The organism is Streptomyces sp. NPDC051567 (assembly GCF_044454165.1).
Lineage (GTDB): Bacteria > Actinomycetota > Actinomycetes > Streptomycetales > Streptomycetaceae > Streptomyces.
The window spans coordinates 83,977-141,647 of record NZ_JBITDK010000005.1 but is presented as its reverse complement, the minus strand read 5'-3'; the positions used below and the strand labels follow the sequence as shown (position 1 = coordinate 141,647).

At 73.3% G+C, this 57,671-nt stretch carries 47 protein-coding genes (2 of these 47 only partly in view); 22 read left to right on the top strand and 25 right to left on the bottom strand.

Going from position 1 to position 57,671, the window contains the following annotated elements; genetic code table 11:
* The 3 genes from ACIA5F_RS08280 to ACIA5F_RS08270 all read right to left on the bottom strand — a co-directional run.
* Window positions 1-336 carry the start of a DUF305 domain-containing protein gene (locus tag ACIA5F_RS08280; protein ID WP_399350468.1) on the bottom strand. 396 nt of this gene lie to the left of the window's left edge, so the window shows 336 of its 732 coding nt (coding positions 1-336); it begins with the start codon at window positions 334-336; its stop codon lies beyond the left edge, outside the window.
* Window positions 333-983: a DUF3105 domain-containing protein gene (locus tag ACIA5F_RS08275; RefSeq protein ID WP_399350466.1), complete on the bottom strand. Its 651-nt coding sequence runs from the start codon at window positions 981-983 to the stop codon at window positions 333-335. Before ACIA5F_RS08275 ends, ACIA5F_RS08280 begins: the two co-directional genes overlap by 4 nt.
* A 72-nt stretch (window positions 984-1,055) precedes the next feature.
* The gene (locus ACIA5F_RS08270; RefSeq protein ID WP_399350464.1) at window positions 1,056-1,505 is read right to left on the bottom strand and encodes a hypothetical protein; all 450 of its coding nucleotides are present in this window, start codon (window positions 1,503-1,505) and stop codon (window positions 1,056-1,058) included.
* Window positions 1,506-1,677: 172 nt separating this feature from the next.
* Here ACIA5F_RS08270 and ACIA5F_RS08265 point away from each other — a divergent pair, with 172 nt between their 5' ends.
* Entirely contained in the window at window positions 1,678-3,039 is a 1,362-nt protein-coding gene (locus tag ACIA5F_RS08265; protein ID WP_399350462.1) for a glutamine synthetase family protein, read from the top strand.
* Between the two features lie 393 nt (window positions 3,040-3,432).
* Here ACIA5F_RS08265 and ACIA5F_RS08260 read toward each other — a convergent pair whose 3' ends face one another.
* The 6 genes from ACIA5F_RS08260 to ACIA5F_RS08235 form a co-directional block, all read right to left on the bottom strand.
* A complete protein-coding gene (locus ACIA5F_RS08260) occupies window positions 3,433-3,861 on the bottom strand; it encodes a low molecular weight phosphatase family protein (protein ID WP_399350460.1) in 429 nt (142 codons plus the stop codon).
* Window positions 3,858-5,309 (bottom strand): ASCH domain-containing protein, encoded by a 1,452-nt coding sequence (locus ACIA5F_RS08255; protein ID WP_399350458.1) that lies wholly within the window; start codon window positions 5,307-5,309, stop codon window positions 3,858-3,860. The genes ACIA5F_RS08260 and ACIA5F_RS08255 overlap by 4 nt, the downstream gene beginning before the upstream one ends.
* 174 nt (window positions 5,310-5,483) lie before the next feature.
* Window positions 5,484-6,332: a helix-turn-helix domain-containing protein gene (locus tag ACIA5F_RS08250; RefSeq protein WP_399350456.1), complete on the bottom strand. Its 849-nt coding sequence runs from the start codon at window positions 6,330-6,332 to the stop codon at window positions 5,484-5,486.
* Window positions 6,333-6,362: 30 nt separating this feature from the next.
* Window positions 6,363-6,893: a DUF6879 family protein gene (locus tag ACIA5F_RS08245; RefSeq protein ID WP_399350454.1), complete on the bottom strand. Its 531-nt coding sequence runs from the start codon at window positions 6,891-6,893 to the stop codon at window positions 6,363-6,365.
* Window positions 6,817-7,128, bottom strand: a complete 312-nt coding sequence (locus ACIA5F_RS08240; RefSeq protein ID WP_399350452.1) for a hypothetical protein — start codon at window positions 7,126-7,128, stop codon at window positions 6,817-6,819. The genes ACIA5F_RS08245 and ACIA5F_RS08240 overlap by 77 nt, the downstream gene beginning before the upstream one ends.
* 422 nt (window positions 7,129-7,550) lie before the next feature.
* Window positions 7,551-8,123: a peptide deformylase gene (locus tag ACIA5F_RS08235; RefSeq protein WP_399350450.1), complete on the bottom strand. Its 573-nt coding sequence runs from the start codon at window positions 8,121-8,123 to the stop codon at window positions 7,551-7,553.
* Window positions 8,124-8,393: 270 nt separating this feature from the next.
* Between ACIA5F_RS08235 and ACIA5F_RS08230 the strand changes: the two genes are divergently transcribed.
* Window positions 8,394-11,396 (top strand): bifunctional [glutamine synthetase] adenylyltransferase/[glutamine synthetase]-adenylyl-L-tyrosine phosphorylase, encoded by a 3,003-nt coding sequence (locus ACIA5F_RS08230; RefSeq protein ID WP_399350448.1) that lies wholly within the window; start codon window positions 8,394-8,396, stop codon window positions 11,394-11,396.
* Window positions 11,397-11,497: 101 nt separating this feature from the next.
* Here the strand turns inward: ACIA5F_RS08230 and ACIA5F_RS08225 are convergent, their stop codons facing one another.
* The 3 genes from ACIA5F_RS08225 to ACIA5F_RS08215 all read right to left on the bottom strand — a co-directional run bounded on the left by ACIA5F_RS08225 (window position 11,498) and on the right by ACIA5F_RS08215 (window position 15,218).
* On the bottom strand, window positions 11,498-12,394 hold the full coding sequence (locus ACIA5F_RS08225) for a phosphatase PAP2 family protein (RefSeq protein WP_399350446.1): 897 nt from the start codon (window positions 12,392-12,394) through the stop codon (window positions 11,498-11,500).
* Window positions 12,395-12,496: 102 nt separating this feature from the next.
* Window positions 12,497-13,543: a LacI family DNA-binding transcriptional regulator gene (locus ACIA5F_RS08220; protein ID WP_399350444.1), complete on the bottom strand. Its 1,047-nt coding sequence runs from the start codon at window positions 13,541-13,543 to the stop codon at window positions 12,497-12,499.
* A 25-nt stretch (window positions 13,544-13,568) separates the two neighbouring features.
* The gene (locus ACIA5F_RS08215) at window positions 13,569-15,218 is read right to left on the bottom strand and encodes a glycoside hydrolase family 13 protein (protein WP_399350442.1); all 1,650 of its coding nucleotides are present in this window, start codon (window positions 15,216-15,218) and stop codon (window positions 13,569-13,571) included.
* A gap of 222 nt (window positions 15,219-15,440) precedes the next feature.
* On the opposite strand from ACIA5F_RS08215, the gene ACIA5F_RS08210 reads away from it, so the two are divergent.
* From ACIA5F_RS08210 to pulA, 8 genes are all read left to right on the top strand, one after another.
* Window positions 15,441-16,715, top strand: coding sequence for an extracellular solute-binding protein (locus tag ACIA5F_RS08210; RefSeq protein ID WP_399350440.1), 1,275 nt, complete (start codon window positions 15,441-15,443; stop codon window positions 16,713-16,715).
* Window positions 16,716-16,722: 7 nt separating this feature from the next.
* Window positions 16,723-17,745, top strand: coding sequence for a carbohydrate ABC transporter permease (locus ACIA5F_RS08205; protein WP_399350438.1), 1,023 nt, complete (start codon window positions 16,723-16,725; stop codon window positions 17,743-17,745).
* 152 nt (window positions 17,746-17,897) lie between these two features.
* Window positions 17,898-18,689 carry a sugar ABC transporter permease gene (locus ACIA5F_RS08200; RefSeq protein WP_399350793.1) on the top strand — a complete coding sequence of 264 codons (792 nt, stop codon included), beginning with the start codon at window positions 17,898-17,900 and terminating at the stop codon, window positions 18,687-18,689.
* Window positions 18,690-18,736: 47 nt separating this feature from the next.
* On the top strand, window positions 18,737-20,338 hold the full coding sequence (locus ACIA5F_RS08195) for a glycoside hydrolase family 13 protein (protein ID WP_399350436.1): 1,602 nt from the start codon (window positions 18,737-18,739) through the stop codon (window positions 20,336-20,338).
* Entirely contained in the window at window positions 20,323-21,345 is a 1,023-nt protein-coding gene (locus tag ACIA5F_RS08190) for a LacI family DNA-binding transcriptional regulator (protein ID WP_399350434.1), read from the top strand. The genes ACIA5F_RS08195 and ACIA5F_RS08190 overlap by 16 nt, the downstream gene beginning before the upstream one ends.
* Window positions 21,346-21,353: 8 nt before the next feature.
* Window positions 21,354-21,527, top strand: a complete 174-nt coding sequence (locus tag ACIA5F_RS08185; RefSeq protein ID WP_399350432.1) for an NUDIX hydrolase — start codon at window positions 21,354-21,356, stop codon at window positions 21,525-21,527.
* A 268-nt stretch (window positions 21,528-21,795) separates the two neighbouring features.
* Window positions 21,796-23,544, top strand: coding sequence for a carbohydrate-binding module family 20 domain-containing protein (locus ACIA5F_RS08180; protein WP_399350430.1), 1,749 nt, complete (start codon window positions 21,796-21,798; stop codon window positions 23,542-23,544).
* A 163-nt stretch (window positions 23,545-23,707) separates the two neighbouring features.
* Window positions 23,708-29,170, top strand: a complete 5,463-nt coding sequence (gene pulA / locus ACIA5F_RS08175) for a pullulanase-type alpha-1,6-glucosidase (protein ID WP_399350428.1) — start codon at window positions 23,708-23,710, stop codon at window positions 29,168-29,170.
* On the opposite strand, the gene ACIA5F_RS08170 is transcribed toward pulA, so the two are convergent.
* From ACIA5F_RS08170 to ACIA5F_RS08145, 6 genes are all read right to left on the bottom strand, one after another.
* On the bottom strand, window positions 29,152-29,688 hold the full coding sequence (locus ACIA5F_RS08170) for a GNAT family N-acetyltransferase (protein WP_399350426.1): 537 nt from the start codon (window positions 29,686-29,688) through the stop codon (window positions 29,152-29,154). The two genes, pulA and ACIA5F_RS08170, sit on opposite strands and share 19 nt — an antisense overlap.
* 25 nt (window positions 29,689-29,713) lie before the next feature.
* Complete coding sequence (locus ACIA5F_RS08165; protein ID WP_399350424.1) at window positions 29,714-30,493, bottom strand: TetR/AcrR family transcriptional regulator; 780 nt, start codon at window positions 30,491-30,493, stop codon at window positions 29,714-29,716.
* Window positions 30,494-30,549: 56 nt separating this feature from the next.
* A complete protein-coding gene (locus ACIA5F_RS08160; protein WP_399350422.1) occupies window positions 30,550-31,593 on the bottom strand; it encodes a PDR/VanB family oxidoreductase in 1,044 nt (347 codons plus the stop codon).
* Window positions 31,590-32,486, bottom strand: coding sequence for a metal-dependent hydrolase (locus ACIA5F_RS08155; protein ID WP_399350420.1), 897 nt, complete (start codon window positions 32,484-32,486; stop codon window positions 31,590-31,592). Before ACIA5F_RS08155 ends, ACIA5F_RS08160 begins: the two co-directional genes overlap by 4 nt.
* Before the next feature lie 101 nt (window positions 32,487-32,587).
* Complete coding sequence (locus ACIA5F_RS08150; protein WP_399350418.1) at window positions 32,588-34,513, bottom strand: hypothetical protein; 1,926 nt, start codon at window positions 34,511-34,513, stop codon at window positions 32,588-32,590.
* 113 nt (window positions 34,514-34,626) lie between these two features.
* Window positions 34,627-35,421: a tyrosine-protein phosphatase gene (locus tag ACIA5F_RS08145; RefSeq protein ID WP_399350416.1), complete on the bottom strand. Its 795-nt coding sequence runs from the start codon at window positions 35,419-35,421 to the stop codon at window positions 34,627-34,629.
* A 457-nt stretch (window positions 35,422-35,878) separates the two neighbouring features.
* Between ACIA5F_RS08145 and ACIA5F_RS08140 the strand changes: the two genes are divergently transcribed.
* Together ACIA5F_RS08140 and ACIA5F_RS08135 are read left to right on the top strand one after the other, a co-directional pair.
* Window positions 35,879-36,526: a hypothetical protein gene (locus tag ACIA5F_RS08140; protein WP_399350414.1), complete on the top strand. Its 648-nt coding sequence runs from the start codon at window positions 35,879-35,881 to the stop codon at window positions 36,524-36,526.
* A 61-nt stretch (window positions 36,527-36,587) separates the two neighbouring features.
* Window positions 36,588-38,081, top strand: a complete 1,494-nt coding sequence (locus ACIA5F_RS08135) for a PepSY-associated TM helix domain-containing protein (RefSeq protein ID WP_399350412.1) — start codon at window positions 36,588-36,590, stop codon at window positions 38,079-38,081.
* 112 nt (window positions 38,082-38,193) lie between these two features.
* Here the strand turns inward: ACIA5F_RS08135 and ACIA5F_RS08130 are convergent, their stop codons facing one another.
* The gene (locus ACIA5F_RS08130) at window positions 38,194-38,769 is read right to left on the bottom strand and encodes a winged helix-turn-helix domain-containing protein (RefSeq protein ID WP_399350410.1); all 576 of its coding nucleotides are present in this window, start codon (window positions 38,767-38,769) and stop codon (window positions 38,194-38,196) included.
* Window positions 38,770-39,394: 625 nt separating this feature from the next.
* On the opposite strand from ACIA5F_RS08130, the gene ACIA5F_RS08125 reads away from it, so the two are divergent.
* Entirely contained in the window at window positions 39,395-40,369 is a 975-nt protein-coding gene (locus ACIA5F_RS08125) for a Gfo/Idh/MocA family protein (protein WP_399350408.1), read from the top strand.
* A gap of 49 nt (window positions 40,370-40,418) precedes the next feature.
* Here ACIA5F_RS08125 and ACIA5F_RS08120 read toward each other — a convergent pair whose 3' ends face one another.
* Together ACIA5F_RS08120 and ACIA5F_RS08115 are read right to left on the bottom strand one after the other, a co-directional pair.
* Window positions 40,419-41,879 (bottom strand): PLP-dependent aminotransferase family protein, encoded by a 1,461-nt coding sequence (locus ACIA5F_RS08120; RefSeq protein WP_399350406.1) that lies wholly within the window; start codon window positions 41,877-41,879, stop codon window positions 40,419-40,421.
* On the bottom strand, window positions 41,876-42,268 hold the full coding sequence (locus ACIA5F_RS08115; RefSeq protein WP_399350404.1) for an ArsC/Spx/MgsR family protein: 393 nt from the start codon (window positions 42,266-42,268) through the stop codon (window positions 41,876-41,878). The genes ACIA5F_RS08120 and ACIA5F_RS08115 overlap by 4 nt, the downstream gene beginning before the upstream one ends.
* 144 nt (window positions 42,269-42,412) lie before the next feature.
* Between ACIA5F_RS08115 and ACIA5F_RS08110 the strand changes: the two genes are divergently transcribed.
* Window positions 42,413-42,667: a hypothetical protein gene (locus ACIA5F_RS08110; RefSeq protein WP_399350402.1), complete on the top strand. Its 255-nt coding sequence runs from the start codon at window positions 42,413-42,415 to the stop codon at window positions 42,665-42,667.
* A 132-nt stretch (window positions 42,668-42,799) separates the two neighbouring features.
* On the opposite strand, the gene ACIA5F_RS08105 is transcribed toward ACIA5F_RS08110, so the two are convergent.
* Window positions 42,800-43,924: a PP2C family protein-serine/threonine phosphatase gene (locus ACIA5F_RS08105; RefSeq protein ID WP_399350400.1), complete on the bottom strand. Its 1,125-nt coding sequence runs from the start codon at window positions 43,922-43,924 to the stop codon at window positions 42,800-42,802.
* Between the two features lie 89 nt (window positions 43,925-44,013).
* Here ACIA5F_RS08105 and ACIA5F_RS08100 point away from each other — a divergent pair, with 89 nt between their 5' ends.
* The 3 genes from ACIA5F_RS08100 to ACIA5F_RS08090 all read left to right on the top strand — a co-directional run bounded on the left by ACIA5F_RS08100 (window position 44,014) and on the right by ACIA5F_RS08090 (window position 47,301).
* The gene (locus ACIA5F_RS08100) at window positions 44,014-44,781 is read left to right on the top strand and encodes a VIT family protein (RefSeq protein ID WP_399350398.1); all 768 of its coding nucleotides are present in this window, start codon (window positions 44,014-44,016) and stop codon (window positions 44,779-44,781) included.
* A 113-nt stretch (window positions 44,782-44,894) separates the two neighbouring features.
* Window positions 44,895-45,800 (top strand): TIGR01777 family oxidoreductase, encoded by a 906-nt coding sequence (locus ACIA5F_RS08095; protein ID WP_399350396.1) that lies wholly within the window; start codon window positions 44,895-44,897, stop codon window positions 45,798-45,800.
* 229 nt (window positions 45,801-46,029) lie between these two features.
* Window positions 46,030-47,301 carry an NAD(P)/FAD-dependent oxidoreductase gene (locus ACIA5F_RS08090; protein ID WP_399350394.1) on the top strand — a complete coding sequence of 424 codons (1,272 nt, stop codon included), beginning with the start codon at window positions 46,030-46,032 and terminating at the stop codon, window positions 47,299-47,301.
* 51 nt (window positions 47,302-47,352) lie between these two features.
* Here ACIA5F_RS08090 and ACIA5F_RS08085 read toward each other — a convergent pair whose 3' ends face one another.
* Window positions 47,353-48,792, bottom strand: a complete 1,440-nt coding sequence (locus tag ACIA5F_RS08085; protein WP_399350392.1) for a regulator — start codon at window positions 48,790-48,792, stop codon at window positions 47,353-47,355.
* 293 nt (window positions 48,793-49,085) lie between these two features.
* Here ACIA5F_RS08085 and lipB point away from each other — a divergent pair, with 293 nt between their 5' ends.
* The 4 genes from lipB (at window position 49,086) to ACIA5F_RS08065 (ending at window position 52,280) form a co-directional block, all read left to right on the top strand.
* Window positions 49,086-49,886, top strand: a complete 801-nt coding sequence (gene lipB, locus ACIA5F_RS08080; protein ID WP_399350390.1) for a lipoyl(octanoyl) transferase LipB — start codon at window positions 49,086-49,088, stop codon at window positions 49,884-49,886.
* Between the two features lie 108 nt (window positions 49,887-49,994).
* Entirely contained in the window at window positions 49,995-50,948 is a 954-nt protein-coding gene (lipA, locus tag ACIA5F_RS08075) for a lipoyl synthase (RefSeq protein ID WP_399350388.1), read from the top strand.
* A gap of 425 nt (window positions 50,949-51,373) precedes the next feature.
* Window positions 51,374-51,571, top strand: coding sequence for a hypothetical protein (locus ACIA5F_RS08070; RefSeq protein ID WP_399350791.1), 198 nt, complete (start codon window positions 51,374-51,376; stop codon window positions 51,569-51,571).
* 10 nt (window positions 51,572-51,581) lie between these two features.
* On the top strand, window positions 51,582-52,280 hold the full coding sequence (locus tag ACIA5F_RS08065) for a DUF4191 domain-containing protein (protein WP_399350386.1): 699 nt from the start codon (window positions 51,582-51,584) through the stop codon (window positions 52,278-52,280).
* A 219-nt stretch (window positions 52,281-52,499) separates the two neighbouring features.
* Here ACIA5F_RS08065 and ACIA5F_RS08060 read toward each other — a convergent pair whose 3' ends face one another.
* The gene (locus ACIA5F_RS08060; protein WP_399350384.1) at window positions 52,500-52,967 is read right to left on the bottom strand and encodes an RDD family protein; all 468 of its coding nucleotides are present in this window, start codon (window positions 52,965-52,967) and stop codon (window positions 52,500-52,502) included.
* Between the two features lie 185 nt (window positions 52,968-53,152).
* Here ACIA5F_RS08060 and glnA point away from each other — a divergent pair, with 185 nt between their 5' ends.
* Window positions 53,153-54,562, top strand: coding sequence for a type I glutamate--ammonia ligase (glnA, locus tag ACIA5F_RS08055; protein ID WP_399350383.1), 1,410 nt, complete (start codon window positions 53,153-53,155; stop codon window positions 54,560-54,562).
* Between the two features lie 75 nt (window positions 54,563-54,637).
* Here glnA and ACIA5F_RS08050 read toward each other — a convergent pair whose 3' ends face one another.
* Window positions 54,638-57,671 carry the 3' portion of a hypothetical protein gene (locus tag ACIA5F_RS08050; protein ID WP_399350381.1) on the bottom strand. The gene runs 278 nt beyond the window's last position, so 3,034 of the gene's 3,312 nt are visible here — the last part of the coding sequence; its start codon lies off the right edge, out of view; its stop codon occupies window positions 54,638-54,640.

Here is a 57,671-nt window from a genome sequence, read left to right as displayed (position 1 = left end):
CATCGGCGGCTCACCGGTCACCACCTTCGGCAGCCCCCACAGGTCCAGCCAGCCCAGCAGCATGCCGCGCTGGTTGGCCTGGGTGTTGGCGATGTCGTAGGCGAGGGTGCGGACCGCCTCGTCCTGGGTGCGGTCCCGCACGACGAAGGACATCTCCACCGCCTGCTGGTGGTGGACGGCCATGTCCCGGGCGAAGCCCGCGTCCGCCGAGTGGAGCCCCGGCGTACGGGACGGCGTACCGGAGGAGGAACCGCCGCTCGCGGTGGCGACCGTCGCCGCCGCGAACAGCAGCGCGAGGCCGACGGCCGTGCCCGCCGCCCAGTACGTCCGGCTCACTTCTCGGCCAGCCCGTTCGTGCAGGCCGCGCCCGGCTCCGGGGTCTGCGGGCCCTGCACGTACTTGCCGAGGAACTGCGCCACCCGGGGATCGGCCGCGCTGTCCACCGTCACCTGCTTGCCCCACGCGCTGAGCATGATCGCGCCGGCCTGCTCCTTGACCGGGCTCATCAGCGTGTACGGGGTCTTGCCCACCGTCTCGGCGAGCTTGTCCACCTCGCCCTTGGCGGCCTTCTCGTTGTACGTCACCCAGACCGCGCCGTGCTCCAGCGAGTGCACCGCGTTCACCTCGGGCACCGGGTTCTTGTAGACGTCGCCGTTGCAGTTCATCCAGCGGGTGTGGTGGTCCCCGCCGACCGGCGGGGTCATCTCGTACTTCACCGGGGTCTCGACGTGGTTGCGGCCGAGCTTGGCGGCCTCCCAGCTCTGCTCGCCGGTGACGGGCGCCGCGATGGCGGCCTTCGTGGCGTCGGCCTTCTGCTTCTGGTCGGTCATCACCCAGGCGCCGAAACCGACCAGACCGGCCACGACGGCCGCCGAGGCCGTGATGGCGATGGCCTTGTTGCGCCGGTCGCGTGATCTGTCGGCGGCGCGCATCTCGGCTATGCGTGCCTGGCGGGACTGGTTGTCCGGGTTCTTGCTGGCCATGTGCCCTGATGTCCTTCTGCTGAGGGGGGTGGAGGGTGCGTACGGGTGGTGCGCGGTACGGCGCCGGACCCGTCAGGTCCGCAGCACTTGGAGGGCGTGGAGATCGGGGGCACGGACCGGGGCCCCGGCCGGCCGGCCCGGCCCGGGGTCCGCGGAGTGCGCGAGGACCGGGGGCCCGGTCACCACCACGGCCGTGGCGGGCGGCGGGACGGGCAGCACCCCCGGGGTCACGTGGGCGAGCGGCGAGCAGCCGGGAGGCCCGTACGGGGAGACGCGGACGGCCCGGGTGCCCTGGCCGTCCGGTGCCGCGGCGGCGGCCCGCGGCGGCGCCGCCGCGGGGGCCGCGACCGTCTGGACCACCGACACGACACGCGCGGGGCTCTGACCCGGCCGGGTGGCCTCGCCCGCCCGCGCGCACAGGAACAACGTGCCGGCCAGCGTCCCCAGGGTCACCAGCAGGAGGGCACGGCGCAGCACGGGCCGCCCGTGGCGCCCGCGCTGCGTGTCTTCCCCGCCCCCCATGGGCGCCGATGGTAATGCTCATGACGGTCCCGAGGTCAGTGCGGGGTGCCGTGACCTTTACCGGGTGCGTAATGTGGCGGAAACCACCGCTGGCGATACTGGGCCGGCCCCGCTGTGCCCCCGGCCCCCGGGGCGGTGGTGCACAGGCCGTCTGAACTGCGAGGATGAAGGCATGGACAAGCAGCAGGAATTCGTCCTCCGGACGCTGGAGGAGCGCGACATCCGCTTCGTGCGCCTGTGGTTCACCGACGTGCTGGGCTTCCTGAAATCCGTTGCCGTCGCCCCCGCCGAGCTTGAGCAGGCGTTCGACGAGGGCATCGGCTTCGACGGCTCCGCGATCGAGGGCTTCGCGCGGGTCTACGAGTCCGACATGATCGCCAAGCCGGACCCGAGCACGTTCCAGATACTGCCGTGGCGCGCGGAGGCACCCGGGACCGCCCGGATGTTCTGCGACATCCTGATGCCGGACGGCTCCCCGTCCTTCGCGGACCCGCGCTACGTCCTCAAGCGCATCCTGGCCAAGACCTCCGACCTGGGCTTCACCTTCTACACCCACCCGGAGATCGAGTTCTTCCTGCTGAAGGACAAGCCGCTGGACGGCTCCCGTCCCGTCCCGGCCGACAACTCCGGCTACTTCGACCACACCCCGCAGAACGTCGGCATGGACTTCCGCCGCCAGGCGATCACCATGCTCGAATCCATGGGCATCTCCGTGGAGTTCAGCCACCACGAGGGCGCCCCGGGCCAGCAGGAGATCGACCTCCGCTACGCCGACGCCCTCTCCACGGCCGACAACATCATGACCTTCCGGCTGGTGATGAAGCAGGTCGCCCTGGAACAGGGCGTGCAGGCCACCTTCATGCCCAAGCCCTTCTCCGAGTACCCCGGCTCGGGCATGCACACCCACCTCTCCCTCTTCGAGGGCGACCGCAACGCGTTCTACGAGTCGGGCGCCGAGTACCAGCTCTCCAAGGTCGGCCGCTCCTTCATCGCGGGCCTGCTGAAGCACGCCGCGGAGACCGCCGCCGTCACCAACCAGTGGGTCAACTCCTACAAGAGGATCTGGGGCGGCTCCTCCCGCACGGCGGGCTCCGGCGGCGAGGCCCCCTCGTACATCTGCTGGGGCCACAACAACCGCTCGGCCCTGATCCGCGTCCCGATGTACAAGCCGGGCAAGACGGGCTCCGCCCGCGTCGAGGTCCGCTCGATCGACTCCGGCGCCAACCCCTACCTGACCTACGCCGTCCTCCTCGCGGCCGGTCTCAAGGGCATCGAGGAGGGCTACGAACTCCCGGCGGGCGCCGACGACGACGTCTGGGCCCTCTCGGACGCCGAACGCCGCGCGATGGGCATCGAACCCCTCCCGCAGAACCTCGGCGAGGCCATCTCCCTGATGGAACGCAGCGAACTGGTCGCCGAGACCCTCGGCGAGCACGTCTTCGACTTCTTCCTGCGCAACAAGAAGCAGGAATGGGAGGAGTACCGCTCGGAGGTCACCGCCTTCGAACTCCGCAAGAACCTCCCGGTCCTGTAACGACAGCCCCCCCGCCAGCCCTCCCCACCCCCGGGCCGCCGGTCACCGACCGCCGGCCCGGAGTTGTCTCATTCTCCGTGGGCCGTCTCTGGGCCGTCGGATGCCGAGTCGGAGCCGTACCGCTGACCCGGGGACGTTGCCCCGGCCGGGCGGAGCTCGCGGTCCGGCCCTTGGAACGTACCAGCCTTGCAGCTTGCTCCTGAGCTGCGGGAATGGGCTGAGATGCAAGGAGCCACGGCCTCATCACGGCCTCTTGCCGCCTTCGAGTGGTAGCAAGAGGGCCCCCGTCCTGTGGTGACGGGGCGGGTTCGCCGCTGAGGGTTGAGGGCGGCGGGGTACGAGATGGTCACTGCTGGTCGAGCGCGCGGCAGCAGCCGGAACCTGTCGTGCCGACTAGAGGGCGTAGAACAGCTTCGTAGCGTCCTGGATCTCCGCGACCGCCCTGGCGAAGTCCTCCAGTACACCGCCCCACGGGTCGGCGATGCCGCCACCGAGGATATGCACGGGGCGCCCAGGCCCGACGAGGGTGACGGGCTGGACGGCTTCGGCGGTCTCCTCGTCCACCACGAGCAGGTCGTCTGCCCAGTCGAGCTGTTTCTTGTCCAGGAACACCCCGCGGTGCCCGGTGAGGTCGTAGCCGAAAGCGGCGGCGGCCTGAATCATGAGAGGGTGCGCGGGCTTGCCGACGTGCCAGTCGCGGGTGCCGGCCGAGCGTACGTCGAGGGTGCCCCCGGCCCGCTCGGCGATGATCAACGCGGCGATCGGGGACCGGCAGTGGTTGCCCTTGCAGATCACCAGGACCTTGCGGCGGGTCGGGCTCACGAGGGGTTCACCCGCTCGATCTCGAAGGTCAGCACGCCCAGCGTCTCCTTGTGGGGCGGGAAGATTGCGTAGATCGCTTCGAGCTGTTCGGCCTCGGTGGCCTTCGGGTTGACGGCCTCCAGGCGCTCGGTGTCGAACATCTCCTTGAAGGTGCGGTACCTCCCGATCCGCGTGACCTTGGTCAGGCAGTTGAGCTCGCGGCACGTGAAGTTGATCAGGTCTTCGACCCTGATCCGCTTCATCGACTCGTACGCGACGCGGACTTCGACGGTCTTCTCGCCGGTGGCGATCAGATCGAAGTACTGCCTGTAGATCGGCATGGTGCGCGGGCGCTTCGCCTGCGAGTTGTGCGTTGCAGGCTTGGGGGCACTCATCAGGGCTTCCAATGCGGTGGTCGTGTAGGACCGGAAGAAGTGCCTGGGGTCGCTCAGCACGAGTTCGCCGAGACCGGTCAGCGCTTCGACGTAGTCCTCTTGGGTACCAGGCCAGGCCGAGGGGTCGAGCAGCCACGCAGGGGTGCTGTCATCCTGGGCGAGTCCAGCTTCGGCGGCTTCGCGCAGCAGACTCTTGGAGAGCTTGCCACCGTCGCTGCCGAGGATCTGGGGGGTAAAGATCCGGACGGGCAGGGGACCGGCCGGCAGCCCGAGGGTCGCGTGCGCCCCGTCGACGAGCTGGCACCCGAAAGCCCAGTCGCCTCCCTTGACCATCACGTGGAGCGTGCGGTCGGGCCGGTAGGAGCGTTCCTTGACGACGTTGCGGTAGAGCGTGGCCAGGTCGAGGTATCCGCCGCCCAGCGGTGTGATGTCGGCTTCGTAGAGGCCGTGTTCGAAGCACACGGCCTCGAACAGAGCCCCGGCGTCATCCAGTTCCAACAGCCGCGTCCGGTCGGCGTACTTCTCCGCCCAGCCGCAGACGGGGCAAGGCAGCCGGATGTGGGCGCTACCGGTGTTGGGGGCAAGCCAGGAGCCGATGTCGTCCAGCAGCTCCAGGGTCCGCAGGAATTCGGCACGATACGCCGGGCTGTCCTGCTGCTGGGTGTAGGTGCTGACCGTGTACGGCACGTTCGTCCGGGTCTGGAGGGCGTCGAACAGCGGCAGGTAGTGCCGGGCGATGAGGGCTGTGATCTCGTCGGCGCTCAGACTGTGGACGTAGGCACGCTGGTAGCGCCGCCCGTCGGCCCTGGTCGTTTCCGCAGGGGAGTTGTCCAGCGCGCAGAATCCCACACTGGCCTCGATCCCGAACTCGTCGCGGGAGTGCTCCGCCAGCAGAAAGGCGAGGCTCTGGACGAGGTGGGTGCCGAGGTGTGGGCGCCCGTTGATTTGGGTGCCCACCGAGAAACTGATGCTCTCGATGTCCGAGGCCAGGATGCGGGGCCGCAGGACATCGACGGCGTCCTCAACGGCGTTGGCGAGCACCGTGTTCGGGGACCTGAACGTCGACATGGTCATGGCGCGCCTCCCTTGGGCTCGAACTTGGTCGGGCTGGTTACGACTTCGTGGTTGCGCCGGGGTTTGCGTCTGGCCATCGGTCTGTCTTCCTTCGCCGAGGTGGCGGGGGTGTGCGATAGACCGTAAGAACCCCGGTACCGCGTGCTCAACAAACTTGCGCCTTATTGCGGGTCATCACTCCAAAGAGGCAGTGGCGGCGGCGATCAGCGCTCTGGCCTTCGCTCCATAGACGGCCATATCGGACAGGCCCACGAAGGCCCGGATGTAGTCCGTGATCTCTCTGGGCTGGAGCACACTGACCTTCGCGGTCAGGGTCTCCACAGCCACCCGCTGATCATCGAACAGGTAGAAGGCTTCAAGGGGCCAGATGGCTCGCGGGCAGCCAGCCGGGATGATCCCGATGGAGACGGACGGCAGCGACATCAAGGTGAGCAGGTGGCCGAGCTGAGCGGCCATGTCCTCCGCGCTGCCGATCCTGGTTCGTAAAACCCATTCTTCGATCAGGACCGCGAACCGGCGTGCTCCCGTGTACATGAGCTGTGCCCGCGCTAGACGCGCTGGTACGGCCGCCGCAACGTCGTTCGGAGTGCCCTGGAAGTGAGTGATGGACTGCATGAGTGCCGTCGCGTACTCGGCGGTCTGGAAGAAGCCAGGGAGCACGTTCGAGACGTAGATCCGGAAGAGCCTCGTGCGCTCGTAGTCGCTGATGACCTTCTCTTGGGCGAGCATCATGCCGGAGCTGTTCCGTCGTCTCCACTCCTGGTACATCGAGTCGGCGGCGCGGGAAGCCGCGATCAGGTCAGGGACCCGGTCGCCGGCCCCGCAGGCAATGCACCAGGCCCTTATGTCGTCTTCCGACGGAGCGGCCTTGCCGGACTGGATGCGAGAGGTCTTGGCTGGGTGCCAACCACACAGGGTAGACAGCTCACCCCCTTTGAGTCCGGCGTCCTTACGGATCTCGACCAGTTGGTCAGCGATGGCCTTCCGTGTCGCGACAACGCTGGATGAAGGCGACGATGGCATGTGTTGTCCACCCAGTGGTTCGGAGCCGACTCAGATCTCGAAGACCTCGTGGGGTACCGCCCGCTCCCACACGGCCTCGAAAGCCCTCGTGCACAGTTCCGCGGTGGCCGGTTCCTCTGTCATCGCGTTCCGGGGATCAGCCCACTCACCATCACCGGTGAACAGGTTGAACCGCACGATCCGGCTGTCGAACAACCAGAAGTCGGCTCCCGGCAACGCAAGGTCCAGTGCCCGGCTTCGAGGTAGCCATCGGATCTGCTCGCCGGCTGCGATATTGGTGAACGTGTGGGAGTGCTCGTAGCGGATGTACTCGGTGACGGGTTCCGAGACGATCCGGGCACGCCGGATGGTCACTCCACGGGTGATGGTCTCCACCACGAAGTCATGGAATGGATGCCACCACTCGGCCCGGTTCTCCAGGGAGTACCGGTGCCCGGCCTTCCACGCGGCGAACTGGCCGGCCTCGTCAGCGACGCCGTACTGATCACGCATCTCCAGATGCACGGCCGACTTCTTCGTCTCCCGGAGCAGAGTCCTGAAGTCCGGCACGTTCGATTGCATCGCAAGCCTTTCTGATGAAGGGGATCATTTGCTCGGGGATGCTGATCACAGACTCGTGGGCAGGTACGCCGGACTTGTGACCGGCAACCCACTCGGTCTCACTGACCTCCGCGAGCTCGGCCCCAGTGAGGGTGTCGCTCTGGATCACGAGCCGACGCTGAGCCACGTTCGCCCAGACGGTGGGCGAGCCTTCCTCGTTGGTCTCAGGGTCGATTCCGAAGAGCTCCAGGCCCATGGCCACCTCTCCTGTCACGTAGCTTGCGCATTCTTGCGCTTGGAGTTGACGTGACCACCAGCATCTAGCGTCCCGGGCCGCCTTGTCAGGCGTTTCATTCTCTGTGCTGTTGCCCCAGCGGTGGGCGGCGAGGCTGCGGGCGGCGCTGGACCCACCCACGGGGAGTTTGTCGGCCGGGAGCCGTACACGGGCCATGAGGCGGCATCTTGCCGACCGTGTTCGAGGCGTCGACGCCAACGGGTTCCGCCCGTAGTTCTCCCCCGGAGCCCCCCCGTTCCCGCAACAGAGATGGGCCCTCGGTGTATGTCGGTGGTAGGGGCGCGGGACGGAAGCACCGCATCTGACCCGTCACGGCGGTTGCCGGGCTGCCGGGTCCCTTCGGCATGTGAGCAGGCGGAACCGGAGGAGGGCCGGTGCGGGGCCTACCGCTCGTAGGCCCACGCGCGGCCGGTCTGGCGGTACTCCTCGACCCGGATGGGCCCGACGCCGGGCCGCATCCTCGCGGTGTAGAGCAGCCCGTCCAGGTGGTCGATTTCGTGGTGGACGAGCCGGGCGAGCCCGCGTTCGTACACGGTGGTGACGGTGCTGCCGTCGAGCGCGGTGGTCTCCACGGTGATCCGCAGCGGGCGCGGGACCAGGCCCCGGACGTCGAAGAAGGACAGGCAGCCCTCGTACTGCTCGTCCGTCTCCTCGGAGGCCGCCGTGATGCGCGGGTTGAGGAGGACGATCAGCCCGGCGCCCGGTATGGCGGGGCGTACGGTGGCGGCCGCGCGGGCGATGCCGATCTGTGGAGCGGCGAGGCCCATGCCCTTGCCGCTGAAGTCATGGGCGCGGGCGATGCGGTCCATGGCGTCGGACAGCTGCCCGACGACGCGTGTAGCGGCGTCCTGGTCAGCGGGCAGCGCGAAGGCGCCCGCAGGCTCGGCGAGGATACCGACGCCGTGCTGGACGACTCCGAGATCCCGCATGCGCTGGCTGGGCTGTACCTCGGTCACCGTGACCTTCCCTGGTCCACGTCGGGTTCGGGCCGGGCCCGGAACTTCCATTCGAGACGGTAGCGGGCGTGGAGGGCGGGGCGGAAGCGCCGCCCCGCCCCCGGCAGCCCCCACCCGCCCCTGGCACAACCTTGGGCAAGGCTTGGCCAAGGCCACAGGTCACCGCGTGGTACGTCCCGGTGAAGCGGGGACCGGCTGCGGCTAGGCTCGGGCCGGGCACGCCGGACCAGGGCGGGCCGGACAGCGGCGACGTACGCGGGAGGCGGCGGGATGACAGTCCCGGGACGCAGGAGCAGCACTTTCAGCAGGCTGCTGCGCAACGGTTTCACCGACCCCTCGGCCGCGGCCCGGCTGCTCGACGCCGACGCGCTGGCCGCCGTACGCACCGACCCCGTCCTCCTCGACGCCCTCGGCGCCACCGCCGACCCCGACCTCGCGCTCCTCGGCCTGGTCCGGCTCGCCGAGGCGCAGCCGCCGCGGGAGCTGGCCGGGCTCCTCGACACCCTCGTCAGCGCCAAGCCGCTGCGCGACCGGCTGCTCGGTGTCCTCGGCGCCTCCGAGGCGCTCGGCGACCACCTGGCCCGCCACCCCCGGGACTGGCAGGCACTCGTCACCTACGAGGCCGCCGACCTGCACCCCGGCCTCCCCGAGTTCGAACGCGGCCTGGCCGACGCCCACGACCCCGTCGCCCTGCGCGTCTCCTACCGCCGCTGCCTGCTCTCCATCGCCGCCCGCGACGTCTGCGGCACCACCGACGTCGCCCAGACCGCCGCCGAGCTCGCCGACCTCGCCACCGCCACCCTGCGCGCCGCCCTGCGGATCGCGAGCGCCGCCGCCCCCGAGGACGCGGCGCGGTGCCGGCTCGCCGTCATCGCGATGGGCAAGTGCGGCGGCAACGAGCTGAACTACGTCTCCGACGTCGACGTCATCTTCGTCGGGGACACCGCCACGGGGCACGCGGTGGACGGCGCCGACGAGGGCCAGGCCCTGCGGGCCGCCACCCGCCTCGCCTCCCACCTCATGCGGATCTGCTCCGAGACCACCGTCGAGGGCACCATCTGGCCCGTCGACGCCAACCTGCGCCCCGAGGGCAGGAACGGTCCGCTGGTGCGGACCCTCGCCTCCCACCTCGCCTACTACCAGCGCTGGGCCAAGACCTGGGAGTTCCAGGCCCTCCTCAAGGCCCGCGCCGTCGCCGGGGACGCGACGCTCGGCGCCGAGTACATCACCGCCATAACCCCCCTGGTCTGGCAGGCCGCCGAACGCGAGAACTTCGTCGCCGACGTCCAGAAGATGCGCCGCCGCGTCGTCGACAACATCCCCGCCGCCCAGATCGACCGCGAGCTGAAACTCGGCCCCGGCGGCCTGCGCGACGTCGAGTTCGCCGTCCAGCTCCTCCAGCTCGTCCACGGCCGCGGCGACGCCACCTTGCACTCCGGCACCACCCTCGACGCCCTCCACGCCCTCGCCGCGGGCGGCTACGTCGGCCGCGCCGACGCCGCCCAGCTCCACGACGCCTACCGCTTCCTGCGCGCCATGGAGCACCGCATCCAGCTCTACCGGCTGCGCCGCACCCACCTCGTCCCCGAGGACGAGGGAGACCTGCGCCGCCTGGGCCGCTCCATGGGCCTGCGCACCGAACCCGTCGCCGAACTCAACAAGGCGTGGCGCCGGCACGCCTCCGTCGTCCGCCGCCTGCACGAGAAGCTCTTCTACCGGCCGCTGCTCGACGCCGTCGCCCAGCTCACCCCCGGCGAGAGCAGGCTCTCCCCGCGCGCCGCCGGCCAGCGACTGGAGGCCCTCGGCTACGCCGACCCGGCCGCCGCCCTGCGCCACCTCGAAGCCCTCGCCTCCGGGGTCTCCCGCAAGGCCGCCATCCAGCGCACCCTGCTGCCGGTGCTCCTCGGCTGGTTCGCCGACTCCGCCGACCCGGACGCCGGGCTGCTGAACTTCCGCAAGGTCTCCGACGCCCTCGGCAAGACCCCCTGGTACCTGCGGCTCCTGCGCGACGAGGGCGCCGCCGCCGAGAACCTCGCCCGCGTCCTGTCCGCCGGCCGCCTCGCCCCCGACCTGCTGATGCGCGCCCCCGAGGCCGTCGCCCTGCTCGGTGACCCCGAGGGCCTTCTGCCCCGTACGCACGAGGCCCTGGAACAGGAGGTCCTCGCCGCCGTCGGCCGCGCCTCGGACGCCGAGGCCGGGGTCGCCGCCGCCCGAGGGGTCCGCCGCCGCGAACTCTTCCGCACCACCGCGGCCGACATCATCGGCTCCTACGGCACGGAGGACAACCCGGCCGGGGAGAATCCCGGAGCCCTGGTCGACCGGGTCGGCGACGCCGTCTCCGACCTCACCGCCGCCACCGTCGCCGGGGCCCTGCGCGCCGCCGTCCAGAACCACTGGGGCGACACCCTGCCCACCCGCTTCGCCGTCATCGGCGTCGGCCGCTTCGGCGGCCACGAACTCGGCTACGGCTCCGACGCCGACGTCCTGTTCGTCCACGAACCCCGCGAGGGCGTCGACGAACAGGAGGCCGCGAAGGCCGCGCAGACCGTGATCGCCGAGATGCGCAGGCTCCTCCAGCTGCCCACCGCCGACCCGCCGCTGCTCATCGACGCCGACCTGCGCCCCGAGGGCCGCTCCGGCCCGCTCGTGCGGACCCTGTCCTCCTACGCCGCCTACTACCGGCGCTGGTCCCTGACCTGGGAGAGCCAGGCCCTGCTGCGGGCCGAGCCCGTCGCCGGGGACCAGGAGCTGGGCCGCCGCTTCATCGAGCTGATCGACCCGCTGCGCTACCCCGTGGACGGGCTGCGCGAGGACGCCGTACGGGAGATCCGCCGGCTCAAGGCCCGGATGGAGTCGGAGCGGCTGCCGCGCGGCGCCGACCCCGCCCTGCACACCAAGCTCGGCCGCGGCGGCCTCAGCGACGTGGAGTGGACCGTCCAGCTCATCCAGATGCGCCACGCCCGGTCCGAACCGTCCCTGCGCACCACCCGCACCCGCCGCGCCCTGGCCGCCGCCCGGACGGCCGGGCTGATCCCGGCCGAGGAGGCGCAGGTCCTGGACGAGGCGTGGGTGCTCGCGACCCGGGTCCGCAACGCGGTCATGCTGGTCCGGGGCCGGGCCGGGGACACCTTCCCGTCCGAGGTCCGCGACCTGGCGGCGGTGGGCCGCTACCTCGGCTACGCCCCCGGCCGGGTCGGCGAGATGCTGGACGACTACCGCCGTACGACCCGCCGCGCGCGGGCCGTCGTCGACGAGCTGTTCTACGGCTCGTAGAGCGGGCGCGGGCGGCCGGCGGCCCCGGGCGAGCGGAGAGCAGGGACGTTCACAGACCCCGGGGCGTTCACGGGGCCGGGGCGCTCACGGGCCCGGCCGGCTCACAGGGCCGGGCGGCGGCGGAAGCGGCCCAGCAGGGCCGCCGCCGGGTGCGGGCCGGGGAAGGCGGGGTGGCGCGGCAGCCGGTGGGGGAGGGCGCCGTACCAGGCCCGGGAGAGCGCGAAGCCGAAGGCCAGGCAGATCATCCCGCCGACCGCGTCCAGCCAGAAGTGGTTGGCGGTGGCGACGATGACGACGAGGGTCGTCGTCGGGTAGAGCAGGCCCAGCACCCGGGCCCACGGGACGGAGGCGACCGCGAAGATCGTCAGCCCGCACCAGAGCGACCACCCTATGTGCATGGACGGCATCGCGGCGTACTGGTTCGACATGTTCTTGAGGTTCCCCGAGGCCATGGAGCCCCAGGTCTGGTGGACCAGCACGGTGTCGATGAAGTTCTGCCCGTTCATCAGCCGGGGCGGCGCGAGCGGGTAGAGGTAGTAGCCGACCAGAGCGATCCCGGTGGTGGAGAAGAGCACGAGACGGGTGGCCGCGTAACGCCCCGGGTGGAGGCGGTAGATCCACACCAGCACACCGATGGTCACGACGAAGTGGAGCGTGGCGTAGTAGTAGTTCATGCCCACGACCAGCCACGTCACCGAGTTCACGGCGTGGTTGACGGTCTGCTCCACGGCGATGCCCAGGGAGCGCTCGACGTTCCAGATCCAGTCGGCGTTGGCGAGCGCCGCCGCCTTCTGCTCGGGCACCGCGTTGCGGATCAGCGAGTACACCCAGTAGCTGACCGCGATGAGCAGGATCTCGAACCAGATCCGCGGCCGGCGCGGGGCGCGCAGCCGGGAGAGGAGGGTGGGCTCGGGCGCCGGGCGGGCCTCGTCGCCTGTCACGGCGGGTGACGAGAGGTCCGTCCGGGTTTCCAGTGTCTTCACGCTCGTTTCACCCATGGGGGAAGAGTCTGCCAGACGCGCCCGTACCCCCGGTCATCCCTCCGGACGGTCTTGGCCGCACCGGTCAGCCCTACGGACTACGACCCCGGGGGGAGACCCTCAGGGTCTGCCGGGCCCGGCTTCGCGGTGCCGGCCGGGGCCCGAGGCGGTGGAGCCGCGGACGACCAGTTCGGGCAGGAAGACGAACTCGCTGTGCGGCGCCGGCGTCCCGCCGATCTCCTCCAGCAGGGTCCGCACGGCCGCCTGGCCCATCGCCTGCACGGGCTGGCGGATGGTGGTCAGCGGCGGGTCGGTGAACGCTATGAGCGGGGAGTCGTCGAAGCCCACGACGGAGACGTCCTGCGGCACCCGCAGCCCCAGCTGCCGGGCGGCCCGGACCGCGCCGAGCGCCATCATGTCGCTCGCGCACACCACCGCCGTGCAGCCCCGCCCGATGAGCGCGGTCGCGGCGGCCTGGCCGCCCTCCAGCGTGTACAGGGAGTGCTGGACCAGCTCCTCCGCCCCGGCCTCGGTGAGCCCGAGCCGCTCGCGCATCCCGAGCCGGAACCCCTCGATCTTGCGCAGGACCGGGACGAAGCGCTTCGGCCCGACCGCGAGCCCGATGCGGGTGTGCCCCAGCGCGGTCAGGTGGGTCACCGCGAGCTGCATCGCGGCCCGGTCGTCGGGGGAGACGAAGGGGGCCCGCACCTTGTCGGAGAACCCGTTGATCAGGACGTACGGGACGCCCTGCCCCCGGAGCCGGTCGTAGCGGCCCATGTCGGCGGTGGTGTCGGCGTGCAGGCCGGAGACGAAGATGATCCCGGAGACGCCCCGGTCGACGAGCATCTCGGTCAGCTCGTCCTCGGTGGAACCGCCGGGCGTCTGCGTGGCCAGTACCGGCGTGTACCCCTGCCGGGTCAGGGCCTGGCCGATGACCTGCGCGAGCGCCGGGAAGATGGGGTTGTCCAGCTCGGGCGTTATCAGCCCGACCAGACCGGCGCTGCGCCGCCGCAGCCGGACCGGCCGCTCGTAGCCCAGGACGTCGAGCGCGGCCAGCACGGATTCACGGGTGCCCGCGGCCACACCGGGCTTGCCGTTGAGCACGCGGCTGACTGTGGCTTCGCTGACCCCCGCCTGGGCTGCGATGTCGGCTAGCCGTGCGGTCACGGGATGGGACTGTACCGGTCGTACGTCACAAAGCCCACCACGTGCAGGCGTCCGCGGGGAGCACGACGGTGCGGCCGTCCGTCTCCACCGGGGCGCTGGAGAGTACGGGGCGTCCGGGCGCGGGGAGTTCCACCGGGACGGGCCGGCTGTTGAGGGTGCAGGCGAAGCCGGGGCGGGTGAAGAGGAGGACGCCCTCGGGCGCGGGCAGCCAGGTCAGCGGGCCCGCCTCGGGCGCCCCCAGGCCCGGCAGGGCGCGGCGCAGCTCCAGCGCGGCGCGGTACAGCTCCAGGGTGGAGTGGGGGTCGCCGGTCTGTGCGGCGACGCTGAGTCCGGCCCATTCGGGGGGCTGGGGGAGCCAGCTGCCGCCGGTGCCGAAGCCGTAGGGGGCCCGGTCGCCGGACCACGGGAGGGGCACCCGGCAGCCGTCGCGCAGCCCCTCCTGACCGGCGGTGCGCAGGAACGCCGGGTCCTGGCGGAGTTCGTCGGGGAGGTCCTCGACCTCGGGCAGGCCGAGTTCCTCGCCCTGGTAGACGTAGGCCGAGCCGGGCAGCGCCAGCATCAGCAGGGCCGCCGCCCGCGCCCGCGCCAGGCCCTGGGCCCCGCCCCCGTAGCGGGTGACATGGCGGACCACGTCGTGGTTGGACAGCACCCACGTCGTCGGCGCCCCCACGGAGGCGGTGGCGGCCAGCGACTCGTCGATGACGGTGCGCAGCGTGGGGGTGTCCCAGGGGCAGTTCAGGAAGCGGAAGTTGAACGCCTGGTGCAGCTCGTCGGGGCGCACGTACAGGGCGAGCCGTTCGGAGGTCGGCGCCCAGGCCTCGGCGACGCCGATCCGCGGGCCGCCGGCCGCCCCGGACTTCGGGCCCGGAGCGTAGGAGTCCAGCAGGCGGCGCCAGGAGCGGTGGATCTCGTGGACCCCGTCCTGGTCGAAGAAGGGCAGCACCTGGTCGCCGAGCAGCGTCAGCCGCTCACCGCGGCCGAGGTCCGGCAGGCCGGGGGCCTTGACCATGCCGTGGGCGACGTCGATACGGAAACCGTCGACGCCGAGGTCGAGCCAGAACCGCAGGACGGAGGCGAACTCGGCGGCGACCCCGGGATGGTCCCAGTTCAGGTCGGGCTGTTCGGGGGCGAACAGGTGCAGGTACCACGCGCCGTCGGCGGTCCGCGTCCAGGCGGGCCCGCCGAAGACGGACTCCCAGTCGTTGGGGGGCAGCTCGCCGTCCTTGCCGCGCCCCGGGCGGAAGTGGTAGCGCTCCCGGGCCCCCGGTTCCCCGGCGAGGGCGGCCCGGAACCACGGGTGCCGCTCCGAGGTGTGGTTGGGGACCACGTCCACGAGGACCCGCACCCCCAGCGCGTGCGCGGCCCGCACGAGCGCGTCCGCGTCGGCGAGGTCCCCGAAGAGGGGGTCCACGGCCCGGTGGTCGGCGACGTCGTAGCCGCCGTCCGCCTGCGGGGAGACGTAGAAGGGGGTGAGCCAGACGGCGTCGACCCCGAGCCGGGCCAGGTGCGGCAGGCGGGAGCGGACCCCGCGCAGGTCCCCGACGCCGTCGCCGTCGCTGTCCGCGAAGGAGCGCACGTACACCTGGTAGATGACGGCATCGCGCCACCAGCCACCGCTCGCGGCCGCGTTGTTGGAAGCGCTTGCAAGCCGGGAGTCGGTCAGCTCATGGGTCATACCGGGGTCAACGCGCGGGCACGCCCCCTGGTTGCGGGCCCGGAGCGTCGAAGGTGACTCGAACTAACAGCAAGCTACGGCAACCGTACGGACACACGGATGTAACGATCAGCGTCTCTTGCAGAAAATTGCCGCAAGCTCTTTCGGCCAGCTTTCAGGCTTGTTACGTTCCTGGCAACTCGGGACCGCGAGGGAGCGGCCGGGATCATCGAAGGAGTTCATATGCGGCGTGGCACTGTGGCCACCGCGCTGGTCGCGGCCCTGGCGCTCGCGGTGACGGCGTGCGGTGGTGACACCAGCGACAGCGGCGGTCAGAAGAGCGCCGGTGGGGAACTCGCCGGGACCGTCACCTGGTGGGACACCTCCGGCGATGCCGAGAAGGCCACCTTCCAGAAGATCGCCGAGGCGTTCACCGCGAAGCACCCGAAGGTGACCGTCAAGTACGTCAACGTCCCGTACGGCGACGCCCAGAACAAGGTCAAGAACGCGTTCAGCAGCGGCTCCGACGCCCCCGACGTGATCCGTGCCGACGTCGGCTGGGTCGCCGACTTCGCCTCCCTCAGCTACCTCGACGAGGTACCCGCCGCGACGGCCCAGAAGGTCGACGCCGAGTTCCTCCCGCAGGCCGCGGCCAGCGGCAAGTACGAGGGCAAGACCTACGCCGTCCCCCAGGTCATCGACACCCTCGCGCTCTTCTACAACAAGAAGATGCTCACCGAGGCCGGGGTCCAGGCCCCGAACTCGCTGGCCGACCTCAAGACCGCCGCCGCCGCTGTCAAGGCGAAGACCGGCAAGACCGGCCTCTACCTGCGCGGCGACGACTCCTACTGGGCCCTGCCCTACCTCTACGGCGAGGGCGGCGACCTGGTCGACGCCAGGACCAAGACGGTGACGGTCGACAACGCCGCGGGCGTCAAGGCCTTCGCCGCCGCCCGGGAACTGATCACCTCCGGCGCCGCGACCACCAACGCCACCGACGGCTTCGCCAACATGCAGACCGCCTTCAAGACCGGCCAGGTCGCGATGATGGTCAACGGCCCGTGGGCGGTGAAGGACACCTTCACCGGCGAGCAGTTCCAGGACAAGACGAACCTGGGCGTCGCCGCGGTCCCCGCCGGTTCCGTCAAGCAGGGCGCCCCGCAGGGCGGCCACGACCTCGCCGTCTACGCCGGGTCCAAGAACCGCGAGGCCGCCCACGCCTTCGTCGAGTACATGACCTCCCAGGAGGTGCAGGTGCAGACGACCAAGGAACTGAGCCTGCTGCCCACACGCACCGGCGCCTACGAGCAGCCGGACGTCAAGGGCAACGAGATGGTCCAGTTCTTCAAGCCGGCCGTCGACAAGGCCGTCGAGCGCGCCTGGATTCCGGAGAACGGCTCCCTGTTCGAGCCGCTGAAGGTCGAATGGACCAAGGCCGTGACCGGCGCCTCGACCCCGGAGGAAGCCGCCAAGGCCACCGGCGCCGAGTTCCGCAAGATCCTCAAGGGCTGGAAGTAGCGAGACCATGGCTGTTCACACCAGCCGTCCGGTGACCGGGGCCGCGGGCGAGGACACCGCCCGCGGCACGGGTCGCGGGACCGGCAGCAGCGGTAGCGGGAACCGTGGCGGGCTGCGGCGGGCGCTCGGGACCCACTGGTACGCCTGGACGATGGTCGCCCCGGTGGTGCTCGTCCTCGGCGTGATCATCGGCTGGCCGCTGGTGCGCGGCGTCTACCTGTCGCTGACCGACGCGAACGAGCGCAACGTCGCCCGCACCATCGGCGCCAATCACATCGAGGCGAAGTACGAGTTCGTCGGACTCGACAACTACCTCTCCGCGCTGGGCGACCCGGTCTTCCTGCAGCGGCTGGTGTGGACGGTCGGGTGGACCGTCGCGTGCGTCTCCGTCACCTTCGGCATCGGCCTGGCCCTGGCCAACATGCTCAACCGGGACTTCCGGGGCCGCGCCGCCTACCGGATGGCGCTCATCCTGCCCTGGGCCGTCCCCGGCTTCGTCTCCGTCTTCGCCTGGCGGTTCCTCTTCAACCGCGACAACGGCATCCTCAACAAACTCCTGGAGGGCGGCGGCATCGCGGGCGTCCCCTGGCTGGACGACCCCACCTGGGCCAAGTTCTCGGTGATCGCCGTCAACGTCTGGCTCGGCGTCCCCTTCATGATGGTGGCCCTGCTCGGCGGCCTCCAGTCCATCCCCGGCGAGCTCTACGAGGCCGCCGAGATGGACGGCGCGAGCCCCTGGCAGCGGTTCCGGTACATCACCCTGCCGGGGCTGCGCGCGGTGAGCATGACGGTGATCCTGCTCTCCACCATCTGGACCTTCAACATGTTCCCGGTGATCTTCCTGCTCACCCGGGGCGGACCGGGCGACTCCACCGAGATCCTGGTGACCCAGGCGTTCCGCGAGGCGTTCGTCCAGAGCCCGCGCGACTTCGCGGGGTCGGCGACCTGGGGCGTCCTGATCCTCGCCCTGCTCATGATCTTCGCGCTGGTCTACCGGCGCGCGCTGCGCAAGCAGGGAGAGGTGTGGTGACCGTGACCACTTCCACGACGCCCACGAACGCCACAGCCCCCGCCGCCCCCGCCGCGCGGACGGACGGAGCCGACGGCAACCGGCGCGGGCGCGGCCGGGGCAGAGGTCAGGGTCAGGGCCGGGGCCGGCGGAGCCCGCTCGCCTCCCTCGGCCTGCACGCCACCCTCGTCCTCGCCTCCGTCGTCGCCGTCTTCCCGGTGCTCTGGGTCCTGCTGACCTCGCTCAAGCCCGCCGAGGCCGCGATGACCACGGACTTCGTCAAGGAGCCCGGCCTCGGCAACTACCGCTACCTGCTGGAGTCGAGCCACTTCCTCAGCTGGTTCGCCAACTCCGTGCTGGTCGCGGGCGTCACCACCGTCCTCGGCGTCTTCATCGCCGCCACCACCGGGTACGCCGTCAGCCGCTTCCGCTTCCCCGGCATGCGCCCGCTGATGTGGACCCTGCTGATCACGCAGATGTTCCCGATGGCCATCCTCATCGTCCCGCTCTACAACCTCATGGGACAGCTCGGGCTGCTCAACCAGCCCGTCGGCCTGATCGTCACCTACCTCACCATCGCCGTGCCGTTCTGCGCCTGGATGATGAAGGGCTTCTTCGACACGATCCCGGTCGAGATCGACGAGTCCGGGCGGGTCGACGGACTCAACCCCTTCGGCACCTTCTGGCGGCTGATCCTCCCGCTCGCCAGGCCCGGCCTCGCCGTCACCGGCTTCTACGCCTTCATCACCGCCTGGGGCGAGGTCGCGTACGCCTCCGCCTTCATGGTCGGCGAGGAGAACCTGACCCTCGCCGGCGGACTCCAGACCTTCGTCACCCAGTACACCTCCAACTGGGGTGCGATGAGCGCCGCCTCCGTGCTCATCGCCGTCCCCGCCGCACTCTTCTTCGTCTTCGCCCAGCGTCACCTCGTCGCCGGGATGACGGCAGGCGCCACCAAGGGCTGACCACCCGCCTGCCCCTCCACACCGGCCCCGATCTCTCCAAGGACGACATGCCCCAGCACCTCGCCGACACCCTCCCCACCTCCACCGGCACCCGGCCCGGCTGGTGGCGCGAAGCGGTGATCTACCAGGTCTATCCGCGCAGCTTCGCCGACTCGAACGGGGACGGCATGGGAGACCTCGAAGGCGTCCGGAGCCGGCTGCCCTACCTGAAGGACCTCGGCGTCGACGCCGTCTGGCTCAGCCCCTTCTACTCCTCCCCGCAGGCCGACGCGGGCTACGACGTCGCCGACTACCGGTCCATCGACCCCATGTTCGGCACCCTGCACGACGCCGACGCCGTGATCCGTGAGGCCCACGCGCTGGGCCTGCGCATCATCGTGGACCTCGTCCCCAACCACTGCTCCGACCAGCACGAATGGTTCAAGCAGGCGCTCCGCGAAGGCCCCGGCACCCCGCTGCGCCGACGGTTCCACTTCCGCCCGGGGCGCGGCAAGGACGGCGAGCTGCCCCCCAACGACTGGGAGTCCGTCTTCGGCGGGCCCGCCTGGACCCGCACCGCCGACGGCGAGTGGTACCTGCACCTGTTCGCCCCCGAACAGCCCGACTTCAACTGGGACCACCCCGCCGTCCAGGACGAGTTCCGCTCCATCCTGCGGTTCTGGCTCGACCTGGGCACCGACGGCTTCCGCATCGACGTCGCCCACGGCCTGGTCAAGGCCCCCGGCCTGCCCGACCTCGGCCGCGACGAGCAGCTCAAACTGCTCGGCAACCAGGTGCTGCCCTTCTTCGACCAGGACGGGGTCCACGCGATCTACCGCTCCTGGCGCACGGTCCTGGACGAGTACACGGGCGACCGCATCGGCGTCGCCGAGGCCTGGACGCCCAGCGCCGAGCGCACCGCGCTCTACCTGCGCCCCGACGAGCTGCACCAGGCGTTCAACTTCCACTACCTGGGCACCGGCTGGGAGGCCGGGGCGCTGCGCACCGCCATCGACGACTCCCTCGACGCGATGCGTCCGGTCGGGGCGCCGACGACGTGGGTGCTGTCCAACCACGACGTGGTCCGCCATGTCACCCGGTACGGGGGCGGGCCGCAGGGCCTGGCGCGGGCGCGGGCGGCGGCCCTGCTGATGCTGGCCCTGCCCGGCTCGGCCTACGTCTACCAGGGCGAGGAACTCGGCCTGCCCGAGGTCACCGACCTCCCCGACGAACTCCGCCAGGACCCCTCCTTCTTCAAGGAGAACGGCCAGGAGGGGCTGCGCGACGGCTGCCGGGTACCGATCCCGTGGTCCGGCGACCGGGCCCCCTACGGCTTCGGCACCGGCGGCAGCTGGCTCCCCCAGCCCCCCGAATGGGCCGGACTCAGCGTCGCCGCACAGACCGGCGACCCGGAGTCGACGCTGGAGCTGTACCGCTCGGCGCTGCGGGTGCGGCGCGCGCACGCCGCGCTGGGCGCGGGCGACGCCGTCGCGTGGCTGCCCGCCCCGGCCGGGACCCTCGCCTTCCGGCGCGGGGACTTCGTCTGCACGGTGAACACCACCGGCGCGCCGGTACGGATGCCCGCCCCGGGCACGGTGCTGCTCGCCAGCGCCGCGCTCGGGGACCCGGACGTGCTGCCCGCGGACTGCGCGGTGTGGTGGCAGGTGTGACCCTCGCGCCACGGCTCACCGACATCGCCGCGCAGGCCCGGGTCAGCGAGGCGACCGTCAGCCGGGTGCTCAACGGCAGGCCGGGCGTGGCGGCCCCCACCCGCCACCGGGTGCTGGCCGCGCTGGACCTGCTGGGCTACGAGCGCCCGGCGCGGCTGCGGCGCCGCAGCAACGGCCTGGTCGGCCTGCTGATCCCCGAGCTGACCAACCCGATCTTCCCGGCGTTCGCGCAGGTCATCGAGCAGGCGCTGGCGGGCCACGGGTACACGCCGGTGCTGTGCACGCAGACCCCGGGCGGGGCCACCGAGGACGAGCTGGTCGAGCAGCTGGAGGAGCGCGGGGTCACCGGGATCGTCTTCCTGTCGGGCCTGCACGCCGACACGACGGCGGACCCCGCGCGCTACCGGCGGCTGGCGGCCCGGGGGGTTCCCTTCGTGCTCATCAACGGCTTCAACGAACGGATCAGCGCCCCCTTCGTCTCGCCGGACGACCGGGCGGCGGCGGAGATGGCCGTACGGCACCTGGAGGACCTGGGGCACCGGCGGATCGGCCTGGCCATCGGGCCGACCCGGTACGTGCCCTCCGCGCGCAAGGAGCAGGGCTTCACCGCGGCGCTGCCCTCGGCGGCGTCGCAGGGGCTGATCCAGCGCACCCTGTTCACGGTGGAGGGCGGCCACGCGGCGGGCGGAGCCCTGCTGGACCGGGGGTGCACGGGGATCGTGTGCGGCAGCGACCCGATGGCGCTCGGGGTGATCCGCGCGGCCCGGGAACGGGGGCTGCGGGTCCCGCGGGACGTGTCGGTGGTCGGCTTCGACGACTCCCCGCTGATCGCCTTCACCGACCCGCCGCTGACCACCGTCCGCCAGCCGGTCCGCGCCATGGCGACGGCGGCGGTGGGCGCCCTGCTGGAGGCGGTGGGCGGTACCCCGGTCCAGCGGACGGAGTACGTGTTCCAGCCGGAGCTGGTCGTCCGCGGCTCCACGGCCCAGGCCCCGCCCCCGCACTGAAGGACGGTGTGCGGCGGGAAGTCCTGGAGGAAACGGGGATACGCGTCGAGGTGGGCGGCCTCACCGGTGTCTACAAGAACATGGTGGTGGGCGTGGTGGCCCTGGTGTTCCGTTGCAAGCTCTCGGGGGGTGCGGTGAGGGTTCCCCGCTCCATCGCGGCGCCCGCCGCGCACAGCGCGTAGCGGTCCGGCGCCTCTTGCCCCCCTGATCCGCTGTCGGTCCGGTCCGGCCGCTGCCCGGGGCGTGCGCTGGTTCCGGCACGGGCCGGTGACGTGTGGGTTCGTGGGGGAAGCAGCTCGCCGGAGCAGGTGGGGGACCGCCGTGGCACCCCGGCGCGTCCAGCCGGAAACAATTCTGCAACCTCTTGCGCAAAGTCTTGCAACGCATGGGAGTGCCACCTACGGTCGCAGCCATCCCCACCCCCTTTCCTCTTCCGCCAGGAGGACCCACATGCCCAGCACCCCCGGAACCGCGAGAACCGCGACCACCGCGAGAGTCCCCACCCGCCGCCGCCCCCGCACCGTCGGGGCCCTGCTGGCGGTGACCGCGCTCGCCGCCGGAGCGCTCACCGTCCAGGCGCCGCGGGCGCAGGCCGCCCCGCCCGGGGAACGGGACGTCACCGCCGTCCTCTTCGAGTGGCGGTTCGACTCCGTGGCCACGGCCTGCACGCAGAGCCTCGGCCCCGCCGGCTACGGCTCCGTCCAGGTCTCGCCGCCCCAGGAGCACATCCAGGGCCCGCAGTGGTGGACCTCGTACCAGCCCGTCAGCTACCGGATCGCCGGACGGCTCGGCGACCGCGCCGCCTTCAAGAAGATGATCGACACCTGTCACGCCGCCGGGGTCGAGGTCGTCGCCGACGCCGTGATCAACCACATGGCCGCGGGCGACGGCACCGGCACCGGCGGCTCCGCGTACCGGAAGTACGACTACCCCGGCACCTACTCCGGCGCCGACCTGGACGACTGCCGGGACACGATCTCGAACTACCAGGACCGGGGCAACGTCCAGAACTGCGAACTCGTCGGCCTCGCCGACCTCGACACCGGCGAGGAGTACGTCCGCGGCCGGATCGCCGGATACCTCAACGACCTGCTCTCCCTCGGCGTCGACGGCTTCCGGGTCGACGCCGCCAAGCACATGCCCGCCGCCGACCTCGCGAACATCACGTCCCGGCTGACGAAACCGGGCGTCCACTGGAAGCAGGAGGCCATCTTCGGGGCCGGGGAGGCCGTCTCGCCGGACGAGTACCTCGCCAACGGCGAGGTGCAGGAGTTCCGGTACGCCCGCGACCTCAAGCGGGTCTTCCTGAACGAGAAGCTCGCCTACCTGAAGAACTTCGGCGAACCCTGGGGACACCTGCCCACCGCCAAGGCGGGCGTCTTCGTCGACAACCACGACACCGAACGCGGCGGCGACACCCTCTCCTACAAGAACGGCGCCGACTACACCCTCGCCAACGTCTTCATGCTGGCCTGGCCGTACGGCTCCCCGGACGTCCACTCCGGCTACGAGTGGAACGACAAGGACGCCGGACCCCCCAACGGGGGTGCGGTGAACGCCTGTTGGGCGGACGGGTGGAAGTGCCAGCACGCCTGGCGGGAGATCTCCTCCATGGTCGCCTTCCGCAACACGGCCCGCGGCCAGGCCGTCACCGACTGGTGGGACGACGGCGGCGACCGGATCGCCTTCGGGCGCGGCGCCAAGGCGTACGTCGCGATCAACCAGGAGGCCACGGCGCTGACCCGCACCTTCCAGACCTCGCTGCCCGCCGGCGGCTACTGCGACGTGCAGAGCGGCCGGCCCGTCACCGTGGATTCCACCGGCCGGTTCACCGCCACCCTCGGCGCGCGTACCGCCCTCGCCCTGCACGCCGGGGCCCGTGGCTGTACGGGCACCCCGGCGCCCGCCTCCGGGGCCTCCTTCGCGGTGGAGGCCGCCACCGTCCCCGGCCAGGAGATCCACGTCACCGGCGACCGCGCCGAGCTGGGCGGCTGGAACACCGCCGCCGCCCCGCGGCTCGACCCGGCGGCCCACCCCGTCTGGAAGCTCGACGTCCCGCTCCCGCCCGGCACGGTCCTCGCGTACAAGTACCTCCGCAAGGACGCCTCCGGCAACGTCACCTGGGAGAGCGGGCCCGACCGCACGGCCACCGTCCCCGCGAGCGGCAGGGTCACGCTGACCGACACCTGGCGCGGCTGACCCGCCCGCCCCGCCCGCCCCACAGGCCGGCCCCGCCCGCCCCACCGACCAGGGCCGCCCGGCACATCGTCACCCCGCCACCGCCGGGCGGCCCTCACCCCTTTCCGCACCAGCACCAGCACCAGCACCACAGAGATCTTTCCGCACCACAAGGAGAGCCGCCGTGAAACGCCCTGCCGCAGGAGTCCTCGCCGCCGCCCTGGCCGTGACGCTCCTGCCCGCCTTCCCCGCCGCCGCCGCCAACCCCCGGCCCCCGGCCCCGCCCTCGGACCGGAAACTGGCCGCCGAACCGGCCCGCCACGACCTGACCCGGGAGCAGTTCTACTTCGTCCTCCCGGACCGGTTCGCCAACGGCGACCGCCGCAACGACCGGGGCGGCCTGACCGGCACCCGGCTGGAGACCGGCTTCGACCCCACCGACAAGGGCTTCTACCAGGGCGGCGACCTCAAGGGGCTGACCGACCGGCTCGACTACGTCAAGGGCCTGGGGACCACGGCGATCTGGCTGGCGCCGGTCTTCAAGAACCAGCCCGTCCAGGGGAAGGGGAACGACGTCTCGGCCGGCTACCACGGCTACTGGATCACCGACTTCACCCAGGTCGACCCGCACTTCGGCACCAACGCCGACCTGGAACGCCTGATCGACAAGGCGCACGAGAAGGGGATGAAGGTCTTCTTCGACGTCATCACCAACCACACCGCCGATGTCGTCGACTACCGGGAGGGCTCCTACGACTACCTCTCCCAGGGCGCCTTCCCCTACCTGACGAAGGACGGCGTCCCCTTCGACGACGCCCAGTACGCGGCGGGCGGGCCGGGCGGGCCGGGCGGAGGCAAGTTCCCGGCTACCGGCCCCGGCACCTTCCCGCGCACCCCGTTCGTGCCCGGGGCGAAGAAGAACCTCAAGGTCCCCGCCTGGCTCAACGACCCGTCGATGTACCACAACCGGGGCGACTCCACCTTCGCCGGCGAATCCTCCGCGCAGGGCGACTTCTTCGGCCTGGACGACCTGTGGACCGAACGTCCCGAGGTCGTCAGCGGGATGGAGAAGATCTACCAGAAGTGGGTGGAGGACTTCGACATCGACGGCTTCCGCATCGACACCGTCAAACACGTCAACACCGAGTTCTGGACCCAGTGGGCCACCGCCCTCGACACGTACGCCGCCCGGCGCGGCCGGGACGACTTCTTCATGTTCGGCGAGGTCTACTCCGCCGACACCGCCGTCACCTCCCCGTACGTGACCCGGGGACGGCTCGACGCCACCCTGGACTTCCCGCTCCAGGACGCGATCCGCGCCTACGCCTCCCAGGGCGCGGGCGCCGGACGGCTCGCCTCCGTCCTCGGCGACGACTACCGCTACACCACCGACAAGGCCAACGCCTACGAGCAGGTCACCTTCCTCGGCAACCACGACATGGGCCGCTTCGGGACCTTCCTGAGGCAGGACCGGCCGGGCGCGGACGAACGGGAGCTGCTGGACCGCTACCGGCTCGCCAACGAGCTGATGTTCCTCTCCCGGGGCAACCCGGTGGTCTACTCCGGTGACGAACAGGGCTTCACGGGCCCCGGCGGCGACAAGGACGCCCGCCAGCCCCTCTTCGCGACCCGCGTCGGCGACTACCTCGACGACGACCAGCTCGGCACCGACCGCACCCACGCGAGCGACGCCTACGACCCGCGGCACCCGCTCTACCGGCAGATCAGCGCCCTCGCGAAGCTGACCCGGGACCACCCGGCGCTGCGCGACGGCATCCAGAGCGAACGCCTGGCCGACGGACCGGTCTACGCCTTCGCCCGCACCGACCCCCGCAGCCGCACCGAGTACCTGGTCGCCGCCAACAACGGCGCCGAGCCCAGGGCCGTGGAGATCGACGCCCCCGCCGGAGCCCGCTACCGCACCCTGTACGGCGGCAACGGCAACGGCAACGGCAACGGCAACGGCAACGGCAACGGCAGCGGCAGCGGCAACGGCGGCGGCGGCGAGCTGCGCGCCTCGGCGGCGGGCAGGCTCACCGTCCCCGTGCCCGCCCTCGCCTCGGTGGTCCTCCAGGCCACCGCCCCCCTCGCCGCCCCCACGACCCGGCCCGCCCTCACCCTGAAGGCCCCGGCCCCCGGCGCGAGCGGCACCGTGGAACTCTCCGCCGAGGTCACCGGCGGCTCCCTGAACCGGGTCGTCTTCGCCGCCCAGAGCGGCGACGGCCCGTGGCAGGTGCTCGGCTCGGCCGACCACGCCCCGTACAAGGTCACCCAGCACCTCACCGCCGCCCCCGGCACCGCCCTGCGCTACAAGGCCGTCGTCGTCGACTCCGCCGGACGCACCGCGAGCGCCCTCGCCGCCTCCGTCGCGGGCAGCGTCCCGCCCGTCGGGCCGCCCACCGCCGTCCAGCGCGACCACGTCGTCGTCCACTACAACCGGCCCGACGGCGACTACACCGACTGGCGGCTCTACGCCTGGGGCGACCTCGCCGACGGGGAGGCTGCCCCAACAACAGAACAGCCCGAAGGGCACGCCTTCACCGGCCGCGACGCCTACGGCGCCTTCGCCCACGTCAAGCTCAAGCCCGGCGCCACCTCGGTCGGCTACCTCGTCATCGACAAGAACGGCGTCAAGGACGTCGCCGCCGACCGCACCGTCGACGTGACCCGCACCGGCGAGATCTGGCTGGAACAGGGCAAGGAACCCGTCCGCACCGACCGCCCGGCCACCCCGCCCCAGGACACCACCAAGGCCGTCCTGCACTACCAGCGCCCCGACGGCGCCCACGACGGCTGGGGCCTGCACGTCTGGACCGGCGCCGCCACCCCCACCGACTGGTCCCGGCCCCTGATGCCGACGCGCACCGACCCCTACGGCGCGGTGTACGAGGTTCCCCTCGCCCCCGGGGCCACCTCGCTCAGCTACATCCTCCACAAGGGCGACGAGAAGGACCTGCCCACCGACCAGTCCCTGGACCTGAAGGCCACCGGCCACGAGGTCTGGATGCTGGGCGGACAGCAGAAGTACCTCCTGCCGCAGCCCGCCGCCTCCACCGCCGACCTCGACCTCACCCAGGCCCGCGCGGTCTGGATCGACCGCTCCACCCTCGCCTGGAACGCCCCGCCGGCCGCCGCCTCCGTCCAGCTCCTCGCCTCCCGCGACGGGTCCGTCACCACGGAGAACGGCGTCCTGAAGGCCCCCGGCGCCCACTGGCTGCGCCTGACGCGCTCCGCCCTCACCGACGCCCAGAAGCAGAAGTTCCCGCACCTGGCCGCGTCCACCGCGTTCACGGTCGACGCCCGCGACCGCGACCGGGTCCGCGAGGCCCTGCGCGGCCAGCTCGTCGCGAGCGCCCGCACCGCCGAAGGCGCCGTCCTCGCCGCCACCGGAGTCCAGCTCGCCGGGGTCCTGGACGACCTCTACGCCAACAACGCCCCGCTGGGCCCCGTCTTCAAGGACGGCCGCCCCACCCTCTCCGTCTGGGCCCCCACCGCCCAACAGGTCGCCCTCGAACTCGACGGCCGGACCGTCCCCATGCGCCGCGACGACACCACCGGCGTCTGGTCGGTGCGCGGCGAGCGCGGCTGGAACGGGAAGCCCTACCGGTACGCCGTGACCGTCTGGGCCCCCACCACCCGCCAGATCGTCCGCAACCTGGTCACCGACCCGTACTCCACGGCCCTGACCACGGACTCGACCCACAGCCTGGTCACCGACCTGGCCGACCCGAAGCTCGCCCCGCCCGGCTGGCGCGCCCTGCGCAAGCCGGACGCCGTCCCCTTCACCTCCGCGCAGATCCAGGAACTCCACATCCGCGACTTCTCCGTCGCCGACCGCACCAGCGGCCACCCCGGCCGGTACCTGGCCTTCACGGACACCGCCTCGGCGGGCATGCGGCACCTGCGCGAACTGGCGAAGGCCGGCACCTCCTACGTCCACCTGCTGCCCGCCTTCGACATCGCCACCGTCCCCGAGGACCCGCAGGACCGCACCGAACCCGCCTGCGACCTGGCGGTGTACGCGCCCGACTCGGCGGAGCAGCAGGCGTGCGTGGCCGCGGCAGCCGCGAAGGACGCCTACAACTGGGGCTACGACCCGCTGCACTACACCGTGCCGGAGGGCAGTTACGCCAGTGACCCCGACGGCACCGCCCGCACCGTCGAGTTCCGCAGGATGGTCCAGTCCCTGAACGGCGCGGGCCTGCGCACGGTCATGGACGTGGTCTACAACCACACGGTCGCCGCCGGGCAGTCGGACAAGTCGGTCCTCGACCGCATCGTGCCCGGCTACTACCAGAGGCTGCTGGCCGACGGCTCGGTGGCCACCTCCACCTGCTGCGCCAACACCGCGCCCGAGAACGCCATGATGGGCCGCCTGGTCGTCGACTCGGTCGTCACCTGGGCGAAGGAGTACAAGGTCGACGGCTTCCGCTTCGACCTGATGGGCCACCACCCGAAGGCCAACATCCTGGCCGTCCGCGCCGCCCTCGACGCCCTCACCCCCGCCGAGGACGGGGTCGACGGCAAACGGATCGTCCTCTACGGGGAGGGCTGGAACTTCGGCGAGATCGCCGACGACGCCCGCTTCGTCCAGGCCACCCAGAAACACATGGCCGGCACCGGCATCGCCACCTTCTCCGACCGGGCCCGCGACGCCGTCCGCGGCGGCGGCCCCTTCGACGAGGACCCGCGCGTCCAGGGCTTCGCCTCCGGGCTCTTCACCGCCCCGAACTCCTCACCCGCCAACGGCACCCCCGACCAGCAGCGGGCCCGGCTCCTGCACGCCCAGGACCTGATCAAGGTCGGGCTCTCCGGGAACCTCGCCTCCTACGCCTTCACCGACACCACCGGCCGCCGCACCACGGGCTCCGAGGTGGACTACAACGGCTCCCCGGCCGGCTACGCCGCCGCCCCCGGTGACGCCCTCGCCTACGCGGACGCCCACGACAACGAGACCCTGGCCGACGCCCTGACCTTCAAACTCCCGCCCGGCACCCCCGCCGCGGACCAGGCCCGCCTCCAGGTCCTGGCCATGGCGACGGCGGCGCTCTCCCAGGGTCCGGCCCTCTCCCAGGCGGGCACGGACCTGCTCCGCTCGAAGTCCCTGGACCGCAACTCCTACGACAGCGGTGACTGGTTCAACGCCCTGCACTGGGACTGCCGCGACGGCAACGGCTTCGGCCGCGGCCTGCCGCCCGCCGCCGACAACGCCTCCAAGTGGCCCTACGCGAAACCCCTGCTGACCGGGGCGCCGCCCACCTGCGCGGACATCACGGCGACCGCCGCCGCCTACCGTGACCTGCTGCGCATCCGCACGAGCGAACCGGCCTTCGCCCTCACCACGGCCCAGGAGGTCCAGTCGCGGCTGGCCTTCCCCCTCTCGGGCCGGGACGAGACCCCGGGCGTGATCACCATGACCCTCGGTGACCTGGTGGTGGTCTTCAACGCCACCCCCACCGCACAGTCCCAGCGGGTCCCCGCCCTCGCGGGCACCGGCCACGCCCTCCACCCGGTCCAGGCCGCGGGCGCGGACCCGGTGGCCCGGCAGGCGTCCTACGACACCGCGACAGGAGAGTTCACCACCCCGGCCCGCACCGTGGCCGTCTTCACCCGCACCACCGGGGCCGCTCACACCAGCGTGAGCTGATCGAGCCGCTTCTCCAGCAGGATCACCCCGTACACCCGCCCGTCCCCGGCCTGTTTGGAGGGGAACTCCCCGACCACCCGGTAGCCCGCACGCTGGTAGTACGCGAGCAGCCGGGGGTTGGCGGAGACGCAGTCCAGCCGCGCCCGCTCCCGTCCGGTCCTGGCGATCCGCCGCTCGGCGTGTTCGAGCATCCGCCGGCCGGCCCCGGCGGGCGCGGCCGTGCGCTCGGTCATCAGCCGGTGCACATAGCCCGCCACGGGCGGCTGGACACCCCAGGCGTCCTCGTCGGACCACCACAGCTCGTACGCCCCGCACACCCGCCCGTTGCCCTCCGAGGCGAGCCACACCTCCCCGTCGCGCATCTTCGCCCGGAAGTGCGCGACGTCCTTCTCCCCGGGCTTCCACTGCTCGATCCCGCGCTTGCCCATCCACCGGGCCGCCTGGTCGTAGAGCTTCACCAGCGTGCCGGCGTCCTTCTCCTCGGCCGGCCGGAACAAGATCCCGTCGTCAATGATCACGCGGAGATTATCGCCAGGTCTGTGATCACCCCGGACCCGGAATACTCCCCGACGCCTCTTGCGGCCCCACACCCGCCGTGCCCCCGGGCTCCCCCTGCGGGACGCCTTCCGGGCCCGGCACCAGCGCGGCGAGCCGGGCGACCAGCTCCCCGAACGGCCCGTCCGCGGGCTCACCGGCCAGCACCGGTACGAGAATCCGGGCCATCTCCGCGTCGTACGCGGCGCTCACGGCGGCCAGCGCGGCGAAGTCGTGCACCAGCTGCCGCTCCAGCTCGGCCCGCGGAATCCTGCGCCCGTCCAGCCAGATCAGCGCGGTGGACTCGGCGAGCGACACCCACGACCGCACCACCAGCTCCAGCCGGGCCGGCGGCGGGTCCTGGGCCCCCAGGTGCGAGAGGATCTGCTCGTACGCCGCCTGCCGCACCTCGTCGATCATGGCGTTGGTCCGGCTGCTCCCGGCCGCCGGACCGCCCCGCATCAGCGCCGAGAAACCGGGCCCGTGGTCGTCGACGAAGGAGAAGAACCGCCCCATGACCCGCAGCAGCCGGGCCCCGAGCGGCCCCTCCCGGGGCTCCACGAACCGTTGCGCCAGCTCGTCGGCGGCCCGCCGCAACGCCGCCTCGTACAGGCTCAGCTTGCCGGGAAAGTAGTGGTAGACGAGCGGGCGGGATATCCCCGCCGCCGCCGCGATCTCGTCGATCGACACATCGTCGGGCGACCGGTGGCTGAACAGCTCCAGAGCTACCCCGATCAACTGCTGCCGCCGCTCCTCGACACCCATCCTGCGCCGCACCCCGGTTGTCATGCGGACACCCTACTTCGCCCCTCCCCACCTCCGACGGGCCGCCGCCCGGGACGGGTTCACAGGTCTAGGACCAGGTGCCCGTCCCGGGCCCGGGAGACGCACAGGAGCATCGAGTCCTCGCGCTCCCGGTCGGTGAGGAAGGTGTCGCGGTGGTCCACGCCGCCCGCCAGGACGCGGTGCGCGCAGGTGCCGCAGAAACCCTGCCCGCAGGAGTACGGGGTGGCGGGCAGCTCCCGGCGGACCGCCGCCAGCGCGCTCTCGTCCGCCCCGACCTCCACCGTCCGCCCCGAGCGGCGCAGTTCGGCCGTGAAGGGCCGGTCCGCGCCGGACCCGCCCGCCGGGGCGAACCGCTCCAGACGCACCGCGGCCGGGTCCGGTACCGCCGCCAGGACCGCTTCCGCCAGCGGCCGGGGACCGCAGCAGTACACCAGGGTCCCCGGCCGCAGAGCGGCGAGCGGCGACAGGTCCGGCAGGCCCGCCTCGTCCTGCGGCACGACCGTGACCCGGTCGCCGTGGGCCGCCAGCAGCTCCAGGTACGGCATCGACGCCCGCGAGCGGCCCCCGTACAGCAGGGTCCAGGCGGCCCCCGCCGCCGTGGCCGCCCGGAGCATCGGCAGGACCGGGGTGATGCCGATGCCGCCCGCGACGAAGACGTAGGACCCGGCCGGGACCAGCGCGAAGCGGTTGCGCGGGGGCCGCAGCCGCAGCTCGGTGCCCACGGTGAGCCGGGCGTGCGCCTCGCGGGAGCCGCCCCGGCCCGCCTCGTCCAGGCGGATCGCGACCGTGTACGTCCCGGCCGCCGGGTCGCCGCACAGCGAGTACTGCCGGACCAGGCCCGAGGGCAGCAGGAGGTCCACGTGCGCGCCCGGGGTCCAGGAGGGCAGTGCGGGCGCGCCCAGGGTCAGTTCCACCACCCCCTGGGCCGGTTCGGCGCGGGCGAGGACCCGGACCCGCAGGGAGCGGCGCGGGGAGTGGCCCGAGACCGGGGTCTCCAGGGCGGGCAGGGGCCAGAGCGGGGAGCGGGCGATCCGCCGCCGCAGGGCGCGCCGGGCCAGCAGGGCGGTGCCCGCCGCCGCCGTGACCGCCAGGGTCCGTCTCACCGGAGCGCACCGCCGTTCGCCCCGGGGGAGGTGGCGAGGTAGGCCACCGCCTGGGCCGTCGAGCCCTCCCGCGAGGGGTGGTAGGTGCGGGAGAGGTAGGCCGGGACGGACCGCAGCATCGCGCCCGGGGCCGGGAGCAGGCCCTGGCGTCCGGCCCGCAGGTACTGGCCGAGGGAGGCCCGGCCGTCCGTCAGGTGCGGATCGTTCTCCATGAAGAAGCGGACGCCCCGCTGCCACAGGAAGACCAGCGCCGAGAACCCGGTGGCCCAGGTCCGGGCCCGGCGCGGGTAGCCGCCGTCCACGTGCTGGAAGAGGTCGAAGGCCACCGAGCGGTGCTCGACCTCCTCCGCCCCGTGCCAGCGCAGCAGGTCGAGCATGGCCGGGTCGGCGCCCCGCCGGTCCAGTTCGTCCGCGTTCAGCACCCAGTCGCCGAGGAACGCCGTGCAGTGCTCGATCGCGGCGATCATCGCGACCCGTTCCATCAGCCACCAGTGGCGGGCCCGCCCCGGCGGCAGGGTCCGGTCGCCGAGCAGCTTCTCGAAGAGCCAGTCCACCTGCGCGGTGTAGGGGGTCGGGTCCAGGCCCAGCCGTTTCAGGTGGGGGAGGACGTCGTCGTGCGCGGCGGCGTGCGTGGCCTCCTGGCCCATGAACCCGGTCACGTCCGCGCGCAGCCGCTCGTCCCGTATGTACGGCAGCACCTGCTTGTAGACGTGGACGAACCACCGTTCGCCCGCCGGGAGCAGCAGGTGCAGCACGTTGATGGTGTGGGCGGCGAAGGGCTCGCCGGGCAGCCAGTGGAGCGGGGTGTCCTCCCAGCCGAACGAGACGTCGCGGGCCGTGAGCGCGGTGTGCTGCGACGCCACGGGAGCGGGCGCGGGCGGCGTATTAGACATGGCGTCAATGTACTGAGGGGTGCGGACGAGGAGAACCCCTCGACGGGGACTTCCTCACCACCGCCCGCCCGGGGCCGGGCTCTCCCGGCCCCGGCCGCGCCCTACCGCAGGACGCCCGCCTTCGTGCCGTCCGTGAGTCTGCCCGACAGCTCGGCCTGCGCGCCCGCCGGGGCCTTCACCGCCAGCCGGCTGCCGGTCGCCGTGCCGCTGACACCACCGCCCGACGCCGACACCGAGGCGAACTGCGCACTGCCCGCCGCGAGGACGTACCACTGGCCCGACCGCGCCTTCCACAGCACACCCGCCAGCACCCGGGGCTCCCGCGGCCCGCACGCGGGCGACCCCTGCGAGCTGGCCGCCTGCACGGCCATCGGGGCCCGCGGGGCCAGGAACTGCGCCTGCACCCGGTCCGCCGTGCCCTGCCAGGTCGTGGCCCGGACACAGAGCCAGGTGGCCGTCCCGTCGCCCTCCGGCAGCGACTGCCGGGCGTACGCCCAGGAGTTGACCGCACGGACCCCGTTCGAGCGGGCCGAGGGCAGCAGACAAGCGGTCTTCGACCACTCCCCGAGTTCCGCCGCCCCCGCCACGTCCCGCTCCGCGCCCGGCGCGCCCGACGTCAGCCGGGCCGGGGTCAGTTCGCCGAGGTCGGTGACGAGCCGGGTGGCGCCGTCCCCGGTCAGGGCCAGGGCGTTCCAGCTCGTACAGGTGCCCCCCGGGGCGGGGCCCCGCACGGGCGGGGTGACCCCGTCCGGGGACGGCTTCAGCGCGACCGGCGCCCCGTCGGGCCGGAGCAGGTCCCGCAGGGCGACCCCGGTCACCCAGGGGGCGGTGAGGTAACGGACGTTGCCGTCGACCCGGCCGACCACCACCCCGGCCGCGGTCTCCGCCGAGGCGCCGTCGGTCCGGGCGAAGTCGAGGGCGGCGGCGGTGCCCCCGGCGCGCGGCTCGGCGTACCGCACCACCCGCAGGCCGTCGTGGAACAGGACCACGACGGCCTGGTCGACGTCGCCCGCGAAGAGCAGCTGCGGCGGACCCATCGGCGGCCCGGCGGGGGTGCCGGGGGTGACCGAGACGGCCACCGAGGCGCCGGGCCGGGCCCACACGGCCAGCGCCCGCCGCAGCAGCGCGGTGTCCTCGGTCCGCCCGCCCCGGGCGGGCCACACGGAGTAGCCGCTGAGGGAGGCCGTCCGCCAGAGCCCGGGCGCCACCCGGACCAGCCTGCCGGGGTCCAGGGCCTGCTCGGCGGCCCCGGCCCGCCCGCCCGCCGGGGCCCCGTCCCCGCCCGCGCCCCAGCCGCCGCCCGGCAGCACGAGCAGCGCCCCGCACACCGCGAGCGCGGCCCCGGCGGCCAGGGCGGCCCGCACCAGACGGCGGCGGCGCAGCAGATCGGTCGGCCGGGCCTGGAGCACGCACGGATCGAACTCGGGGGAGAGGAAGAGGCCGTCGTGGGCCGGGTCCCCGGCCCGCGCGAGGGCGGCGGCCGGGTCCGCGACCCCGGCCTGCGCGAGCAGCCGCACCACCTCCGCCCCGGAGAGCCGCTCCAGCGCCCGCAGCGCGCACGCGGCCCGGGCGGGGCCGTCGAGCGTGGCCAGCCACTGGTCCAGCGCCAGCTCCTCGGCGCCCCCCGCCCGGGGGAACAGCCGCAGCCCCCACACCTGCGGCAGCGCCCCCGGCAGCCGGACCCGCCGGGGAAGGGTGCGGAAGGTCGCCGGCACCCCGGCCTCCAGGGCCGCGCGCACCACCCGCAGCCGGACGTACGCGTACCCGGCCCCGGCAACCGGCTCGCCGGGGCCCGTGCCCCGCTGCCCCGGAACCCCGCCCCGCGCGCCCGCACCCCCGAACCGGCCGCGCGGCAGCGCCCGCTGGACGAGCGCGTGCGCGGTGAGCACCCGCCGGTGACGGCCCAGGCCGGGCGGGAGCACCAGATGGGCGAGCCGCACCAGCCGGGGGTAGTGCTCGACGATGGCGGCCTCGGCCAGCTCGACATCGGGAGCGGGGGGACGGGTGGCGGTATCCGGCGCAGTCACATTCAGCAGAACGAGCGAATCGTCCGATGGTCACCGGCCCCCGCCCCGCCCACCACGGCCCCGCCCACCACAGCCCCGCCCGGCCCGCCCCCGCGGACCGGTGGAACTCCCGGTCAGCCCACCAGCCGGGCCCGCAGCGCCGCGACCGTCGCGTCGTCGACACCGAGTCCCTCGCGCACGTACACCTCCATGGAGCCGTGGCGCGCCCGGACCTCCTCCAGCGCGGCCTCCAGGTACGAGGGGAAGACCCCCACCAGCGCGAGCGCGATGTCCGGGTCGCCGCCCGCCGCCGTGAAACCCTCGATCAGCGGCGCGAACGCCTGCTTGACCGCCGGGTTGACGGACAGGTACTCGGCCATCAGGGTCTCGTCGTCCGCGCCGAGCAGCGCCAGGATCACGGTCGCGCCCCAGCCCGTACGGTCCTTGCCCGCCGTGCAGTGGAACAGCAGCGGCCCGGCCCCGGGGTCGGCGGCCTCGGTGAGCAGCATCCGGTAGGCGGCCCGCGCCGACCCGGAGGCGACGAAGGACCGGTAGACATCGCCGAACAGCGCCCGCGCCTTGCCGTCGCCCAGGTGCTCCTCGGCCACCGCCGGGTCGGACAGCAGGTCCTTGAGCTGCGCGGCGGCGGGCACCTTGCCGGTGCTCAGCTTGTCGGCGAGGACGTCACCGACGAGGCTGCGGGCCCCGGCCGGCACCCGGTCGGGGTGGTCGGCGCGCTCGGCGTCGGTGCGCAGGTCGACGATCGTGCGCAGCCCCAGCGCGGCCACCGCCGGGTCGGCGTCGAGATCCAGCCGGTCGAGCTGCCCGGAGCGCAGCACCAGCCCGGGGCGGACGGTCCGCCCGCCGGGGAGCGGGGTGCCGCCCAGGTCGCGGAGGTTGGCGACAGTGGTGGCGGGGGTGGCGGTCATCGTGGCTGCTCCAGCGGGGTGCGAGGGGTCCGGGCCGGGCCGGTCGGGCACGGCACGCGGGATGGCGTTGCTCGTGTCATCAGGTGATCGGACGATTTTCGGACGTGGCGTGCCCGAAAGACAACCGGCACCCGTCGACGGCCGGCGCGATCCCCACCCCGACCCCCAGCGCCACCAGGTGCCCGGCATCGGCGAAGGTCCGCCCGCGCCCCGGCACCGGCCGCACCACGAGCGCCGGCAGCGCCCGGCGGAGAGGTTGTCGACATCGGTCGGGCAACCGAGCAGCAGCCGCTCCCGCTCCGCCCCGTCCATCCGCCCCAGGACGTACGCCCCGAGCCGGACCCCGCCCGCGTACACCGCGTCCAACGGCGCCGTCCAGGACCGTGGATTCCCCGCACATCATCGGGCACCGCCCTCTGGCGCGGACCACCGGGCCTCGTGGGACCATGTCCCGGCCATGTCCGAGAATCCCGCGCCGCTGCGCGCCACCCGGGCCGCGATGTTCGCGGCGGTGTGCACCGCCGTGGGCGCGCTGGGACACGCGCACATGTCCGGGACGGACGCCCCCCCGGCGGGCCTGCTGGCCGCTTTCGGGGCGACCGGTTCGCTCGCCTGGCTCGGCGCCGGACGGCGCCGGGGCCCGGCGGCCATCGCCGCCGCGCTCCTCACCGTCCAGGGCGTCCTGCACCTCGTCCTCTCCGTGAGCCGGACGCCCGGGCCGGCCTCCGGCCACCGGCACCCCTCCGGCACGGACCTGAGCGCCATGGCGACGGGGACCGGGCACGGTGGCGCCGGGATGATCGCCGCGCACCTGCTCGCCGGAGTCTTCTGCGCCGCCTGGCTGGCATGGGGCGAGGCCGCCGTCTTCCGGCTCCTCCCGGTCCTCGGCTCCGCCGCGCTGCTGGCGGCCCGGCCGCTCGCCCGCGCACTCGTCCTCGTACGGGCCCGCGTGGCCCCCGTGCCGCGCCCGCCCGCGCCCCGGCCCCGGTACGCGCCGCCGCGCCGGCTGCGCGGGGCCGTGCACGCCCACGCCGTCGTACGGCGCGGCCCGCCCCGGTGGCGCACCACCCGAGCCACGGCCCCCGGCCGGCCCGCCCACGCCTGAGCGGTGGACGGCGCGAGACCCGGGGCCGCTTCCCCCTGTCTTCGCCACCCTGAGGAACCCCATGTCTCTCGACGAGGTCCAGGACGTCCCCACCCGGGACTCCAGAACGCGGCACACCGCCGCCCGGGACACCCCGGCCGACCCCACCGGCACCGACCCCGCCGACACCGGGATACCGGGGCGCGGCGGCTGGGCCGCCCTGCGCCCGCTGATCCTGCGCGTCCACTTCTACGCCGGGCTGCTGATCGCCCCGCTGCTCTTCGTCGCCGCCACCACCGGACTCCTCTACGCCGCCTCCTGGCAGGCCGAGAAGATCCTCTACTCCGACGAGCTGACCGTCGACCGCGTCGGCGACCACGCCCTGCCCCTCGGCGCCCAGGCCGAGGCGGCCCGGTCCGCCGCTCCCCGGGGCGAGATCCTCTCCGTGTGGCCCGCGCCCGACGCCGAGGCCACCACCCGGGTGGTCATGGAGAACCCCGGACTCGCGGAGGGCGAGACCCTCACCGTCTTCGTCGACCCCTACACGGCCGAGGTCCGCGGCCAGCTCACCACCCTGGGCGACGCGCTGCCGCTGCGCGCCTGGCTCAGCCAGTTCCACACCAGCCTCCAGCTCGGCGAGTTCGGCCGCAACTACAGCGAACTCGCCGCGAGCTGGCTGTGGGTGGTGGCGCTGGGCGGGCTCGCCCTGTGGATCGGCCGCCGCCGCACCAGGCGCTCCCAGCTGGTCCTGCCGGACCGCACGGCCACCGGCCGCCGCCGCACCCTGTCCTGGCACGGGGCCGTCGGCCTCTGGGTCGCCGTGGGTCTCGTCGCCCTCTCCGCCACCGGCCTGACCTGGTCGCGCTATGCCGGTGAGAACATCGGGCAGCTCCAGGACCGCCTCGGCGGGGCCACCCCCTCCGTCTCCGCCTCCCTGGGCGGCGCCCCGGCCGACGGCGGCGACGAGCACGCCGGCCATGTCATGACCCCGGGCATGGAGATGCCCCCGCCCGCCCCCACCGCCGACGTCGGCATCGACCGGGCCGTGGCCGCCGCCCGCGCCGCCGGGGTCACCGAGCACCTCCGGGTGACCCTGCCCGCGCAGGGCAAGGGGTACGTGGTCAAGGAGCACGACCGGCAGGTCCCGGTCCACCTGGACGCCGTCGCCGTCGACCCCGCGGACGGCCGGGTGATGGACGAGCTGCGCTTCGCCGACCACCCCCTGCTCGCCCAGCTCACGCGGTTCGGCATCGACCTCCACATGGGGCTGACCTTCGGCCTCGCCAACCAGCTCGCGCTGGCCGCGCTCGCCGTCTCGCTGATGTTCCTGGTCGTCTGGGGCTACCGGATGTGGTGGCTGCGCAGGCCGACCAAGGAGCGCCGGCTCTCCGTGGGCCGGGCCCAGCCGCGCGGGGCCTGGCGGAAGCTGCCGGTGACCCTGATGACACCGCTGGCCGCCGTGACGGCCGCGGTCGGCTGGTTCGTCCCGATGCTCGGGATCAGCCTGCTGGTCTTCCTCGTGCTCGACGCGCTGCTCGGCCTCGTCGCGGCCCGCCGCGCCAGGGCAGCGGCCTGACGACGTCACGGCCTGACGCACCACGGCCCGGTGGGCCCGTACTCCTCGCGGAGTACTGGCCCACCGTCCGTCTGTCGTCCGTGCGTGTCCTGCGGTCCGGCCGCCGGGGCGGTCAGGGTGCGTACTTGTAGCCCACCCGGCGCACCGTCTGGATCGCCCCGCGGCGGGCCGTGCCCAGCTTGCGGCGGAGCCGGGCGATGTGGACGTCCACGGTCCGGCCGTCGCCGACGTGGCCGTAGCCCCAGACCGTGGTCACCAGCTGGTCCCGGCTGTGCACCCGGTGCGGGTGGGCGACCAGGTGGGCCAGCAGCTCGAACTCCAGGTACGTCAGGTCGAGGACCCGGCCGTCCACCTCGGCGGTGCGCTGGGCCGCGTCGATGCGGACCAGGGCGTCACCCGTGGTGGAGGCGGTCCCGGACCCTTGCGGGGCGGCAACGGCCTGCGGGGCGAAGGCGGTCGGCGGCTGCTGGTCGGCGGGGACGAGGACCAGGTAACCGACCATCGGCGGCTGGCCCGGCAGCGTCGGCAGGGTGTGCTGCGGGGCGGGCAGCCAGGTGGCGCCCGGCGGGAGCAGGTCCACCACCCGCGCCACCTCGTCCCGGTCCACGGCGCGCAGCCGGTGGCGCGGACTGGGAGGGAAGACGAGGGGCGAGGGCGCGGCGGAGGTCAGGGGACGGGTGTTGGCCATGAGTGGTCAGCTCTTTCACGCGAAGTGGTCGGCAGGAGACGTACGGACGTTCCTCGTACCGCGCGGACCGAAGGCTTCGGGGAGGGCCTGGTGGAGTTCCCGGAGGCTTTAGAGGGCCGGCGCGTTCTTCGCGCGACAACACACCCGATCGAAATCGTGGTCCTGCCGGGAAGGCCAGAACGGCTCGAGGTCGCTGCGACCGGTCGAGGTGTGCGGGTGGCTGGCCATGCGCCCATTCAAGCAGATGTGCGGAGCCCGGGGCAGACCTTGTCTCAGTCCGTGGATCGGAATCTCATATTCCGGGCCTGGGGGTGGGCGCGCCCCAACAGGGCGACGGCCGCCGGGCCTTGGGCCCCGGCGGCCGTCGGGCCGCTGCACCGGTCCCACCGGTCGCTCTCGTGCGGACCCGTCAGCCGCTCGTCGAGGCCCGCGCCGTGGTTCCTGACGTGGCCCATCGGCTTCGACCCCCGCCCGGTGCCCCGGTGCCGTAGCTGACGCCACGCGCCCGCCCGGGACGATCGGGGACGGCCCTCGGGCCGCGCCGTAGGCCGGGAGGGGCGTGCGGGGCGGGCGGGGTGCGAGGTTCGGCAGGGGAACGCCTGTCCGGGTGGGGCAGACTGGTCGGATGAGCATGTCGTCCGACGAGAATCCCGCCGCGCGCCCCCCGGCCGCCCCGTCCCCGGACCCCTCGGCGGGCGCCGCCGAGGGCCACCGCCCCCGGGTCGGGCTGCTGGGCACCGGCCCCTGGGCCCGCCGCACGCACGCGCCCGCCCTCGCCGCGCATCCCGGCTCCGAGTTCGCCGGGGTCTGGGGCCGCCGGCCCGAGGCGGCGGGCGCGCTGGCCGGGGAGTACGGAGTGAAGGCGTACGAAGACCCCGACGCGCTGTTCGCGGACTGCGACGTCGTGGCCTTCGCCCTGCCGCCGGACGTCCAGGCCCCGCTGGCCCTGCGCGCCGCCGCCGCCGGGTGCCACCTGCTGCTCGACAAGCCCGTCGCGACGACCGTCCCGGACGCCCGCGCCGTGGCCGACGCGGTGGCCCGCCACAGCGTCGCCTCCGTCGTCTTCCTCACCCTGCGCTTCGCCGAGCCCACCGCCGGCTGGATCGGTGAACAGGCCGGACGCACCGGCTGGTTCACCGCCGCCGCCCACTGGCTCGGCGCCGTCTTCCCGCCCGACGGCGCACCCAGCGCCTACGCCGACTCGCCCTGGCGCAAGGACAAGGGCGGGCTGTGGGACGTCGGCCCGCACGTGCTCTCCGTCCTGATCCCGGTCCTCGGCGAGGTCACGGCCGTCAGCGCCACCCGCGGCCCCCGCGACGTGGTCCAGCTGGCCCTGCGGCACACCTCCGGCGCCGCCTCCACCGCCGTCCTCTCCCTGGGCGCGCCGCGCGCCGCCGCCGGGGTGGGCCTGGAACTGCGCGGCACCGAGGGCGTGTTCGCACTGCCCGACTGGGACGACGTGCCGGGCGCCTACGGGCGGGCCCTGGACGCCCTGCTCACCGCCGCCCGGACGGGGGTGCCGGACCCGCGCGGGGCGGAGTTCGGGGCCCGGCTGACCGAGATCCTGGCCGAGGCCGAGGACCTGCTCCCGCCCGGCTGAGAGCCTTCCCGGCCCGGTCCCGCCCGGCTGAGAGCCTGCTCCCGCCCGGTCAGGCGGCCGGTCCGCGGTCCGGCCGGGCGGGCCGTCCCCGCCCCGCGAGCTGCGCGGACAGGGTCGCCGCCAGCGCCTCCAGGGCGCGGGCGAACGCCGCGTCCGGCGGGGCCGCGTACCCCACCACCAGCCCCTCGCGCGGCGGGTCGGGGTCCGCCGGGTGCTGGTAGCCGGAGAGCCCGTCCAGGGCCAGGCCCGCCGCGCGGGCGGCGGCCAGCGCCGGGACCTCCGTGCCCGGCGGCAGCTCCAGCACGGCGTGCAGCCCGGCGGAGATGCCCGTCACCCGGACCTCGGGGGCCCGTACCGCCAGCGCGGAGACGAGCTGGTCCCGGCGGTCGCGGTAACGCCTGCGCATCCGGCGCACGTGCCGGTCGTACGCGCCGCACTCGATGAAGTCGGCCAGCGCGAGCTGGTCCAGCGCGCTCGCCCAGGACTCCCGCTGGCCCTTCGCGGCCAGCACCGGGCCGATCAGCTGGTCCGGCACGACCAGCCAGCCGAGGCGGATCGCGGGGGAGAGGCTCTTGCTGAGCGAGCCCGCGTACACGACGTGCTCGGGGGCCAGACCCTGGACGGCGCCGACCGGCCGGCGGTCGTAGCGGAACTCGCCGTCGTAGTCGTCCTCCACGATCAGCCCCCCGGTCGTCCGGGCCCACTCCACGGCGGCGGCGCGCCGCGCGGGCAGCAGCCGCCCGCCGGTGGGGAACTGGTGGGCCGGGGTGAGCAGCAGGGTCCGTGCCCGCCCCGGCAGCCCGCCGGTCCGGGCGCCGTCCTCGTCCACGGCGACGGGGTGCGGGCGGACCCCGGCCGATTCGAGGATGCCGTGGTGGAAGGGGAGCCCGTACGCCTCCACGGCCCAGTCGCGGGGCCGGACGGTGGCCAGCAGCCGCAGCCCGTTGGCGAAACCGGAGCAGACCACCACGTTCTCCGGGCCGGTCCGCACCCCCCGCGCCCGGGAGAGGTAGGCGGCCAGCGCCCGCCGCAGTTCGGGGCGGCCCCGTGGATCGCCGGGGCCGAACGCCTCGGTGGGCGCCTCGGCCAGGGCCCGCCGGGTGCTGGCGGCCCAGGGCCCGCGCGGGAAGCAGGCGGGGTCGGGCTTGCCCTGGAGCAGGTCGTGGCGGGGCCCCTCGGGTGCGGGCGAGGTCTCGGCGGCCCGCACGGCGGCGGTCGCCGCGCCCTCGGTGACCCGGGTCCCGGACCCCTGGCGGGCGGTGAACCAGCCCTCGGCCACCAGCTCGGCGTACGCGTCGGCGACGACGCTGCGGGCCAGCCCGAGGTCGGCGGCGAGCGCCCGGTACGGCGGCAGCCGCGTCCCGCCCGCGAGCCGCCCGCTGCGCACGGCGTCGCGCAGGGCCTGCGCGAGCGCGGTCCGGCGGGCGCCCACGGCGGGCAGTTCGAGGTGCAGGTCGGCGCCCGAGCCGGTGCCGTCGTCACGGTCGGGGCGGTCGTCGGGGACGCTCACGCGGGGAGCTCCGGGGCCCGGCCGGTGCGGCCCAGGGCCTCCCGGACGGCCTCCTCGGAACGGGCGACCACGGCGGTGCCGTCCGCGGCGGTGATGATCGGGCGCTGGATCAGCGCCGGGTGCGCGGCCAGGTGGGCGATCCAGCGCCCCCGCGCCGCGTCGGTCGCCTCGCGGGGCAGCTCCCGCAGGCCGCCCTCCCCGGCCGAGGGGTCCGCGGTCCGCGCGATCTCCCACGGCTCCAGCCCGAGGCGGCCGAGCACCTCGCGGATCTCGTCCTCGGACGGCACGTCCTCCAGGTACCGGCGCACGGTGTACTCGGCGCCCTCCGCGTCCAGCACGGCCAGTGCGCCCCGGCACGTGGAACAGGCCGGGTTGATCCAGATCTCCATGACCCGAGCCTAAGGGCTTTCGGCGGGGTCCCGGGGCCGTGCCCGTGGCCCGGAAAGCCTTGTCCGGCCAGGGTGTCTGTCAGTGGTGCCGGGTAAAATCGAGGGAGAAGGACAGGGCGCCAACTACCGTTTGGGAGGCTGTAGATGGCCACTGCCACCACCGTCCGGCAGGTCAGGAAGAAGCCGCTGCCCGCAGGTCTGCCCCGCGAGTGGTACGAGCACCACAACCGCCGTCTCAAGGCGATGCGGCTGGCGATATCCCTGCTCGACTCGGGGACGTACGACGCCCGGCGCGCCACCAACCGGAAGATCCGGACCATGGCGGTCCGGACGGGCGTCCACCGCCCGTCCAACGTCACCTGCAGGCTGGTGCGCGCGTTCATGCGCGACGGGAGCTGACTCCGCTCCGGGCGCGGGGTCCGGCGCCGCGCACCGGCCCCGGGAGACCCGGGCCGGTGCGCACCGGCCCGGGGCGTTCCCCGGTCTCAGGTGCCTCGGGGCCGTCCCGTGGCCGTCCGCCGCGGCAGTACGTCATGTCGTGGCGGGACCGGCGTCGCCGGACGGCTGCGGGGGGCCGTCCAGCGAGAGCACCAGCAGGGCCACGTCGTCGCGCGGGCCGCCGCCCGTGAAGGCCACCAGGTCCCGCCACACCGCCAGGACCAGGCCCGCCGGATCGGCCTCCGCCGCCGGGACCCGGTCGGCCAGGGGGTAGAACCGCCCCGCCGCGTCCCGGGCCTCCGTCACGCCGTCCGTGTGCAGCAGCAGCCGGTCCCCGGGCCGCACCGGCACCTCGGCGGCCACCGGCGGGCCCGGTCCGGCGAGCCCCAGCCCCAGCCCGATCGGGGGCCCGGGGACCACCGCGAGTTCCTCGACCGCCGTCCCGCGCAGGAGCAGGACCGGCGGGTGCCCGCACGAGACGATCCGTACGAGGTCCAGGCCGGGCGGGAACTCCAGCAGCACCGCCGTCGCGAACAGCTCCGGGTGCTCGACGGAGGCGGCCCGCGCGTCCGCCAGCAGCCGCCGGTCCAGCCGGGCGGCCACCGCCGCCAGCTCCGCGTCGTCCAGGACCGCCTCCCGGAACGCCCCGAGCAGCGCCGCCACCGTGGCGACGGCCGCCAGCCCGTGCCCCTGCACGTCCCCGACCAGCGCGCGGACCCCGTACGGCCCCGCCCGTACGTCGTACAGGTCGCCGCCGATCAGGGTGCCGCGCTGCGCCGCCCGGTACAGGCCCGCGCAGCGCACCGGGCCGACCCGTCCGGGCAGCGGCGGCAGGACCGCGAGCTGGGCCGCCTCCGCGACCGTCCGTACGCTGACCAGCTGGGCGTCCCGGCGGCGCCGGACCCAGGCGATCACCACGCTCAGCAGCCCGACGGCCGCCACCGTGGCCAGGTCCGCGCCCTGCGCGTGCGCGACGCCGATCCCGGGCACCCCCAGCAGCACCAGCACCAGCGCGGCGAAGAACGCCGTCCCGGCCGCCCCGTACGCGAAGGCGGCCACCGGGGGCAGACCGGCCAGGAAGTAGCCCAGCTCCACATCGCCCGGGGTGGCCCGCTGCGCCAGTACCAGCACCAGCAGGGCCAGCACGGGGGCGAGTCGCGCCCAGCGCGGCGGTGGCTCCCCGCGCAGCCAGCCCGGCTCCCCGCGTGCGCGTCTCACCCCTCCACCCTGGTACCGGCGGCGGGCCCGCGCACCCCGGACCGCCCCGCCGGGTGGCCGCGCGCCGCCGGGGCCACGACAGTGGTGACGTGACGGACGACGAGGCAGGCGCCACACCCCCCGCCCGGTCCCCGGGGCCCGCGCACCTCACGGCGCACGGCGCCGGGAGCGGGTCGCGGAGCGGGGCGATCAGCACCCGGCTCAACTGGCTGCGGGCGGGCGTGCTCGGCGCCAACGACGGGATCATCTCCACCGCCGGCCTGGTCGTCGGCGTCGCCGGGGCCACCACCTCGCGCCCGGCGATCCTGGCGGCGGGCGTCGCCGGGCTGCTGGCGGGGGCGCTGTCGATGGCGGCGGGGGAGTACGTCTCCGTCTGCTCCCAGCGGGACTCCGAACGGGCCTCGCTCGCCATGGAACGGTGGGAGCTGGACCAGGAGCCGCAGGAGGAGCTCGAAGAGCTCACGGGCCTGCTCATGGCCCGCGGCCTGACCCGCCCGCTGGCCCGGGAGGCCGCCGAGCAGCTGACGGAACGGGACGCGCTGCGCGCCCACGCCCGGGTGGAGCTCGGCATCGACCCCGACGCCCTGGCCAACCCCTGGCACGCGGCCCTCGCCAGCCTGGTCGCCTTCACGGTGGGCGCGCTGCTCCCGCTGCTGGCGATCACCCTGCCGGGCTCCTCCGCCCGGGTTCCGGTGACCGTGGCCGCCGTCCTGGCGGCCCTCATCCTGTGCGGGGTGCTCGGCGCCCGCCTGGGCGGCGCCCCGGCGGGCCGCGCGGTCCTGCGCAACGTGGCGGGCGGGGCCCTGGCCATGGCGGTCACCTACGCGGTGGGCACCTGGCTGGGCACCACCACCTGACGCACCTGACCCGTCCGGCCCACCTGACCCGTCCGCCCTGCCGGTCCCGTCCGGCCCGCCCGGCCGCCGTCGTCACCGTGTCCCCGGCGCGCGGCAGCGGCAGGATGGGCGGCATGCGTATCGCAGTCACCGGTTCCACCGGTCTCATCGGCAGCGCCCTCGTCCGTTCCCTCCGCGCCGACGGCCACGAGGTCGTCCGCCTGGTGCGCCGCCCGCCCGCCGCCGCCGACGAGGCGGCCTGGGACCCCCGGCGCGACCACGTCGACCCCGCCGGGCTCGCCGGCTGCGCCGCCGTCGTCCACCTGGCCGGGGCCGGGGTCGCGGACCACCGCTGGTCCGCCGCGTACAAGAAGGAGATCCGCGGCAGCCGGGTCCGGGGCACGGCCACGGTCGCCCGCGCGCTGGCCGCCCTCGACGAGCCGCCCGCCGTCCTGGTCAGCGGCTCCGCCATCGGCTTCTACGGGGACACCGGGGACCGTGCCGTGGACGAGGACGCCCCGCGCGGGGACGGCTTCCTGCCCTCGGTCTGCGAGGAGTGGGAGGCCGCCGCCGACCCCGCCCGCGCCGCCGGAATCCGGACGGTGCACGCCCGTACCGGCCTGGTCGTCGCCCGCGGGGGCGGGGCCTGGGCGCGGCTCTTCCCGCTCTTTCGCGCGGGCCTCGGCGGGCGGCTCGGCGACGGCCGCCAGTACTGGTCGTACCTCTCCCTGCGGGACGAGGTCGCGGCCCTGCGCCACCTCGTCGACACCCCCGCCCTCTCCGGTCCGGTCAACCTCACCGCCCCCGAACCGCTGACCAACCGCCAGGTCACGGCGGCCATGGCCCGGGTGCTGCACCGGCCCGCGCTGCTGCCCGTACCGGCCGTGGCCCTGCGGATCGCGCTCGGCGAGTTCGCCGGGGACGTGCTGGGCAGTCAGCGGGTCCGGCCCGCCCGGCTGCTGGGGTCGGGCTTCGTCTTCCGCGACCCGGGCATCGAGCAGGCGATCCGGGCCGCCCTCGACGGACCGCGCACGCCCTGACCGGGCTGACCGCTCTGACCGTGCTGGCGGCGCTGACCGGGCTGACGGGGTCACCACCGGGGAGCGCACACACCTGACGCCACGTGACCACCGTGCGACTGTTCGTGCGCCTTATGCGACCGCTGTGCGACCGAAGTTGACCGTAATACGTCACCTGGCGGGGGTTCCCCCGGAGCGGGCCGGGGGAAAGAGGAGCAGACACAGCCGCGCCGACCTCGGGGAGGGGCACGTGCTCAGCAGCACACACCACGCCGCACACCATGCGGACATCGTCATCGTAGGAGCCGGAGTCTCAGGACTCGCGGCGGCACAGCACCTGATCGCGGCGGGGGTCACGGTCACCGTCCTGGAGGCGGCCGGGGACCCCGGCGGGCGGATGGCCACCGAAGCGGCCGACGGCTTCCGGCTCGACCGCACCGGCCAGCTCCTCAGCACCGCGTACACCGAACCGGCCCGCACCCCCGGCCTGGAGGGGCTGGTCCTGCGCCCCTTCGCGCCCGGGGTCCTGGTCCACTGCGACGGCAAACGGCTGCGGGCCGGAGCCCTGACCCCGGCCCGCGCCCTGGCCGGCGGCTCCCTCGACCAGGCCCGGCTCAGCGCCCTCCTCGGCAGGCTCGCCGCCCTGCCCGAGGAACGGCTGCTCGCCCGCCCGGAACGCACCGCGCTCGCCGCGCTGCACGCCCGCGCCCTGGCGCCCCGCACCCTCAACGGCGTGCTCCGGCCCCTGCTCGGCGCCCTGCTGCGCGACCCGGAGCTGACCACCTCCAGCCGCGTCGCCGACCTGGCCCTGCGCACCTTCGCCTCGGGCCGCCTCGCCGTGCCCGAAGGGGGCGCCCGTGCCCTGCCCGACCAGCTCGCCGCCGCCCTGCCGCCCGGCACCGTACGCACCGGGGTCCGGGTCCGGTCGGTGGCGACCAACCTCGTCACCACCGAGGAGCACGGCGACTTCTCCTGCCGCTCCGTCGTCCTGGCCACCGGGGCCCGCGCCGCCGCCGAGCTGCTGCCGGGGCTGCGGGTGCCGAAGTTCCACGAGGTCACCGTCCTGCACCACGCCACCGCCGCCCCGCTGCCCTGGGACGGCTCGCTGCTCCTGGACGCCGACCCCGGGTGGCCCGTCGCGCACACCGCCGTGATGAGCGCCGTCGACCCGACCCGGGCCCCGGCCGGCCGGAGCCTGGTCACCACCACCGTCCTCGGCCCGCCGCCCCCGGCCCGCACGGTCGCCTCGCGCCTCGCCCGGCTCTACGGGACCCCGACCCGGGAGTGGGAGCTGCTGGCCGTCCACCACACCCCGGAGGCCGTCCCCGCCATGCCCCCGCCCTACGACCTGCGGCGCCCGGTGCGGGTCCTGGCCGGGCTGTACGTGTGCGGCGACCACCGCGACCTCAACACCGTCCAGGGCGCCCTGCGCTCCGCCCGGCGCGCCGCCACCGCCGCCCTGCGCGACTTCGGCATCCCCGTCCCGGCCCTCACGGGCCCCCTCCTGCCGATGGCCGCCTGACCCCCCTCCGACGGGCACCCCGGGCCGGGACACGGCCCGGGGTGCCCGGGTTCAGGACAGCGCCGCCACCCGGTCCCGGTAGCCGCGCACGGCCGCCGCGTCCCGGAACGGCTCCAGCCGCCGCTCGAAGTCCCGTACGTACTCCACCGCGCGCGCCGACCGCATCTCCGTCGCCTGCTGCGCCGCCTCCGCCCCCAGCACGCACGCCTGGTCCAGCTCGCCGAGGCCCAGCCGGGCCGTGGCCAGCACCACCCGGCTGAACAGCCTCGACCGCGCGTACCCCGGCGACCGGAGCTGGAGCGAGCGCTCCGCGTGCTGGGCCGAGGCCCGGTACTGCTGGAGGTCCCGGTGGCAGTGCCCGAACTCGTCCGCGAGCTGCGCCTCGTCGAAGAACCGGGCCCAAGGCGGCACGTCGTCCCCCGGCCGCGCCGCGCCCAGCGACCGCTCGGCCCGCACCAGGGAGGCCGTCGCCGCCCGGACCTCGCCCAGGACCGCGTGCCCGCGCGCCTCCGCCGCGTGCAGCAGCGACTGCATCACGGGCGGCGGCCCGGAGCCGACGCCCTGCTGGGCCACCCGGGCCAGCTGCACCGCCTCCCGGCCGTGGCCGAGGTAGACGGCCTGCTTGCTCATGGTGACCAGCACGTAGCTGCCGTACTGCCGGTCGGCGGCGGCCTGCGCCAGCCGCAGCGCCTGCACGAAGTACCGCTGGGCCAGCCCGTGCGCGGCGATGTCGTACGAGGTCCAGCCCGCGAGCCGGGTCAGGTCGGCGGCGGCCGAGAAGAGCCGCCGCCCGGTGCTCTCCCCGTAGCTCCCCCGCAGCATCGGCTCCGCCTCGTGCTCCAGGTACCGCACCAGGGCCTGGCGGGCGTGGCCGCCGCCGTAGGCGTGGTCCAGGGTCCGGAACAGCTCGCTCACCGACCGCAGCGCCGCGATGTCCCCGGCCGTCACCCGCTGGCCGGGGCCGCGCTCGGTCTGCCGCTGCCGGGTCACCGGGCCCCGCCCCTGCTCGGGGACGCGGGCCGGGCCGGGGTCCGGGCCCCGCCCGACCCGCTCGTCGGGCCGCCCGATCAGCCAGTCCCGGCTGGGCACGACCAGCCCGGCCGGGGTGAAGGCGATCTTGCGCAGCTCGGCGTGGGAACCGGAGTCCTTGCGCCACAGCCCGCTCGCGATGTCCACGGCCTCCTCCGGGGTGGCCGCGAACTCCAGCCCCGCGTAGACCGGCGCGCACGCGTCCAGGCCCAGGTCCTGCGCCGACAGCCGCCGCCCGAGGCGCCGGGTGAAGACCTCCGCGATCAGCGCCGGGGTGGTCCCGCGCGGCTGCTGCCCGCGCAGCCACCGGGTCACGGAGGTCTTGTCGTACCGCAGATCGAGACCGTGCTCCAGACCGAGCTGGTCGACGCGGCGGGCGAGCCCGGCGTTGGAGAACCCGGCTTCCGCGATCAGCGCCGCGAGCTGCCGGTTGGGGACACGCTGGGCAGGTCGTTCCGTCATCGGCTCCACGGTTTCCTGACGTGACGGACCGGAGTACCGGCCCAGTGGACGGCGTGAATGTAGCGGCGAACTTCGTCCGGACCGCCCCCTCTGCCCCGGATTCATCCGATCGTGTGCAGAGCGTGTAGGGATCTTTACGGACCGACCGGTTCCGGCCGCGCGCCCCCGGTCCACCGGTCCCGGGGCCCCGGGACCGTGCGGCGGCCGGGGCCCTGACGGCATCCGTACGGGCCGCCGTACTCTTGGCCGAGTGCGATACATGCATACAGCAGGTTCAACGAGGAGGCGCTGCGGTGGCTGAGCTTGGATTTGTCCATCTGGGCTTCGGGCCGGAGTCCGTCGAGTACACCGTGGCCTGGGAGGAGCAGCGCCGGGTGCACGCCGCCCGCTTCGCGGACGAGACCGGGGACACCTGTCTGCTGCTGGAGCACCTGCCCGTCTACACGGCGGGCCGGCGCACCACGGACAGCGAGCGCCCGCTCGACGGCACCCCCGTCGTGGACGTGGACCGCGGCGGCAAGATCACCTGGCACGGTCCGGGCCAGCTGGTCGGCTACCCGATCATGAAACTGCCCCGGCCGGTGGACGTGGTCGCCCACATCCGCCGTCTGGAGGAGGCGCTGATCCGCACCGCCGCCGAGTTCGGTCTGGAGACCTCCCGGATCGAGGGCCGCTCGGGCGTCTGGATCCTGGGCGACCCCGTCGAGGAGCGCCCGTCGATCGGCGGCCTCTCCCTCGACCTCGACCCCCGCCTCCACGACGACGAGTTCGACGCGCGGCTGGCCGGCCCCGAGTACGCCCCCTCCAACGCGGGCCAGCGCCGCGAGGACCGCAAGCTCGCCGCCGTCGGCATCCGGGTCGCCAAGGGCGTCACGATGCACGGGTTCGCGCTCAACGTGAACCCCGACAACACCTGGTTCGACCGGATCATCCCCTGCGGCATCCGCGACGCCGGTGTGACCTCGCTCTCCTCCGAGCTGGGCCGCGAGGTCACCATCGCCGAGGTGCTGCCCGTCGTCGAGCGCCACGTGACCGACGCCCTCGTCCACGCGGAGCTGCGGCCACGCGAGGTGGAGCCCGCCTCCGGCCCGTAGACACCGGGAATCAGTCCGGCCGCCCGAAGGTTGGCCGACGTACGAGCGTACGAAATTACGGGCGTACCCTGGTGGGCGCCGAAGAATCGAAGTCACAGGGAGCCGGTCGTGTCCGCAGTCGCACCCGACGGACGCAAGATGTTGCGCCTGGAGGTCCGGAACAGCCAGACCCCCATCGAGCGCAAGCCCGAGTGGATCAAGACCCGGGCGAAGATGGGTCCCGAGTACACGAAGATGCAGGCCCTGGTGAAGGGCGAAGGACTGCACACGGTGTGCCAGGAAGCCGGTTGTCCGAACATCTACGAATGCTGGGAGGACCGCGAGGCCACCTTCCTCATCGGTGGCGACCAGTGCACCCGGCGCTGCGACTTCTGCCAGATCGACACGGGCAAGCCCGAGGCGCTGGACCGGGACGAACCGCGCCGGGTCGGCGAGTCGGTCGTCACGATGGACCTGAACTACGCCACCATCACCGGCGTCGCCCGCGACGACCTGCCCGACGGCGGCGCCTGGCTGTACGCGGAGACCGTGCGCCAGATCCACCAGCAGACGGCGGGCCGCGCCTCGGGGCAGACCAAGGTCGAGCTGCTGGCCCCCGACTTCAACGCGGTCCCGGAGCTGCTGGAGGAGGTCTTCGCCTCCCGCCCCGAGGTCTTCGCGCACAACGTCGAGACGGTGCCGCGGATCTTCAAGCGCATCCGCCCCGGCTTCCGCTACGAGCGCTCGCTCGACGTGATCACCCAGGCGCGGGCGTACGGCCTGATCACCAAGTCGAACCTGATCCTCGGCATGGGCGAGGAGCGCGAAGAGGTCTCGCAGGCCCTGCGGGACCTGCACGGGGCCGGCTGCGAACTCATCACCATCACCCAGTACCTGCGCCCCTCGCCGCGGCACCACCCCGTCGAGCGCTGGGTCAAGCCGGCCGAGTTCGTGGAGCTGGCCAAGGAGGCCGAGGAGATCGGCTTCTCCGGTGTGATGTCCGGACCGCTGGTCCGCTCCTCGTACCGGGCGGGGCGCCTCTACACCCAGGCCATGGAGAAGCGCGGCCGAGCCGGAGCGTAGGTCGGTGCTCCGCCCGAGGAACGAGGGCGGGGACCCGGCCGCAGCGGTGGCGAGGCGGAGCTCGACCGACACGATGGAGAAGCGCGGCCGAGCCGGAGCGTAGGCCGGTCTGCGGCGTGGCCGCAGTGGGACTGAGCCTGTGAGGTCGCGCACAGCACCGCCAGGCGTTACCGATCATCAGCAGCACCGCAGAGACGCAGCACCGCAGAGACGCGGCTCCTGGGCTCGCTTCGGCAGGAGCCCGGTGGGCCGCGTCAATGTTTCATCACCGTTTGACCGGCCGGTCACCCGTCGGTAACACCGTTCGGTGACGATAGGTCCACGTATCGCAGGTAACGCGCGCATCGTGCGCATCGCGCGGGGCCTGCCCCGGACCCGCCGTCGCCCGTACCGCCGACGTGAGCACCGTGAAAGGGACCGTCATCATGCAGGCCGCGCCCGTACGCGCCATCGCCATCCCGTCCTTCGCCGATGCCTTCCGCGGCATCGAGTCCCTGCTCATGAGCGGTGCCCGCCGCAACGCCTGGACGGCGGTCCTGGAGGACCGCCGCAGGGCCAGGGACCGGGTCGAAACCGAACACGTACTTGAGGCCGCGGCCACCCGGGCCTCGCAGGCCACGTAAACTTCGCTGTATGGCGAGGAAGTCAAACGCAGAGACTGCTGCGAACCCCGGGCGACTGAAGCAGATCGCCCTGACCTACAAGATGACGCGCAAGGCCGACCCGAAGGTCGGGCTGATCCTCGCGGGCGTGGGAATCGTCACCTTCGGTGTCTTTCTCGCGATCGGCTTCCTGATCGGCCACCCGGTCTACCTGGGCATCCTGGGCTTCCTGGTGGCGTTCCTCGCGATGGCGATCGTCTTCGGGCGACGGGCCGAGCGGGCTGCCTTCGGGCAGATGGAGGGCCAGCCGGGCGCTGCCGCGGCCGTGCTGGACAACGTGGGCCGGGGCTGGTCGACCACCCCGGCGATCGCGATGACCCGCAATCAGGACATCGTCCACCGGGCCGTCGGCAAGGCCGGCGTCGTGCTGATCGCCGAGGGCAACCCGAACCGGGTGAAGACGCTGCTCGCGGGCGAGAAGCGCAAGCTGGCCCGGATCATGCCGGACGTGCCGGTGCACGACTTCATCGTCGGTACCGGCGAGGGCGAGGTGCCGCTCAAGAAGGTGCGCACCACCCTGCTCAAGCTGCCGCGCGTCCTGTCCGGCCCCCAGATCACCCAGGTCAACGACAAGCTGCGGGCCATGGGCGATCTCATGAGCAACATGCCGCTGCCGAAGGGTCCGATGCCCAAGGGCATGCGGATGCCGCGCGGCGGAAAGATGCGCTGACCCGCGCGAGCGGCGACACCAGGAGCGGTGACACAGGGGCGCCCCCGAGAGCCGAAGGCTTCGGGGGCGCCCCTGTGTCGTGAAGCGTGCGTCATGAAGCGGTGCCCGACGGCTCGGGTAGCCCGGCCCCACCGGTGCCACCGGCCCCACCGGCTACCCGTCGGCCGTCGGCGCTGCGGGCCGATCTGACGGACTCCGGGCGGATGCGCGGCCCGTCCGTCAGATGCGGACCTGGACGGCGCGGGCCAGCCGGTCGTGCAGTCCGCGGCCGTCGCGGTCCCAGATCAGCGCCGGAACGACCAGCGCCAGCAGCACCGTACGCACCAGTACCCGGACGACTCCGAGGCGTCCGCCGTCCTCCGCGATCACCCGCAGGCCCAGGAGGCGCTTGCCGGGGGTGGAGCCCACGGTGGCGACCGTCAGGAAGCTCAGGGCCACGAAGAGCCCCAGCGTCCAGTTGCCCGCGGCGGCCAGGTCGCCGTGTGTGATCAGGCCGTATGCGATCAGCTGGCAGCCGATCCAGTCGAGGGCGACGGCGCCGATCCGGCGTCCGAACCGCGCCACGGAACCGGTGCCCCGCTGCGGCAGGCCGAGCTGCTGGCCCGGGTAGCCGAAGTCGACGCCCATCTCCTCGGCCGCCGCGCGGGGGCCGGAGAGCCACGATCCGATTGCTTGCCTCTTGTCCACCCGACCACGGTACCCGTGGTGCTCCACGGCACTCCCGCCGGACCCTGGTTAACTTGTGCGAAACAAATGGGTCATGCTGGAGAAATCCCGTCTGCTTATGGTCGGGTCTGCGTGCGCCACCGCACCGACGCGCCACGAGCTATACAGCCCGTCCCTGCCCCGGGGCCGGGAGTAGGAGGAGTTGGATGTTCCAGAACGCCGACGACGTGAAGAAGTACATCGCAGACAACGACGTCAAGTTCGTCGACGTCCGCTTCTGCGACCTGCCCGGTGTGATGCAGCACTTCAGCATCCCGGCAGGCGTCTTCAACCCGGACGAGGAACTGGCCTTCGACGGCTCCTCCATCCGCGGTTTCCAGGCGATCCACGAGTCGGACATGTCGCTCCGTGCCGACCTGTCGACCGCGCGCCTGGACCCGTTCCGTCGTGACAAGACGCTGAACATCAACTTCTTCATCCACGACCCGATCACGGGTGAGGCGTACAGCCGCGACCCGCGCAACATCGCGAAGAAGGCCGAGGCGTACCTCGCCTCCACCGGCATCGCCGACACCGCGTACTTCGGCCCTGAGGCCGAGTTCTACGTGTTCGACAGCGTGCGCTTCGCGACCTCCGCGAACGAGGGCTTCTACCACATCGACTCCGAGGCCGGCGCCTGGAACTCCGGTGCGGTCGAGAACAACCGCGGTTACAAGGTCCGTTACAAGGGCGGCTACTTCCCGGTCGCCCCGGTCGACCACTTCGCCGACCTGCGCGCCGAGATCTCCCTCGAACTGGACGCCCAGGGCCTCCAGGTCGAGCGCCAGCACCACGAGGTCGGCACCGGCGGCCAGGCCGAGATCAACTACAAGTTCAACACGCTGCTCGCCGCGGCCGACGACCTGATGCTCTTCAAGTACATCGTGAAGAACGTCGCCTGGCGCAACGGCAAGACCGCGACCTTCATGCCCAAGCCGATCTTCGGTGACAACGGCTCGGGCATGCACGTGCACCAGTCGCTGTGGGCGGGCGGCGAACCGCTCTTCTACGACGAGGCCGGTTACGCGGGCCTCTCGGACACCGCCCGCTACTACATCGGCGGCATCCTCAAGCACGCCCCGTCGCTGCTGGCGTTCACCAACCCGACGGTGAACTCGTACCACCGCCTGGTGCCGGGCTTCGAGGCGCCGGTCAACATGGTGTACTCGCAGCGCAACCGCTCGGCCGCCATGCGCATCCCGATCACGGGCTCCAACCCGAAGGCCAAGCGCGTCGAGTTCCGCGCCCCGGACCCGTCCTCCAACCCGTACCTGGCGTTCTCGGCCCTCCTGCTGGCCGGCCTCGACGGCGTCAAGAACAAGATCGAGCCGATGGAGCCGATCGACAAGGACCTCTACGAGCTCGCCCCCGACGAGCACGCGGCCGTCCCGCAGGTCCCGACCTCGCTCGACGCGGTGCTGACGGCCCTGGAGCAGGACCACGAGTACCTCCTGGCCGGCGGTGTCTTCACCCCCGACCTGATCGAGACCTGGATCGACTACAAGCGCCAGTACGAGATCGCCCCGATCGCCCTGCGCCCGCACCCGCACGAGTTCGAGCTCTACTTCGACCTGTAGGCCGCGAACGGTCGTCCGGCGAAGCCGCTGTCCCGTGAAGGGGCGGCGGCTTCGCCGTGTGCGGACCCGGTGCCGTCACCGCGGGTCACGACTACCGTCCAGATAGCGGTTCAGCATGCTCCACAACGGGCCGTAGAGGGCCTGCGCGACGTGCCGGTCGTGCGGGTCCGTCCCCGTACCAGGGGTGAAGTACGGGGCAAGGACTTCGAGCATGCTCCGCAGGCGGCTCGACTCCGCCGTGTCCCGCTCCCGGGGAACCCGGTGCCTGCCCGGCGCGAAGGCCGGATCGACGAGGACCACGTGAACGGGCTCGCCCCCGTCCTGGGCCAGGCCGATGGCCTGGGACATCAGGACGATCAGGTCCCAGCTGACCGACGGACGGTCCTCACCGAGGACACTCCAGGCGTCGCCCCGGTGGAGCGCCCGCCGCCATGTGTTCTCGGCCCGTCGCCGCACGTCGAGCGCGGCCCCGTCGAGCCCGGCACCGGCACGGACCCAGGTGGCGAAGTCACCGCCGGCGGTGGCCCGCACGATCCAGTCGTTGACCGTGCTCACCGCGACACCGAGATCCCGGGGGTGGTGATGGGGACAGCCGAGGAAGTACACGGCACCGAACGCCCCGGTACCGCCACCGTTGAGGACGCGGTGCCGTGGGTCCAGGGCCGTCAGCGGGGCGACGAGCACATCCGCGTCCCGGTCCTTGAACTCGGAGAGCTCACCGCGCAGCAGGACACGCGCCCGTTCCCCGTCCCCTTCGCAGACCGGCAGCTTGGTGTCGTCGCGCGCGAGCCGGAGCACCCTGCCGTGCCACCGTTCGCTCAGGCCGTGCAGCGTGTCGGCCACCAGTGCCGCCTCGTCGTAACTTCCCACGATCATGAGCAGGTGGTCCCGGCCTTCGGGCAACAGCATGAGCTGCCGCTCCAGGGGGCCGCCGTGTGCCGCACCCTCCGCCAGCCCGGCGCCCAGGACCGCCGTCATGTCCCGGAGGGCCGAGGAACGCTCGTCGGAACGGATCTCGCACGGGGGCGGGGCATTCTCGCCGCTCAGCTCGGGCTCGTCGCGCATGAGGCAGTCCGCCACCGGCGTGACCGGCTCGACGACCACACCGACCGGGGCCGACAGATGCGACCGGCTGGAGGTCCCCGCCCAGCCGGTGCCGGACATGAGCAGCACGTTGGTGCCGGGCAGCCCATCGGCCTCGGGCAGGTGCGGCAGACTGCCCAGCAGCTCCCTGCCCACGCCGTGACAGTGGACGAAACCGAGTTCACCGCTCGGGGCCGCGCGGCCGTCGAAGCGGAAGCCGAGCAACTCGCCCATCGGTGACGCGGGCACCAGGGGCCGGAAGTCCACCGGACTGGTGGAGAGCGGGTTGAACCCCGCACGGATCGACGGCTCCGCGTGCGGCCACACGTCCATGAGCAGGGCGAGCCGCGACTCAAGGGCGCTGAGCAGGAGGAAGAGCTCGAAACGGGCGGTGAACGCACCCGGCCTGGCCGCCGACCGGTGATTCTCCGCTGCCCCCGAGGCGAAGATCCGGTCCGTGACCCGGCCGAGCCGGGCATGGGTGTTGCGAGGGTCCCCGGTGTGGATCAGCTCGCTCAGCAGGACGGTCAGCTCGGAGCCGGTGGCATCGGACTCGGGAGGCCTGAGGTCCCCGAAGGGGTCCTTGCGGAATTCGTCCAGCCGGTCGAAGAGCCGTTGCCGTTCCTGGTCCCCGATGTGCGAAGCGGCGGCGTCGTCGCCCCGGACGCACCGCGGGTGGCGTTCCTCCACCAGCCCCAGCTGGACGCTCCGGGCGCTGAAACAGTCACCGTCGACACCGGCGTCGATGGCGGGCCGCCCTGCCAGCAGCCCGTGGAGTTTCTCCGCGACGATCTGGCTGGTGTCGAGCGCACCCGCCCAGATCTCCACGTGCCGGTCCGCCGGTTCTGGCCGTCCGTTCTCCAGCAGGGCCCGGCGCTTGCGCTCCCGGAGCTCCTCCAGGAACGGGCGCCGCCCGCCGACGAGCGACCGCGCGGGGGCGAAGGCCCGGTCCAGTGCCTGCTGGGCCCGGTCGGCGTTGTCGACGAGCACGAGGTCACTGCGTCGGCACGCCAGCTCCAGGAGCCGCACGTCCGCGGAGTTCTGCACCGGAGAGGGCGAGACCTCCAGGAGGCCGGACAGCGTGGCGACCCAGATGTCCGCGCCGACCAGCGCACGGGTCGCCCGGTGCCGTGGGCACGCCGACCAGAACGGGCAGCTCCGCTCCTCGCCGCCGCTCTCCCCGCCGCTCGCGGACCGCAGCCCGCAACAGGGCGCGTCCCCGAACGCCAGGGACGTGTCCGCGCCGGGATCGGTACGCAGCTCGTTCATCACGCACGAGGTACTGAGGTAGTCGAGGGCGGAGTCGGACGCCGTGATCAGGCGGGGCTCACCCCGGCCCAGCTCCTTGCGGTGCAGCCTGTCGATGTGCCACGCCACACCCGGTGGGGCGATCACCGGCGCGGCGGCCCGCCGTCCGGCGTACGTGTTGTAGAGCCGTACCAGGCGCAGCGCTTCGCTCTCCTCGCCGACGATCACGGTGACCCGCCCCACACGGGCTCTGGCCATGTATACGGCGATGACGTCCCGAAGCGTCTGCCGTGCGGCCCGTTCGCGGCCCACCAGGTGCTGGAGTCCCTCGACCGTGAGTTCTTCCGCCGGGGAGAACCCGCTGCCGGTACGGGTGGAGATGCGGATGCCGCGCAGTCGGCCGACCCATCCGGCGGGGTGTTCGGCATCCATCCCGGCCGCGGTACGAAGGAGTTCTCCGTACGTGAAGCGCACGGCTCCCCGCCTGGCGCGGGCCAGGCCCAGGTCGTGCCCGGTGGATGCCGGGAGGTCCAGGACGGGCAGCTCCACGCGCGCGGCGGTCCTGCCGGTCGTGAACGTGTGGGCGCCCGCGGTCGCGGGCAGCAGGCGCCGCTGTGCGAACGGTGGCGCCTGTTCCAGCAGCCGCCGGTACACGGCCCACCGGCCGGTGGCCGTACCGAGAACCGGACGGCGTGCGGGAGGCTGGTCCATTGCGGGAACCTCGTACCCGCGCAGTCCGGCCGGTGCCTTCTGGTAGGAGTTCAGGGCATTGTGCCAG

Coding starts and splice junctions, on each gene's coding strand:
- ACIA5F_RS08270 (WP_399350464.1), bottom strand. CDS start 1,505: ATGGGGGGCGGGGAAGACACGCAGCGCGGGCGCCACGGGCGGCCCGTG.
- ACIA5F_RS08065 (WP_399350386.1), top strand. CDS start 51,582: ATGGCGAGGAAGTCAAACGCAGAGACTGCTGCGAACCCCGGGCGACTG.
- ACIA5F_RS08195 (WP_399350436.1), top strand. CDS start 18,737: ATGCCCCAGCACCTCGCCGACACCCTCCCCACCTCCACCGGCACCCGG.
- ACIA5F_RS08085 (WP_399350392.1), bottom strand. CDS start 48,792: ATGACGGAACGACCTGCCCAGCGTGTCCCCAACCGGCAGCTCGCGGCG.
- ACIA5F_RS08095 (WP_399350396.1), top strand. CDS start 44,895: ATGCGTATCGCAGTCACCGGTTCCACCGGTCTCATCGGCAGCGCCCTC.
- ACIA5F_RS08165 (WP_399350424.1), bottom strand. CDS start 30,493: ATGACAACCGGGGTGCGGCGCAGGATGGGTGTCGAGGAGCGGCGGCAG.
- ACIA5F_RS08180 (WP_399350430.1), top strand. CDS start 21,796: ATGCCCAGCACCCCCGGAACCGCGAGAACCGCGACCACCGCGAGAGTC.
- ACIA5F_RS08130 (WP_399350410.1), bottom strand. CDS start 38,769: ATGGCCAACACCCGTCCCCTGACCTCCGCCGCGCCCTCGCCCCTCGTC.
- ACIA5F_RS08245 (WP_399350454.1), bottom strand. CDS start 6,893: ATGCAATCGAACGTGCCGGACTTCAGGACTCTGCTCCGGGAGACGAAG.
- ACIA5F_RS08240 (WP_399350452.1), bottom strand. CDS start 7,128: ATGGGCCTGGAGCTCTTCGGAATCGACCCTGAGACCAACGAGGAAGGC.
- ACIA5F_RS08275 (WP_399350466.1), bottom strand. CDS start 983: ATGGCCAGCAAGAACCCGGACAACCAGTCCCGCCAGGCACGCATAGCC.
- ACIA5F_RS08255 (WP_399350458.1), bottom strand. CDS start 5,309: ATGACCATGTCGACGTTCAGGTCCCCGAACACGGTGCTCGCCAACGCC.
- ACIA5F_RS08140 (WP_399350414.1), top strand. CDS start 35,879: ATGTCCGAGAATCCCGCGCCGCTGCGCGCCACCCGGGCCGCGATGTTC.
- ACIA5F_RS08110 (WP_399350402.1), top strand. CDS start 42,413: ATGGCCACTGCCACCACCGTCCGGCAGGTCAGGAAGAAGCCGCTGCCC.
- ACIA5F_RS08145 (WP_399350416.1), bottom strand. CDS start 35,421: ATGACCGCCACCCCCGCCACCACTGTCGCCAACCTCCGCGACCTGGGC.
- ACIA5F_RS08215 (WP_399350442.1), bottom strand. CDS start 15,218: ATGACCCATGAGCTGACCGACTCCCGGCTTGCAAGCGCTTCCAACAAC.
- ACIA5F_RS08070 (WP_399350791.1), top strand. CDS start 51,374: ATGCAGGCCGCGCCCGTACGCGCCATCGCCATCCCGTCCTTCGCCGAT.
- ACIA5F_RS08115 (WP_399350404.1), bottom strand. CDS start 42,268: ATGGAGATCTGGATCAACCCGGCCTGTTCCACGTGCCGGGGCGCACTG.
- ACIA5F_RS08210 (WP_399350440.1), top strand. CDS start 15,441: ATGCGGCGTGGCACTGTGGCCACCGCGCTGGTCGCGGCCCTGGCGCTC.
- ACIA5F_RS08155 (WP_399350420.1), bottom strand. CDS start 32,486: ATGTCTAATACGCCGCCCGCGCCCGCTCCCGTGGCGTCGCAGCACACC.
- ACIA5F_RS08125 (WP_399350408.1), top strand. CDS start 39,395: ATGAGCATGTCGTCCGACGAGAATCCCGCCGCGCGCCCCCCGGCCGCC.
- ACIA5F_RS08225 (WP_399350446.1), bottom strand. CDS start 12,394: ATGGGTGAAACGAGCGTGAAGACACTGGAAACCCGGACGGACCTCTCG.
- ACIA5F_RS08265 (WP_399350462.1), top strand. CDS start 1,678: ATGGACAAGCAGCAGGAATTCGTCCTCCGGACGCTGGAGGAGCGCGAC.
- glnA (WP_399350383.1), top strand. CDS start 53,153: ATGTTCCAGAACGCCGACGACGTGAAGAAGTACATCGCAGACAACGAC.
- ACIA5F_RS08250 (WP_399350456.1), bottom strand. CDS start 6,332: ATGCCATCGTCGCCTTCATCCAGCGTTGTCGCGACACGGAAGGCCATC.
- ACIA5F_RS08135 (WP_399350412.1), top strand. CDS start 36,588: ATGTCTCTCGACGAGGTCCAGGACGTCCCCACCCGGGACTCCAGAACG.
- ACIA5F_RS08205 (WP_399350438.1), top strand. CDS start 16,723: ATGGCTGTTCACACCAGCCGTCCGGTGACCGGGGCCGCGGGCGAGGAC.
- ACIA5F_RS08230 (WP_399350448.1), top strand. CDS start 8,394: ATGACAGTCCCGGGACGCAGGAGCAGCACTTTCAGCAGGCTGCTGCGC.